This window comes from Streptomyces sp. NPDC101393, assembly GCF_044767385.1.
In the GTDB taxonomy this organism is placed as follows: Bacteria; Actinomycetota; Actinomycetes; order Streptomycetales; family Streptomycetaceae; genus Streptomyces.
This window is the reverse complement of sequence record NZ_JBIWNU010000006.1, coordinates 403,351-459,425: the sequence shown is the minus strand read 5'-3', so window position 1 is coordinate 459,425 and position 56,075 is coordinate 403,351. Positions and strand designations below refer to the sequence as shown.

Annotated in this window: 52 protein-coding genes (2 of these 52 only partly in view); 31 read left to right on the top strand and 21 right to left on the bottom strand. The window is 71.8% G+C overall.

Features of this window, described 5'->3' with window-relative positions; translation table 11 throughout:
* From ACIRQ7_RS21725 to ACIRQ7_RS21665, 13 genes are all read left to right on the top strand, one after another.
* Positions 1-151 carry the 3' end of a class F sortase gene (locus tag ACIRQ7_RS21725; protein WP_404264456.1) on the top strand. 518 nt of this gene lie to the left of the window's left edge, so the window shows 151 of its 669 coding nt (coding positions 519-669); the start codon falls outside the window, past its left edge; the stop codon is at positions 149-151.
* Positions 152-239: 88 nt separating this feature from the next.
* Positions 240-830 (top strand): GNAT family N-acetyltransferase, encoded by a 591-nt coding sequence (locus ACIRQ7_RS21720; protein WP_404264455.1) that lies wholly within the window; start codon positions 240-242, stop codon positions 828-830.
* A gap of 92 nt (positions 831-922) precedes the next feature.
* Positions 923-1,006 carry a putative leader peptide gene (locus ACIRQ7_RS21715; RefSeq protein WP_401471443.1) on the top strand — a complete coding sequence of 28 codons (84 nt, stop codon included), beginning with the start codon at positions 923-925 and terminating at the stop codon, positions 1,004-1,006.
* 224 nt (positions 1,007-1,230) lie between these two features.
* Positions 1,231-2,955 carry a nitrite/sulfite reductase gene (locus tag ACIRQ7_RS21710; RefSeq protein WP_404264453.1) on the top strand — a complete coding sequence of 575 codons (1,725 nt, stop codon included), beginning with the start codon at positions 1,231-1,233 and terminating at the stop codon, positions 2,953-2,955.
* Positions 2,952-3,152: a hypothetical protein gene (locus tag ACIRQ7_RS21705; RefSeq protein ID WP_401470687.1), complete on the top strand. Its 201-nt coding sequence runs from the start codon at positions 2,952-2,954 to the stop codon at positions 3,150-3,152. The genes ACIRQ7_RS21710 and ACIRQ7_RS21705 overlap by 4 nt, the downstream gene beginning before the upstream one ends.
* Positions 3,149-3,838, top strand: a complete 690-nt coding sequence (locus ACIRQ7_RS21700) for a phosphoadenylyl-sulfate reductase (protein ID WP_401470690.1) — start codon at positions 3,149-3,151, stop codon at positions 3,836-3,838. The genes ACIRQ7_RS21705 and ACIRQ7_RS21700 overlap by 4 nt, the downstream gene beginning before the upstream one ends.
* An 86-nt stretch (positions 3,839-3,924) precedes the next feature.
* The gene (gene cysC, locus ACIRQ7_RS21695) at positions 3,925-4,458 is read left to right on the top strand and encodes an adenylyl-sulfate kinase (RefSeq protein ID WP_401470693.1); all 534 of its coding nucleotides are present in this window, start codon (positions 3,925-3,927) and stop codon (positions 4,456-4,458) included.
* Positions 4,455-5,405 carry a sulfate adenylyltransferase subunit CysD gene (cysD, locus tag ACIRQ7_RS21690; RefSeq protein WP_404264451.1) on the top strand — a complete coding sequence of 317 codons (951 nt, stop codon included), beginning with the start codon at positions 4,455-4,457 and terminating at the stop codon, positions 5,403-5,405. Before cysC ends, cysD begins: the two co-directional genes overlap by 4 nt.
* 2 nt (positions 5,406-5,407) lie before the next feature.
* Complete coding sequence (locus tag ACIRQ7_RS21685; protein WP_404264449.1) at positions 5,408-6,754, top strand: sulfate adenylyltransferase subunit 1; 1,347 nt, start codon at positions 5,408-5,410, stop codon at positions 6,752-6,754.
* Positions 6,755-6,968: 214 nt separating this feature from the next.
* Positions 6,969-8,078, top strand: a complete 1,110-nt coding sequence (locus ACIRQ7_RS21680) for an aliphatic sulfonate ABC transporter substrate-binding protein (protein ID WP_401470702.1) — start codon at positions 6,969-6,971, stop codon at positions 8,076-8,078.
* Between the two features lie 37 nt (positions 8,079-8,115).
* Positions 8,116-8,919 carry an ABC transporter ATP-binding protein gene (locus ACIRQ7_RS21675; protein WP_403672205.1) on the top strand — a complete coding sequence of 268 codons (804 nt, stop codon included), beginning with the start codon at positions 8,116-8,118 and terminating at the stop codon, positions 8,917-8,919.
* The gene (locus ACIRQ7_RS21670) at positions 8,906-9,862 is read left to right on the top strand and encodes an ABC transporter permease (RefSeq protein WP_404264446.1); all 957 of its coding nucleotides are present in this window, start codon (positions 8,906-8,908) and stop codon (positions 9,860-9,862) included. The genes ACIRQ7_RS21675 and ACIRQ7_RS21670 overlap by 14 nt, the downstream gene beginning before the upstream one ends.
* Before the next feature lie 3 nt (positions 9,863-9,865).
* Entirely contained in the window at positions 9,866-10,636 is a 771-nt protein-coding gene (locus ACIRQ7_RS21665; RefSeq protein ID WP_404264444.1) for a sirohydrochlorin chelatase, read from the top strand.
* Positions 10,637-10,788: 152 nt separating this feature from the next.
* On the opposite strand, the gene ACIRQ7_RS21660 is transcribed toward ACIRQ7_RS21665, so the two are convergent.
* The gene (locus tag ACIRQ7_RS21660) at positions 10,789-11,880 is read right to left on the bottom strand and encodes a glycosyltransferase family 2 protein (RefSeq protein WP_404264442.1); all 1,092 of its coding nucleotides are present in this window, start codon (positions 11,878-11,880) and stop codon (positions 10,789-10,791) included.
* 941 nt (positions 11,881-12,821) lie between these two features.
* Here ACIRQ7_RS21660 and putP point away from each other — a divergent pair.
* Both putP and ACIRQ7_RS21650 read left to right on the top strand, forming a co-directional pair.
* On the top strand, positions 12,822-14,360 hold the full coding sequence (gene putP / locus ACIRQ7_RS21655; RefSeq protein WP_401470717.1) for a sodium/proline symporter PutP: 1,539 nt from the start codon (positions 12,822-12,824) through the stop codon (positions 14,358-14,360).
* An 830-nt stretch (positions 14,361-15,190) separates the two neighbouring features.
* The gene (locus tag ACIRQ7_RS21650) at positions 15,191-15,583 is read left to right on the top strand and encodes a PTS-dependent dihydroxyacetone kinase phosphotransferase subunit DhaM (RefSeq protein WP_401470720.1); all 393 of its coding nucleotides are present in this window, start codon (positions 15,191-15,193) and stop codon (positions 15,581-15,583) included.
* Between the two features lie 474 nt (positions 15,584-16,057).
* Here ACIRQ7_RS21650 and ACIRQ7_RS21645 read toward each other — a convergent pair whose 3' ends face one another.
* The 4 genes from ACIRQ7_RS21645 to ACIRQ7_RS21630 form a co-directional block, all read right to left on the bottom strand.
* Positions 16,058-17,263 (bottom strand): S8 family serine peptidase, encoded by a 1,206-nt coding sequence (locus tag ACIRQ7_RS21645; RefSeq protein ID WP_401470723.1) that lies wholly within the window; start codon positions 17,261-17,263, stop codon positions 16,058-16,060.
* A gap of 471 nt (positions 17,264-17,734) precedes the next feature.
* Entirely contained in the window at positions 17,735-19,060 is a 1,326-nt protein-coding gene (locus ACIRQ7_RS21640) for an ABC transporter substrate-binding protein (protein ID WP_404264440.1), read from the bottom strand.
* Entirely contained in the window at positions 19,060-19,917 is an 858-nt protein-coding gene (locus ACIRQ7_RS21635) for a carbohydrate ABC transporter permease (RefSeq protein ID WP_401470729.1), read from the bottom strand. The genes ACIRQ7_RS21640 and ACIRQ7_RS21635 overlap by 1 nt, the downstream gene beginning before the upstream one ends.
* The gene (locus ACIRQ7_RS21630) at positions 19,914-20,852 is read right to left on the bottom strand and encodes a carbohydrate ABC transporter permease (protein ID WP_404264438.1); all 939 of its coding nucleotides are present in this window, start codon (positions 20,850-20,852) and stop codon (positions 19,914-19,916) included. Before ACIRQ7_RS21630 ends, ACIRQ7_RS21635 begins: the two co-directional genes overlap by 4 nt.
* Before the next feature lie 498 nt (positions 20,853-21,350).
* On the opposite strand from ACIRQ7_RS21630, the gene ACIRQ7_RS21625 reads away from it, so the two are divergent.
* Positions 21,351-22,241, top strand: a complete 891-nt coding sequence (locus tag ACIRQ7_RS21625; protein ID WP_404264436.1) for an aminoglycoside phosphotransferase family protein — start codon at positions 21,351-21,353, stop codon at positions 22,239-22,241.
* Positions 22,242-22,307: 66 nt separating this feature from the next.
* Here the strand turns inward: ACIRQ7_RS21625 and ACIRQ7_RS21620 are convergent, their stop codons facing one another.
* Complete coding sequence (locus ACIRQ7_RS21620) at positions 22,308-23,045, bottom strand: exonuclease domain-containing protein (protein ID WP_401470738.1); 738 nt, start codon at positions 23,043-23,045, stop codon at positions 22,308-22,310.
* Positions 23,046-23,460: 415 nt separating this feature from the next.
* Here ACIRQ7_RS21620 and proP point away from each other — a divergent pair, with 415 nt between their 5' ends.
* Together proP and ACIRQ7_RS21610 are read left to right on the top strand one after the other, a co-directional pair.
* Positions 23,461-24,969: a glycine betaine/L-proline transporter ProP gene (proP, locus tag ACIRQ7_RS21615; RefSeq protein ID WP_404264585.1), complete on the top strand. Its 1,509-nt coding sequence runs from the start codon at positions 23,461-23,463 to the stop codon at positions 24,967-24,969.
* A gap of 136 nt (positions 24,970-25,105) precedes the next feature.
* The gene (locus ACIRQ7_RS21610) at positions 25,106-26,068 is read left to right on the top strand and encodes a zinc-binding alcohol dehydrogenase family protein (protein ID WP_404264434.1); all 963 of its coding nucleotides are present in this window, start codon (positions 25,106-25,108) and stop codon (positions 26,066-26,068) included.
* Positions 26,069-26,169: 101 nt separating this feature from the next.
* Here the strand turns inward: ACIRQ7_RS21610 and ACIRQ7_RS21605 are convergent, their stop codons facing one another.
* Positions 26,170-26,760 (bottom strand): carboxymuconolactone decarboxylase family protein, encoded by a 591-nt coding sequence (locus ACIRQ7_RS21605; RefSeq protein WP_404264432.1) that lies wholly within the window; start codon positions 26,758-26,760, stop codon positions 26,170-26,172.
* 95 nt (positions 26,761-26,855) lie between these two features.
* Here ACIRQ7_RS21605 and ACIRQ7_RS21600 point away from each other — a divergent pair, with 95 nt between their 5' ends.
* Positions 26,856-27,215, top strand: coding sequence for a winged helix-turn-helix transcriptional regulator (locus tag ACIRQ7_RS21600; RefSeq protein WP_404264430.1), 360 nt, complete (start codon positions 26,856-26,858; stop codon positions 27,213-27,215).
* Between the two features lie 82 nt (positions 27,216-27,297).
* On the opposite strand, the gene ACIRQ7_RS21595 is transcribed toward ACIRQ7_RS21600, so the two are convergent.
* A complete protein-coding gene (locus ACIRQ7_RS21595) occupies positions 27,298-28,137 on the bottom strand; it encodes an inositol monophosphatase family protein (protein ID WP_404264428.1) in 840 nt (279 codons plus the stop codon).
* Between the two features lie 247 nt (positions 28,138-28,384).
* Between ACIRQ7_RS21595 and ACIRQ7_RS21590 the strand changes: the two genes are divergently transcribed.
* Complete coding sequence (locus ACIRQ7_RS21590) at positions 28,385-29,221, top strand: SDR family NAD(P)-dependent oxidoreductase (RefSeq protein ID WP_404264426.1); 837 nt, start codon at positions 28,385-28,387, stop codon at positions 29,219-29,221.
* 70 nt (positions 29,222-29,291) lie between these two features.
* Here the strand turns inward: ACIRQ7_RS21590 and ACIRQ7_RS21585 are convergent, their stop codons facing one another.
* On the bottom strand, positions 29,292-30,545 hold the full coding sequence (locus tag ACIRQ7_RS21585; protein ID WP_401470751.1) for an SAV2148 family HEPN domain-containing protein: 1,254 nt from the start codon (positions 30,543-30,545) through the stop codon (positions 29,292-29,294).
* Between the two features lie 655 nt (positions 30,546-31,200).
* Here ACIRQ7_RS21585 and glgX point away from each other — a divergent pair.
* Complete coding sequence (gene glgX, locus ACIRQ7_RS21580; protein WP_404264424.1) at positions 31,201-33,378, top strand: glycogen debranching protein GlgX; 2,178 nt, start codon at positions 31,201-31,203, stop codon at positions 33,376-33,378.
* A 42-nt stretch (positions 33,379-33,420) separates the two neighbouring features.
* On the opposite strand, the gene ACIRQ7_RS21575 is transcribed toward glgX, so the two are convergent.
* Positions 33,421-34,740 carry an MFS transporter gene (locus ACIRQ7_RS21575; RefSeq protein ID WP_404264422.1) on the bottom strand — a complete coding sequence of 440 codons (1,320 nt, stop codon included), beginning with the start codon at positions 34,738-34,740 and terminating at the stop codon, positions 33,421-33,423.
* A gap of 183 nt (positions 34,741-34,923) precedes the next feature.
* On the opposite strand from ACIRQ7_RS21575, the gene treY reads away from it, so the two are divergent.
* Complete coding sequence (gene treY / locus ACIRQ7_RS21570) at positions 34,924-37,383, top strand: malto-oligosyltrehalose synthase (RefSeq protein ID WP_404264420.1); 2,460 nt, start codon at positions 34,924-34,926, stop codon at positions 37,381-37,383.
* Positions 37,384-37,425: 42 nt separating this feature from the next.
* Here the strand turns inward: treY and ACIRQ7_RS21565 are convergent, their stop codons facing one another.
* Both ACIRQ7_RS21565 and ACIRQ7_RS21560 read right to left on the bottom strand, forming a co-directional pair.
* On the bottom strand, positions 37,426-37,758 hold the full coding sequence (locus ACIRQ7_RS21565; RefSeq protein WP_404264418.1) for a hypothetical protein: 333 nt from the start codon (positions 37,756-37,758) through the stop codon (positions 37,426-37,428).
* A gap of 70 nt (positions 37,759-37,828) precedes the next feature.
* Positions 37,829-38,374 (bottom strand): FHA domain-containing protein, encoded by a 546-nt coding sequence (locus ACIRQ7_RS21560; protein ID WP_401470763.1) that lies wholly within the window; start codon positions 38,372-38,374, stop codon positions 37,829-37,831.
* 250 nt (positions 38,375-38,624) lie between these two features.
* Here ACIRQ7_RS21560 and treZ point away from each other — a divergent pair, with 250 nt between their 5' ends.
* Both treZ and ACIRQ7_RS21550 read left to right on the top strand, forming a co-directional pair.
* Positions 38,625-40,427, top strand: coding sequence for a malto-oligosyltrehalose trehalohydrolase (gene treZ, locus ACIRQ7_RS21555; RefSeq protein WP_404264417.1), 1,803 nt, complete (start codon positions 38,625-38,627; stop codon positions 40,425-40,427).
* 85 nt (positions 40,428-40,512) lie between these two features.
* Complete coding sequence (locus ACIRQ7_RS21550; protein ID WP_404264416.1) at positions 40,513-40,740, top strand: hypothetical protein; 228 nt, start codon at positions 40,513-40,515, stop codon at positions 40,738-40,740.
* Here ACIRQ7_RS21550 and ACIRQ7_RS21545 read toward each other — a convergent pair.
* Complete coding sequence (locus tag ACIRQ7_RS21545) at positions 40,713-42,200, bottom strand: purine-cytosine permease family protein (RefSeq protein WP_404264414.1); 1,488 nt, start codon at positions 42,198-42,200, stop codon at positions 40,713-40,715. The two genes, ACIRQ7_RS21550 and ACIRQ7_RS21545, sit on opposite strands and share 28 nt — an antisense overlap.
* 111 nt (positions 42,201-42,311) lie before the next feature.
* On the opposite strand from ACIRQ7_RS21545, the gene ACIRQ7_RS21540 reads away from it, so the two are divergent.
* From ACIRQ7_RS21540 to ACIRQ7_RS21530, 3 genes are all read left to right on the top strand, one after another.
* Positions 42,312-43,991 carry a PucR family transcriptional regulator gene (locus ACIRQ7_RS21540; RefSeq protein WP_404264584.1) on the top strand — a complete coding sequence of 560 codons (1,680 nt, stop codon included), beginning with the start codon at positions 42,312-42,314 and terminating at the stop codon, positions 43,989-43,991.
* Between the two features lie 69 nt (positions 43,992-44,060).
* On the top strand, positions 44,061-45,023 hold the full coding sequence (locus ACIRQ7_RS21535) for a metallophosphoesterase family protein (RefSeq protein WP_404264413.1): 963 nt from the start codon (positions 44,061-44,063) through the stop codon (positions 45,021-45,023).
* Positions 45,020-45,679 (top strand): 4'-phosphopantetheinyl transferase, encoded by a 660-nt coding sequence (locus tag ACIRQ7_RS21530; RefSeq protein WP_404264411.1) that lies wholly within the window; start codon positions 45,020-45,022, stop codon positions 45,677-45,679. The genes ACIRQ7_RS21535 and ACIRQ7_RS21530 overlap by 4 nt, the downstream gene beginning before the upstream one ends.
* A gap of 60 nt (positions 45,680-45,739) precedes the next feature.
* Here ACIRQ7_RS21530 and msrB read toward each other — a convergent pair whose 3' ends face one another.
* The 4 genes from msrB to ACIRQ7_RS21510 form a co-directional block, all read right to left on the bottom strand.
* Positions 45,740-46,144: a peptide-methionine (R)-S-oxide reductase MsrB gene (gene msrB, locus ACIRQ7_RS21525; protein WP_403668334.1), complete on the bottom strand. Its 405-nt coding sequence runs from the start codon at positions 46,142-46,144 to the stop codon at positions 45,740-45,742.
* A gap of 18 nt (positions 46,145-46,162) precedes the next feature.
* Complete coding sequence (gene murC, locus ACIRQ7_RS21520) at positions 46,163-47,566, bottom strand: UDP-N-acetylmuramate--L-alanine ligase (protein ID WP_404264410.1); 1,404 nt, start codon at positions 47,564-47,566, stop codon at positions 46,163-46,165.
* Between the two features lie 130 nt (positions 47,567-47,696).
* The gene (locus ACIRQ7_RS21515; RefSeq protein ID WP_404264409.1) at positions 47,697-48,344 is read right to left on the bottom strand and encodes a response regulator; all 648 of its coding nucleotides are present in this window, start codon (positions 48,342-48,344) and stop codon (positions 47,697-47,699) included.
* Positions 48,341-49,546 carry a sensor histidine kinase gene (locus tag ACIRQ7_RS21510; RefSeq protein WP_404264583.1) on the bottom strand — a complete coding sequence of 402 codons (1,206 nt, stop codon included), beginning with the start codon at positions 49,544-49,546 and terminating at the stop codon, positions 48,341-48,343. Before ACIRQ7_RS21510 ends, ACIRQ7_RS21515 begins: the two co-directional genes overlap by 4 nt.
* Positions 49,547-49,786: 240 nt before the next feature.
* On the opposite strand from ACIRQ7_RS21510, the gene ACIRQ7_RS21505 reads away from it, so the two are divergent.
* Both ACIRQ7_RS21505 and ACIRQ7_RS21500 read left to right on the top strand, forming a co-directional pair.
* Positions 49,787-50,857, top strand: a complete 1,071-nt coding sequence (locus ACIRQ7_RS21505; protein ID WP_404264582.1) for an ABC transporter permease — start codon at positions 49,787-49,789, stop codon at positions 50,855-50,857.
* Positions 50,854-51,540, top strand: coding sequence for an ABC transporter ATP-binding protein (locus ACIRQ7_RS21500; protein ID WP_401470793.1), 687 nt, complete (start codon positions 50,854-50,856; stop codon positions 51,538-51,540). The genes ACIRQ7_RS21505 and ACIRQ7_RS21500 overlap by 4 nt, the downstream gene beginning before the upstream one ends.
* 55 nt (positions 51,541-51,595) lie before the next feature.
* Here the strand turns inward: ACIRQ7_RS21500 and ACIRQ7_RS21495 are convergent, their stop codons facing one another.
* Positions 51,596-52,075 carry an indole-3-glycerol phosphate synthase gene (locus tag ACIRQ7_RS21495; protein ID WP_401471452.1) on the bottom strand — a complete coding sequence of 160 codons (480 nt, stop codon included), beginning with the start codon at positions 52,073-52,075 and terminating at the stop codon, positions 51,596-51,598.
* Between the two features lie 160 nt (positions 52,076-52,235).
* Positions 52,236-53,069, bottom strand: coding sequence for a dihydrofolate reductase family protein (locus tag ACIRQ7_RS21490; protein WP_404264408.1), 834 nt, complete (start codon positions 53,067-53,069; stop codon positions 52,236-52,238).
* A 66-nt stretch (positions 53,070-53,135) separates the two neighbouring features.
* On the opposite strand from ACIRQ7_RS21490, the gene zapE reads away from it, so the two are divergent.
* Both zapE and ACIRQ7_RS21480 read left to right on the top strand, forming a co-directional pair.
* Positions 53,136-54,266 (top strand): cell division protein ZapE, encoded by a 1,131-nt coding sequence (gene zapE, locus ACIRQ7_RS21485; protein ID WP_404264406.1) that lies wholly within the window; start codon positions 53,136-53,138, stop codon positions 54,264-54,266.
* A gap of 109 nt (positions 54,267-54,375) precedes the next feature.
* The gene (locus ACIRQ7_RS21480) at positions 54,376-55,752 is read left to right on the top strand and encodes an alkaline phosphatase PhoX (RefSeq protein ID WP_404264404.1); all 1,377 of its coding nucleotides are present in this window, start codon (positions 54,376-54,378) and stop codon (positions 55,750-55,752) included.
* A 16-nt stretch (positions 55,753-55,768) separates the two neighbouring features.
* Here the strand turns inward: ACIRQ7_RS21480 and ACIRQ7_RS21475 are convergent, their stop codons facing one another.
* On the bottom strand, positions 55,769-55,963 hold the full coding sequence (locus tag ACIRQ7_RS21475) for a hypothetical protein (protein ID WP_404264403.1): 195 nt from the start codon (positions 55,961-55,963) through the stop codon (positions 55,769-55,771).
* Positions 55,964-55,995: 32 nt separating this feature from the next.
* Positions 55,996-56,075 carry the end of an ABC transporter gene (locus ACIRQ7_RS21470; RefSeq protein WP_404264401.1) on the bottom strand. 589 nt of this gene lie beyond the right edge of the window, so 80 of the gene's 669 nt are visible here — the last part of the coding sequence; the start codon falls outside the window, past its right edge; the stop codon is at positions 55,996-55,998.

Below are 56,075 nucleotides of genomic sequence, written 5' to 3'. Positions count from 1 at the left end.
CTACGACCAGCGGCACTTCCCGTCCCAGAAGGTCTACGGCAGCACCGGACGCCCCGAACTCCGGGTGCTGACCTGTGGCGGCGGCTATTCGGAGAGCGCCGGATACGCCGGGAACGTGGTGGTCTTCGCCCGGATGACGGCGGTGCGCTGAGGCCGGAGCCGGCAGGCGGCCGACGGTCTGCGGGCCCGCGGGCCGGGCCGGATCCGGTGCCCGGAACGCCGTGTGATGTGCTGACGCCATGAGCCATTCGGTGACCACCTGGTACCTGGAACAGACCGCGCGCGAGCAGCTGGCCCCTGCGCAGGCGCCGCCCGCCGGGCAGGGCGTCCGGATCGCCCGTTCCGAAGTACCGTCGCCGGAATTCAGCCGCTTCCTCTACACCGCCGTCGGTGGGGACGTCCTGTGGACCGACCGGCTGGCCTGGCCGTATGCGCGGTGGGCGGAGTATCTGGGCCGGCCCGGGGTGGAGACCTGGGTGGCGTACGAGCGCGGGACGCCCGCCGGGTTCATCGAGCTGGAGGCGCGCCCGGAGGGGGTCGTGGAGATCGCCTATTTCGGGCTGCTCCCGGGCTTCCGCGGGCGCCGCATCGGCGCGCATCTGCTCTCCTACGGCACGGCGCGGGCCTGGGACCTGGCCGAGCGGTGGCCGCAGCGCGCACGGACCGCGCGGGTGTGGGTGCACACCTGCAGCGATGACGGCCCGCACGCGAAGGCCAATTACGAGCGGCGCGGCTTCCAGCTCTTCGACACGAAGGTGGGCGAGGAGCCCGAGGTGCCTGCCCCCGGCCCGTGGCCCGGTGCGGGACGGGCACTGCCCGCCGGAGAGTGACCGACACCACACCGTCTCGCGATGCGAGACTGTGGTGTCCAAATTCTGGATGACGGTGGACTGGCCGGAGAACGGCGTGACACGCTTCCGTCATGTCTACAGCTGGAATTGCCTTGGTGAGTCGGCGGCACGTCGACCTCGGCCGCGTGTCCAGCGCCATCTGTCCGGCGCGCTGACGCTGCATCGACCAGGGGCCCACGGCCCCGGACAGCACCGCCGGCACCATCGCTTTTCCACGCCGTCCCCATCGTCGCGGACGCGCTGACATCCCTCGACTCCGCAGGTCATCACCCCTCGACGCGTTGGCGCGCGCCGCCTATCGGTGTGTCCGCACGGATCACCGCGGGCGATGTCCGCAATCCCGTCCGCCCCCTTGAGTCGCCCCGAAGGACGTACACCCATGGCCGCCACACCGGAAAGCCCTCAGCCTCAGGCCGGGGGTACCCCCACCGCAGCTGCCACGACCCGCCGCAAGGCCGGACGCCATCGCGGCGAGGGCCAGTGGGCCGTCGGTCACTTCACGCCACTCAACGGGAACGAGCAGACCAAGAAGGACGATGACGGTCTCAATGTGCGGACACGCATTGAGACGATCTACGCCAAGGCCGGTTTCGACTCGATCGACCCCGGTGACCTGCGCGGGCGGATGCGCTGGTGGGGTCTCTACACTCAGCGCAAGCCCGGGATCGACGGCGGCAAGACCGCGATCCTGGAGCCCGAGGAGCTGGACGACCGCTACTTCATGCTGCGGGTCCGGATCGACGGCGGGCGGCTGACCACCGAGCAGCTGCGGGTGATCGGTGAGATCTCCGAGGAGTTCGCGCGCGGCACCGCCGACATCACCGACCGGCAGAACGTCCAGTACCACTGGATCCGCATCGAGGACATGCCGGAGATCTGGCGGCGCCTGGAGGGTGTGGGCCTGTCCACCACCGAGGCGTGCGGCGACACCCCGCGCACCATCCTCGGCTCGCCGGTCGCCGGGATCGCCGCGAACGAGATCATCGACGGCACCCCGGTCATCGAGGAGATCCACCGCCGGATCGTCGGCAACCCCGCGTTCTCCAACCTGCCGCGCAAGTTCAAGACCGCGGTCTCCGGCTCGCCGCTGCTGGACGTCGCACACGAGATCAACGACATCTCGCTGGTGGGCGTCGAGCACCCCGAGCACGGTCCGGGCTTCGACATCTGGGTCGGCGGCGGACTGTCCACCAACCCCAAGCTCGGTGTGCGGCTGGGCGCCTGGGTCAGCGCCGAGGAGGCCGCCGACGTCCACGAAGGCGTCATCTCGATCTTCCGTGACTACGGCTACCGCCGGCTGCGCACCCGCGCCCGCCTGAAGTTCCTGGTCGCCGACTGGGGGCCGGAGAAGTTCCGCCAGGTGCTGGAGGACGAGTACCTGGGCCGCAAGCTGACCGACGGCCCCGCCCCGGCGCAGCCGGACCAGCAGTGGCGCGATCACGTGGGCGTGCACCAGCAGCAGGACGGCCGCTACTACGTGGGCTTCGCGCCGCGCGTGGGCCGGGTGGACGGCGCCACCCTCACCAAGATCGCCGAACTGGCCGCCGACCACGGCTCGGGCCGGGTGCGTACCACCGCCGAGCAGAAGATGATCGTGCTGGACGTCGACGAGACACAGGTCGACTCGCTGGTCTCCGGTCTCGAAGCGCTGGACCTGCGGGTCAAGCCGTCCCCGTTCCGGCGCGGCACGATGGCCTGCACCGGCATCGAGTTCTGCAAGCTGGCGATCGTCGAGACCAAGGGCCGCGGCTCGTCGCTCATCGACGAACTGGAGCGCCGCCTGCCGGAGTTCGAGGAGCCGCTGACCATCAACCTCAACGGCTGCCCGAACGCCTGCGCCCGTATCCAGGTCGCGGACATCGGTCTCAAGGGCCAGCTGGTGCTGGACGGTGACGGCAATCAGGTCGAGGGCTACCAGGTGCACCTGGGCGGCGCGCTGGGCCTGGAGGCCGGGTTCGGCCGCAAGGTGCGCGGGCTGAAGGTCACCGCGGACGAACTCCCCGACTACGTCGAGCGGGTGCTGCGGGCCTTCCAGGAACAGCGCACCGACGGCGAGCGGTTCGCCCAGTGGGCGGCTCGCGCGGAAGAGGGTGCCCTGAAGTGAGCGAGCGAGCCGCTCCGTTCTACTGCCCGTACTGCGGTGACGAGGACCTGCGGCCCTCCGAGGAGGGCTCGGTTCGCGGCGAGGGCGCGGCGTGGGAATGCCGTTCGTGCAGCCGGGCGTTCCGGCTGAAGTTCCTCGGCCTGCTCTCCCAGGGCCTGCCCCCCGCCACGTCACCATCCGATGGAGGTGCGTCGTGACCACTGCCACCGATCTGCCGCAGCTTGCCGAGCGCGCGGGCCGCGACCTGGAGGACGCGGCCCCGCTGGAGATCCTCAAGTGGGCCGCCGAGACGTTCGGTTCGCGCTTCTGCGTCACCTCCTCGATGGAGGACGCGGTCGTCGCCCACCTCGCCTCGCGCGCCTTCCCCGGTGTGGACGTGGTGTTCCTGGACACCGGCTACCACTTCCCGGAGACCATCGGGACCCGGGACGCGGTAGCGGAGGTGATGGACGTCAACGTCATCACCCTCACGCCCCGTCAGACGGTCGCCGAGCAGGACGCCGAGCACGGGCCGAAGCTGCATGACCGCAATCCCGACCTGTGCTGCGCGCTGCGCAAGGTCAAGCCCCTCGAAGAGGGCCTGACCGCGTACGACGCATGGGCGACCGGGCTGCGCCGGGACGAGTCCCCGACCCGGGCGAACACCCCCGTCGTCGGCTGGGACCCCAAGCGCCAGAAGGTCAAGGTCTCGCCGATCGCCCGCTGGACACAGGCCGACGTGGACGCCTACGTCAACGAGCACGGTGTGCTCACCAACCCCCTGCTGATGGACGGCTACCCCTCCGTCGGCTGCGCGCCCTGCACCCGCCGGGTCCTGGCGGGCGAGGACGCGCGGGCCGGCCGCTGGGCCGGCAGCAACAAGACCGAGTGCGGACTGCACTGATGGCCGGGCAGGCAACTCATCAGCGCACCAAGGAAGTTCCCGACGTTTCAGATGTTCCAGACCTTGCGGATGTTCAGGAGAAGCCGATGACGGGCGCCACGGTGTGGCTGACCGGTCTGCCCAGCGCGGGCAAGACCACGATCGCCCATGCGCTCGCGGAGCGGCTGCGCGGCGAGGGCCGCCGGGTCGAGGTCCTGGACGGCGACGAGATCCGGGAGTTCCTCTCCGCGGGCCTCGGCTTCAGCCGCGAGGACCGGCACACCAACGTCCAGCGGATCGGCTTCGTGGCCGAACTCCTCGCGAGCAACGGCGTCATCGCCCTGGTGCCGGTGATCGCTCCGTACGCCGACTCCCGTGAGGCGGTACGCAAGCGTCACCAGACCGAGGGCAGCGCGTATCTGGAGGTGCACGTGGCCACGCCGGTCGAGGTGTGCTCCGAGCGCGATGTGAAGGGGCTGTACGCCAAGCAGGCGGCCGGCGAGATATCCGGCCTGACCGGCGTGGACGACCCCTACGAACAGCCCGAATCACCCGACCTGCGCATCGAGTCGCACACCCAGACCGTGCCGGAATCCGCAGCCGCCCTGCACGCGCTGCTCGTCGAAAGGGGACTGGCGTGACCACCGCGACCGTTCTGAACGAGACCGGCGGCGACTCCGGGGGCGACAGCCCCTACGCGCTGTCGCACCTGGACGCCCTGGAGTCCGAGGGTGTGCACATCTTCCGCGAGGTCGCGGGCGAGTTCGAGCGGCCGGTGATCCTGTTCTCCGGCGGCAAGGACTCCATCGTCATGCTGCACCTCGCGCTCAAGGCGTTCGCGCCGGCCGCGGTGCCCTTCTCACTGCTGCACGTCGACACCGGGCACAACTTCCCCGAGGTCCTCGCCTACCGCGACCGCGTGGTGGAGCAGCACGGACTGCGGCTGCACGTCGCCTCCGTGCAGGACTTCATCGACCGCGGTGAGCTGCGCGAGCGCCCCGACGGCCTGCGCAATCCGCTGCAGACCGTCCCGTTGCTCGACGGCATCAGCTCGAACCGCTTCGACGCCGTCTTCGGCGGCGGCCGCCGGGACGAGGAGAAGGCGCGCGCCAAGGAGCGGGTCTTCTCGCTGCGCGACGAGTTCGGCGGCTGGGACCCGCGCCGGCAGCGCCCCGAGCTGTGGCAGCTCTACAACGGCAAGCACTCGCCGGGCGAGCACGTCCGCGTCTTCCCGCTCTCCAACTGGACCGAGCTGGACGTGTGGCAGTACATCGCCCGCGAGAAGATCGAACTGCCCGCCATCTACTACGCGCACGAGCGTGAGGTGTTCTCCCGCGACGGCATGTGGCTGTCGCCCGGCGAGTGGGGCGGCCTCAAGGACGGCGAGCGCCTGCAGACCCGGCAGGTGCGCTACCGCACCGTCGGCGACATGTCCTGCACCGGTGCCGTCGACTCCGACGCCGACACCATCGAGGCCGTCATCACGGAGATCGCCGCCTCCCGGCTCACCGAGCGGGGCGCGACGCGGGCCGACGACAAAATGTCCGAGGCCGCCATGGAGGACCGTAAGCGCGAGGGGTACTTCTAACCATGACCACGATCAACACCGTTGACGCGGGCGCCACCTCGCTGCTGCGCTTCGCCACCGCCGGATCCGTCGACGACGGCAAGTCCACGCTGGTCGGGCGGCTGCTGCACGACTCCAAGTCGGTCCTCACCGACCAGTTGGAGGCGGTCGAACGCGCCTCGCTGGGCCGCGGGCAGGAGGCGCCGGACCTGGCGCTGCTCACCGACGGTCTGCGGGCCGAGCGCGAGCAGGGCATCACCATCGACGTCGCCTACCGCTACTTCGCCACGCCGCGGCGCCGCTTCATCCTCGCCGACACCCCCGGCCATGTGCAGTACACCCGCAACATGGTCACCGGCGCCTCCACCGCCGAGCTGGCCGTGGTGCTGGTCGACGCCCGCAACGGCGTCGTCGAGCAGACCCGCCGGCACGCCGCCGTCGCCGCGCTGCTGCGCGTCCCGCACGTCGTCCTCGCCGTCAACAAGATGGACCTCGTCGACTACGCCGAGCCCGTCTTCGCCGCGATCGCCGAGGAATTCACGACCTACGCGGCCTCGCTGGGTGTCCCGGAGATCACCGCGATCCCGATCTCCGCGCTGGCCGGCGACAACGTCGTGACGCCGTCGTCCCACATGGACTGGTACGGCGGACCGACCGTGCTGGAGCACCTGGAGACGGTGCCGGTCGTCGACGACCCGGAGGACGACCCGGCCCGCTTCCCGGTCCAGTACGTCATCCGCCCGCAGACCGCCGAGCACCCCGACTACCGCGGCTACGCGGGCCAGGTCGCCTCCGGTGTGCTGCGCGTCGGCGACGCCGTGACCGTGCTGCCGTCGGGCCGTACGAGCACCATCGAGGGGATCGACGCGCTCGGCGAGGCCGTGGACGTCGCCTGGGCGCCGCAGTCGGTGACCGTCCGGCTCAGCGACGACCTCGACATCTCCCGGGGCGACCTGATCGCGCCGACCGCCACCGCGCCCACCGTGTCCCAGGACATCGAGGCGACGATCTGCCATGTGGCGGACCGTCCGCTGACCGTCGGCCAGCGGGTGCTGCTCAAGCACACCACCCGCACCGTCAAGGCCATCGTCAAGGACATTCCCTCCCGGCTGACCCTCGACGACCTCTCCCAGCACCCCGCACCGGGCGAACTGGCCGCCAACGACATCGGCCGGATCGTCGTGCGCACGTCCGAGCCGCTGGCGCTGGACGCGTACGCCGACTCCCGGCGCACCGGGTCCTTCCTGCTGATCGACCCGGCGGACGGGACGACGCTGACCGCCGGTATGGCGGGCAACGCCTTCGCCGAGGCGGCCGCCGAGGTCGCGCCGGCCGCGGTCGCGGCGGACGACGACGGATGGGACTTCTGACGATGCCCAAGGACATGTTCTCGACCTTCGCGAAGGAGGGCGGCCGCATCGGCAGCGGCGCCCTCGGCAGCGGGCAGGGCGGAGTCGGCCGATGTGTGCGCTGACGATGCCTGACTCCGGATGCCCGACACCCCCTTTCCGAAGATCCACTGAATTGCCGGGCGCGCCCTAGAGGGGCGCGTACAGACCCGGCCCTCCGAGAGGAACACCTCCCGTGTCTGCCGTTCGTCACCGCCTTCTGGCGGCCACCGCCACCGTCCCGTTGCTGCTCGGCGCGCTGGGCGCCTGCGGCTACGGCTCCGAGGCCAAGAAGGACACCGCCGCGAACGTCGCCCCCAAGGGCGCGAAGACCGACGGGCTCGACGAAGTGAAGATCGGCTTCTTCGGCAACACCACCCATGCCACTCCCCTGGTCGGCCTCCAGACGGGCCGGTTCCAGAAGGAGCTGGGCGGCACCAAGGTGAAGCCCACCCCCTTCAACGCGGGCCCCGCCGAGATCGAGGCGCTCAACTCCGGCGCCATCGACATCGGCTGGATCGGCCCCTCCCCCGCGATCAACGGCTACACCAAGTCGCACGGCAAGAGCCTGAAGATCATCGGCGGCTCGGCCTCCGGCGGTGTCTCGCTGGTGGTCAACCCCAAGAAGATCAAGAGCCTGGACGATCTCAAGGGCAAGAAGATCGCGACTCCGCAGCTGGGCAACACCCAGGACGTCGCGCTGCTGAACTACCTGTCCGAGAAGGGCTACAAGGTCGACGCCACCACCGGCAAGGGTGACGTCACCGTGCAGCGCACCGACAACAAGGTGACACCGACCGCCTTCCAGTCCGGCGACATCGACGCCGCCTGGGTCCCCGAGCCCACCGCTTCCAAGCTCGTCAGCGCCGGCGGCAAGACGCTGCTGGACGAGAAGAAGCTGTGGAAGGACGGCAAGTTCGTCATCACGAACATGATCGTCTCGCAGAAGTTCCTCAAGGAGCACCCCAAGGCGGTCGAGGCGGTGCTGCGGGCCTCGGTCAAGACGAACGACTGGATCCGGTCTCACCCTGCCGAGGCGAAGAAGGCGCTCAACGACCAGCTCGCCGACCCGGACATCTCCGGTAAGGCGCTGCCCGCCGACGTCATCGACCCGGCGTTCAAGAACGTCGACGTCACCGACGACCCGCTGGCCGCCACCCTCCAGGAAGAGGCTGACCACGCGGTCAAGGCAGGCCTGCTGCACAAGCCCGACCTCAAGGGCATCTACGACCTGACGCTGCTCAACAAGGTGCTCAAGTCCGAGGGCAGGCCGCAGGTCGACGACGCCGGACTCGGCAGCAAGTAGCCCCGCACCGCACCGCAGTCCCCAGGAGGTGACACCGATGACGACCACCACGCTCACCAAGCAGCCCGCCACGGCGGACCCGGCCACCGCCGCTCCGTACGCCGCTCGCATCGACCATGTCTCGAAGTCGTTCGGCCGTCCCGGCGCGCAGCAGCACGTCCTGGACGACATCACCATCGATGTCGCACCGGGCGAGTTCGTCTGCCTCCTGGGGGCCTCGGGCTGCGGCAAGTCCACCCTGCTCAACCTCGTCGCCGGGCTCGACGCGCCGTCCGTCGGCGGCATCGAGACGCCCGGCGGCCGGCCGGCGCTGATGTTCCAGGAGCATGCGCTCTTCCCCTGGCTCACCGCGGGCCGCAACATCGAACTGGCGCTGCGGCTGCGCGGAGTGCCGCGCGCCGAGCGGCGCGACGAGGCCGAACGGCTGCTGGAGCTCGTACGGCTCAAGGGCGCGTACGGCAAGCGGGTGCACGAGCTGTCGGGCGGCATGCGCCAGCGCGTCGCGATGGCCCGCGCCCTCGCGCAGGACAGCCAACTGCTGCTGATGGACGAGCCGTTCGCGGCGCTCGACGCCATCACCCGGGACGTCCTGCACGACGAACTGACCCGCATCTGGCGCGAGACGAATTTGTCGGTCCTCTTCGTCACGCACAACGTCCGCGAGGCCGTACGGCTCGCCGAGCGGGTGGTCCTGCTGTCCTCCCGTCCGGGCCGGATCGCCCACGAGTGGCGGGTGGACATCCCGCAGCCGCGGCGTATCGAGGACTCCGCGGTCGCCGACCTTTCCGTCGAGATCACCGAACAGCTCCGTGGGGAGATCCGCCGCCATGGCCAGCACTGACACCCAGGCCCCGTCCGCCGCCGGACCGGCCGGCAAGAACGCCGGCCCGGCGGCCGACCGGGCCGGCACCAACCCGGGCGATGCCGCCGGCGACCTCGCCGGTCTGGAGGCCGGGCTGGACGCTCTGGACTCCACGGTCGTCGCCCGCCAGCCCTGGCTGCGCACGGCCGCCTCGAAGGCGCTCCCCCCGCTCGTCGCCGTCGCGATCGTGCTCGCGCTGTGGCAGCTCGCCTACCACTTCGCCCTCAAGCCGCACTACCTGCTGCCGAGCCCCGTCGACGTGGCCCGCTCGCTGCAGGACAAGTGGCTCGAGGGCACCCTGCTCGGCTTCGTCTGGACCAGTGTCTCGCGCGGCGCCCTGGGCTTCCTGGCCTCGGTCGTCATCGGTACGGCACTGGGTCTCGTCGTCGCCCGGGTCAGGGTCGTACGGGCCGCGATCGGACCGATCCTCAGCGGGCTGCAGTCGCTGCCGTCGGTGGCCTGGGTGCCGGCGGCGATCATCTGGTTCGGGCTGAGCGACGCCACCATCTACGCGGTGGTGCTGCTCGGCGCCGTCCCGTCCATCGCCAACGGGCTGGTGGCCGGCGTCGATCAGATTTCTCCCCTCTATCTGCGGGCGGGCCGCACCATCGGCGCGACCGGCCTCGCCGGTGTCCGGCACGTCCTGCTGCCGGCCGCACTGCCCGGCTACATCTCCGGCCTCAAGCAGGGCTGGGCGTTCTCCTGGCGCTCCCTGATGGCCGCCGAACTCATCGTCAACGCGCCCGACCTGGGCACCGGGCTGGGCCAGCTGCTGGAGCAAGGCCGCGAGTTCCAGGACATGTCCTGGGTGCTCGCCGCGATCCTGCTGATCCTCATCGTCGGTATCGGTATCGAGCTGCTGATCTTCGCCCCGATCGAGCGTCGGGTGCTGCGCAGCCGCGGTCTCCTGGTGAAGAGCTGAATCATGGACGCACGCCCCACCCTCCTCGTCATCGCTCACGGCAGCCGCGACCCGCGGCACGCCGCGACCGTCGCCGCGCTCTGCGCGCGGGTACGCGCGCAGCGGCCGGGTCTGCGCGTCGAGGTCGGCCATCTCGACTTCAACGCGCCGAGCGTGCCCCGCGTGTTGGAGCGCCTGTCGGCCGAGGGCGTACGCGAGGTGGTGGCGCTGCCTCTGCTGCTCACCCATGCCTTCCATGCGAAGTCCGACATCCCTACGGTGCTGCGGGAAGCCACCCGGCGGCTGCCGCTGCTGACCGTCCACCAGGCCGAGGTCCTCGGCCCTTCCTCCCTCCTGACCGCCGCGCTGGAACGCCGGCTGGAGGAAGCCGGGCTGCGGCCCGGCGACCGCCGCTCGACCGGGGTCGTTCTGGCCTCGGCGGGCTCCTCAGACCCGGAGGCGATCGCAGTGATCGCTGAAATCGCGCGGGAGTGGCGGCGCACCGCTGGTTGGTGTGCCGTGCGACCTGCGTTCGCCTCCGCATCTCTTCCCCGCACGGCGGATGCCGTGCGGGCCCTACGGGCCGACGGCGTCGGCCGGGTGGCCGTCGCCCCGTACGTCATCGCGCCCGGCTTCCTCCCGGACCGCATCGCGGCCGGGGCCCGGGAGGCCGACGCCGACGTCCTCGCGCCGGTGCTCGGCGACGCTCCCGAACTGGCCACCCTGCTGCTCCGGCGCTACGACCGGTCGGTCCTCGCCACGGTCCACCGCGCGCCGGCCGCGCTGAGCGCCTGAGACCTCCCCTCACCCGGCGTCAACCGGTCCGCGCATCTGTTGACCGGCATCGGGCATCACACGTCGGGCGTCGGGTCGGGCGTCGGGCAAACACGCACCCATCGGGCGCACGCCCCCGGCCGGTCGCCTGCCATCGCTCACCCCGCCATGGCTCACCCCGCCGTCGCGACGGCCGGGCCGGACGGCCGGGTGTCAGCCCTGCCCTTCTCGTAGACGGTGAGCCCTCGCGCCAGATGGAGGGGCACCAGCATCAGCTCCACGACGAGCGCCTTCCAGGCGTAGACGAGGTTGACTGCCTTGGTCGCGTAGACGCAGGGGAGGTTCAACAGGACCCCGGAGAGCGGCAGTTTGCGGCGGTGGGCGGCATAGATCAGGGGTGGCAGCGTCAGCAGCAGCTCCGCCCCGGCCCACCAGCCGACGGCCGCAGCGGGCGGTTGGTCCGTCGTGGCGGCGACCAGAAACGGGGTGGCCCACCACAGCGGTGCCGTGAGGATCTCCAGGACGGCGAGCAGCACCCACACCGCCAACAGTGGTTTGTGCACGACCAACTGCCCGAAATGCAGCCGGACGTTCTGACAGAAGCCGGCCATCCAGCGCCATACCTGCTTCCGCAGATATCTGAGATCCTCCGGATCTGCGGCAAGCGCCTCCGCACCGGAGACATATCTCGCCTGCCTGCCGGCGATCTGCTGCGACCAGGTGTAATCCATGTCCTCCACGATGGTCCGCTCGGGAAATCCGCCGAACGCCACCAGATCGTCGCGCCGGAAGGCGGAGCAGCAACCCGAGCACACCATGGGGCTGTTGGCGAGAGCCTGGATGGGGCGGTGCCAGTGGAAGCCGAAGAGATACTCCGTGGACCGGCCGCGCTCCCAGATGGTGCGGGTATGGCGGGTGCGGACCGCGCCCGCGGCGACCGTGACGCCGGGGTCGTCGAAGGCGGGCAGCACGGTCTCGATGTAGTCCGGCGCGAGGACCGTGTCCGCGTCGACGGCGAGGACGAGGTCGGTGGTGCAGTGCGGCAGGGCGAAATTCTGCGCCTTGGCCTTGCTGCCGAGATTGTGCGGCGGACGCAGCACGGTCACTCCGTGTGAGGCCGCCACTTCTCCCGTCCGGTCGGTGGACGCGTCGTCCACGACCAGCACGCACTCGGGCAGGACCGTCTGCCGCGCGAGCGACTCAAGCGTGGCCGGCAGCCCCTCCTCCTCGTTGTGAGCGGGCACGATGACGGTAACGGTGTGCATGGTGAACTCCCCCTGTCCCCTTGCGGATCATTGCGGCGGTGACAGCGATCAAGCCGATCACGCCGTAGACGATGGTGCTGAAGCCGATGAACGGCAGGCCTCCGTGCATGTCACCGACCGTAGCGGGATGGGGCGTTGACCGGTTGCGGAGGCCGCCTCCTGTGGATAACCGGAGAATCCGACTCCCGGCCGGCCTCACTCGGCGAGGCGGCACTCGGCGATGCAGTACGTATACGGCGAGGCAGTACGTACGCGGCGAGGCGGCGCGCTCTGCGTACCCAGCGCACTCAGCACGCCCGACACACGCGGGCACCGCCCCCCGGACACTCACGCACTCACGCAGGTTCGCCGCGCTCGCGCCACCGGCCGGACCGGTCAATTCCGTATACCGGACTGCGCTTTCCGCGCCATCCGGGCATGCCGCGAATTCTCCGCGACCGGTGGCACTTGACCGAATTGCGTCACCAATACAGGAACGTACCCATGGCGATCCGCCGCCCCGGCAACGTTCATCAAATGGTGATGCCATCGCCGAATTCGCCGAAGACTCCTGACAGGAAGGCCCGCAAACTCCGCATTCCGGCGCAGCGTCGCACACCACGCCGCGTTTCGGCGTCCCGTAACCGGACAAGTTCCTTGCCGGTAAGCCGTTGCGCGGGGTTGGACGTCTGCGCCCCTCCCACAAACACGGTATCGTCCCGCGCATCGCCACGAGCCAACATCAAGTCCTCCGGGCGGTTCGGTCGGCACCGCCGGGTTAATTGAATGCTCCACCTTCTGGCTGCTGGGCCACCCCCACTCGCCGTCCGAAATGAGCGAAGCCGCTACCGCGCCTTCCTTGGAGTCGCGCTGACCTGCTACATGAAGCCCGCCGAACCAGGCGCGTGAGGCATCGCCTCAGGCACGTAGAGGCCGGCCCTGTTTGTACCGAGGGAGAATAGATGCAACAGCAGATAGCGCCGATAATGATCGTATTCGGGATCTTCCTGATCTCGATGATCGTCATGGGTATATGTATCTACCAGGAAACCCAGACCTTCAACGATTTCACCCTCGGCGGGCGTCGGCTCAAGGCTCTGGTGGCCGCCTTCTCCGCAGAAGCCAGCGATATGTCGGGCTGGTTGTTCCTCGGCCTGCCGGGCGCCGTGTATGCGTCGGGTATCGGCTCCACCTGGATCGTCGTCGGCCTCCTCATCGGCACGTACCTGAACTGGCGCTTCGTGGCACCGCGGCTGCGCACGTACACCGAACTCGCCAACAACTCGGTGACGTTGTCCGCATATCTGGAGGAGCGGTTCGAGGACGACAGCAGGATTCTGCGCATCGTCTCGGCGACCGTCACCGTCGTGTTCTTCACCGTCTACGTGGCGAGCGGCCTCGTCGCCGGCGGCCTGCTGTTCAATCAAATCTTCGACGTGGGCTTCCAGTTCGGACTCACCGTCTTCGCCGGCGTGATGGTCCTCTACTCCGTCCTCGGCGGATTCCGCGCGGTCAGCACCTCGCACCTGGTGCAGGGCACGCTGATGTTCCTCGCCGCATGTGCCCTCCCCGCGATCGGCATCTGGCAGCTCGGAGGCTTCGGCGCACTGCAAGACGCGCTCGGCCGCGAGACCCCGGCACTGCTCGACATGGGGGCCAAGCCCAGCTTCGTCGGCGACGGGTGGAACGCCGGCCACTCGCTCGGCGCGATCGCAGTGATCTCCATGCTCGCCTGGGGACTCGGCTACTTCGGCCAGCCGCACATCCTGGCCCGCTTCATGGGCATCCGCAGCACCCGTGACATCCCGGCGGCCCGGCGCATCGGGGTGAGTTGGGCCGTCATGACGCTGGCCGGTGCCAGCCTCATCGGGCTCCTCGGGATCGCGCTGCTCCAGGAGCCGCTCACCGACCCGGAAACGGTCTTCATCGAACTGTCCAAGCAGCTGGCCACCCCGTGGTTCACCGGTGTGCTGCTCGTCGCCATTCTCGCCGCGATCAAGTCCACCGCGGACAGCCAGCTGCTGGTCACCGCGACCTCCATCACCGAGGACTTCTTCCACGCCTTCATCAACCGGCGGGCCTCGGACGCGGCGCTGCTGTGGGTGGTCCGCGGAACCGTGATCGGTGTCGGGCTCGTCGCCTACGTGATCGCGCTCAACGGCGGCGCCGTGCTGGAGATCGTCGCCTACGCCTGGGCAGGCTTCGGCTCCGCATTCGGCCCGGTACTGCTGCTGTCGCTCTACTGGCCGCGCATGACGAAGGCCGGCGCGATGGCGGGCATCCTGTCGGGCGCACTCACCGTCATCCTGTGGAAGCACATCGACCCGCTCCTCGGCCCGCTGCAGAGCGGCGTGTACGAGATGGTGCCCGGGGTCCTCGTCGCCACCGCCGCCGCACTGTCCTTCGGCACCTTCGTCGGCCGCCCCCCACGGCGCTCCTGGGTCGGCACGATGGAGCAGGTGCACACCTCCGAGATGGCGGGCTCACCCGGCCGCGTCTGACAAGTGCACGGCCGGTTCGGACAGTTGGCGGGCCCGGCATGCCGTCGTGCGGCTGCGCGCCAGGCCGCGTACGGCGCAACGGGGGCGGGGCGGGAGCGCGCGATCGGCGCCCCCGCTCCGCCCCCGCCAGGCTCCGCTGCGCAAGGCTCCGGTCAGGACGCACGCCCTTTCGGGGGAAGTCTGCGAACACCGTGGACCGGACGAGCCCCATGGTCGCGAAAGCGCCACGACGCAGGACGGGCGTACGTCGGGCGCAAAACGGGCGTAGAACGGGCGCAGGACGGGCGTAGGACGCGTGATCGCCCCGATCCGTCCGCGCAGGCCGAGCAGGCCGAGCAGCCGATCACGCCGGCAGAATCACGGCCCCCGGCGCGCAGCAGTACGGAACCATGGGGAGCGCCCCGCTTCCCTCAGCCCCAGGTCACCCAACCCCTCCAGACGGGCCCCGGAATCGCCAGGTTGCCGCCAACGAGGTGCGGCACCGGGTACGGGCGAGCGAGCAAGCAAGCGCTACGCCGCGCGCTACATCCACCGGGGGGCGATCCCCCTTCGGCATGCGGATCGCGCTGCGAATCACGCCTGCGGATCGCGCCGTGGACCCCGAAACCTATTCGTCATTGCCGAACAAGCGACCTAGCAAAACGCAGCAGCCACGGATCCGCCAAGAGGCGTCCGAACGACGAGAAGACTTGGTCAAGACGTCAACCAATGCCGTGTAGCGACTTGTTGCGCACTTGGCGGCGGAGGGCCGGAGCGGGCTCGATGGCTCCTCAAGCTACTCTCGCGTTCTGTATTGTCGAACGACGTTCCGACTCATAGAGTCGTCGTTCATGACACCGTTGGTTGGCATCGTGCTCGTGTCGCACAGTGCGGAGATCGCCTTGGCGCTGCGCTCACTGATCGAGCAGATCGGTTGCGGAGGAGTCGTCGTCGCCACGGCCGGTGGCACCGACGACGGTCGCACGGGGACGAGTTACTCCCTCATCCTCAAGGCCCTCGGCACCGCGGACGCCGGCGCCGGGGTGGTGGTCCTGCCGGACCTGAACAGCTCGGTGCCCACCGCTCGGCTCGCCCTGCGCGATCACCCCGGCACCCATGCCGTCATCGCCGACGCCCCGTTCGTCGAGGGGGCGGTGGCGGCCGCACTGACCGCCGCGCGCGGCGCGGGTCTGTTCACCGTCGTCAGAGCGGCCGAGGACGCCCGTCATGCCGGCAAGTTCTGAGGGGGAGGGGGAGGGCGCGGGAAGCCACGCCTCCCGCCAAGGGTCCGCCGACGCATCCGACGCTCCCTACGCCCACTGGCCGTAGTCGCCCTGGTCGTCGGCGTACGGCCAGTAGCCGTTGGCCTGGGCGTAGGTATTCGCGCCGAGAATCGGCGTGTCGACCGAGCCGATGAACCCCATCCCCTTTGCCTTGAAGGCAGGTTGATGGTCTCGGAAAAAGGGCTCCCCGACACGAAGCCGCCACGCCGGCTTCGACATCCCGGCCATATCTTTCACCCGGCAGGCATTGCACACACCCGGCGCGCTCCCCGCACGCACACATAACGCCGCACACAAAACGCCGCACGCACGAAGACGCACGCATAACGCCGCACGCATAACGCCGCACACATAACGCCGCACGCATGACGCCGGCCGCCGCGCCCCGTGGGGGCGAGCGCGACGGCCGGCGTGTGGTGCTGAGGGGTGAGCTGGTTACTCGACGACCTTCAGCAGCTTGTTGGGCGTACCCTCGCTCGGGTTCGTGATCTTGTCGGCCGTGGCGCCGTCCGTCAGAGCCTTGGAGACCGCGTCGGGCTTGGCGTCCTTGTGACCGCTCAGGTAGACCGCGGCGGCACCCACGACATGCGGGGTCGCCATGGACGTACCGGAGATGGTGTTCGTCGCGTCGTCGCTCTCGTTCCAGTCCGAGGTGATGTCGGAACCGGGGGCGTAGAGGTCGACGACCTTGCCGAAGTTGGAGAAGTCGGACTGCTCGTCCTTGTCGGTGCTGGAGGCGACGGTGATGGCCTCCTTCACCCGGGACGGGGAGCCCTGACCGGCGTCGGAGGACTCGTTGCCGGCCGCGACGGCGAAGGTGACACCGGCGTCGATGGCCTTCTTGACGGCCGCGTCGAGCGCCTCGTCCGCGCCGCCGCCGAGCGACATGTTGGCGACCGACGGGCCCTTGTGGTTCTTCGTCACCCAGTCGATCCCGGCGACGACCTGCTCGGTGGTGCCCGAGCCCTGGTCGTCCAGCACCCGGACGGCCACGATCTTGGCCTTCTTGGCGACGCCGTGCGCCTTGCCGGCGATGGTGCCGGCGACGTGCGTGCCGTGGCCGTTGCCGTCGTTGGCGTCGTCGTCACCGTCCACCGCGTCGAACCCGGAGGAGGCGCGCCCCTCGAAGTCCTTGTGGGTGGTGCGCACGCCGGTGTCGATGACATACGCGGTGACGCCTTCACCGGCGCTGTCGGGGTACTTGTACTTCTTGTCGCCCGCGGTGTCCGCCTGGTCGATGCGGTCCAGGCCCCACGACGGCGGGTTGTCCTGGGTGGCGTCGATGTGGAACTTCTTGTTCTGAACGACCTTGTCGACGGCCGGGTCAGCGGCGAGTTGCTTGGCCTCGTCCTCGCTCAGACCGGTCGCCGAGAACCCGTCGAGGGCGGAGGAGTAGTTCCGCTTGACCTTGCCGCCGTACTTGGAGGCGAGGTCGCCGCTCGCGGTGGTGCGTACCGACTTGTTGAGCATGACGATGTAGCTGCCATTCACGGCACCCTTGGCCTCGGCGCCGTAGATCTTGCCTTCGGCAGCGGGGGAAGCTCCGGCGGTGACCGCTGTGACGGCGGCGATACCAGTGGCGGCAACCGCGGCGGTTATTGCCGTGATGAGCCGCTTCTTGCTGGAACGCTTGTGAGCCATTGCGAGGATTCTCCTCGTTCGTGGTGTGGGGGGAAAGCGTTGCGCAATGGCCCGCCGAGACCGGAAGATCTCCGGCGGGCTGGCTCGAAACCCTGTCGGATTGACGGGTCCAATTCAAGGCCAGCCAGGCCGTGTGAGATAAGCAACAGCGTTACTTAATTGCAAATGACTTCAGAACTGGTCAAAAAGAACCGCCAAGTTGAACCAATGGGACTCAACTCCGTTTACATTTATGCAACAGAGGGTGATTCCCCCAGTACGGCCCGAGCGGCCGACCGATCGGTATGGCAAGCTCGCGGCGCGCAAGATGTGTTCCCGAATACCCGTCGGGCCGTCATGTCCCGTGTGCGGACGAGCGGTTCGGGCCGGTGACGAACTTCCCGTCCGTCACCCCGCCGTCCCCGCCATCCCCGCCATCCCCGCCATCCCCGCCGCAGCGTCCTCGCGGCCTTCCGCGCCGACGGTCACCCCTCAGCGCTGATAGCGCGCCAGCACCAGATTGCCGTCCGTGACCAGACGATCCCGCAGGCCGTCCAGATCGATCGCACCGCTGTAGTAGTCCTGCAGACCCGGTGCCGCGATTTTGTCCTTCCATTCCGGGTAACCGCGGACCGATTGCGCCGGCGCGGAGCGCAGCGAGCCCGCCAGCGCGGTACCCGTCGCCCAGTCGTACGTGTCCGCCCGTAGCGCCGCGTCCTTCAGCGCCTCCTGACCGGTCGGCAGCAGCCAGTCCCCCAGGGCGAGGCGGACCATGCCGGGCGGCCGGAGGAAGAAGTCGATGAACGCCATCGCCTCCTCCTTGTACGGGCAGTCCGCGGCGATGGACAGCGTCTGCGGGCTCACGCCCTGGTCGCGGACATCACCCCTGGGCGCGGGCAGCACCGTCCAGTCGAAGCCTTCGGGCGCCTGCTGGGCGACCTGCTGCCGGTAGGAGAAGCCAAGCGGAACCATCGCGTAGCGTCCGGCGAAGAAGCCGGGCAGCGTGTCCGAACCGCCCATGCCGAGCGTCGTGCGGGCCGCGCTGCGGTCGACGTTGACCTGCTCGTGGATGGTGCGCGGCACCACCTGGTCGGCGGCGTCGAAACGGACCTCCACTTTGCCGTCCGCGCCGCGGTGGAAGACCTTGCCGCCGGTGGACAGGGAGAGGTTGAGGGTGGCGGAGACCGGCTCCTTGAGCGGCCAGGCCACGCCGTAATTGCCGCCGCGCGTCAGCCGCTTCGCCGCCTCCGCGAACTCCTCCCAGGTCCAGGGGCTTTCGGGCGTCGGGATGCGGACGCCGGACCGCCGCAGCTTCGTGCGGTTCGCGATCAGCACCCGTGGCTCCTGGAGGAACGGGATGCCGTGGATCCGGCCGTTGAACGTCCCGGTGTCCCAGCTCCGCTGCGGGATGTCGCGGCGCAGGCGCCGCGGCAGCAGGGAGGTGAGATCGGCGAGGTCGCCGCCGTAGGCGAAGTCGGCGAGGTCGTCGGAGGCGTCATGGATGATGTCCGGCGCCTCGCCGCCCTCGAAAGAGGTGAGCAACTGGTCGTGGACGGTGGGCCAGGCACCCTGGACGTACTGCACCTGGATGTCGGGGTGCCGCTTGTTCCATGCGGCGACCAGCTGCTTGTTGGCCTTGATGGAGTCCTGCTGCCAGGCCAGCGACTGGAAACGCAGCGTGGTGGGGCCGCCGGTCCGCCGCCGGGAGCCGTCCGAGCAGCCGGGCAGCAGGGCGGCGGCGGGCAGCACCGCGGCGGCGGCGAGCAGACCGCGGCGGTCGAAGCGGGCGGGGCGGCGCGCGCCGGGATCGGGCCGCATCAGCTCTTCACCGCCCCGGCGAGCATGCCGCCCGTGATCCGCCGTTGGATGACGGCGAACAGGAGAAGGCTCGGGAGGGTGGCCAGCAGCGCGGCGGCGGCGAGCGGGCCGAGGTCGGCGACGCCCTCCGCCCCGAGGAAGTGGGTCAGCACGACCGGCAGCGTCTGTTTCTCGGGTGATTTGAGCAGGACCAGGGCGAAGAAGAACTCGTTCCAGGCGGTGATGAAGGCGAACAGCGCCGTCGCGATGATGCCCGGCGCGAGCAGCGGTGCGGTGACCGAGACGAGCGTGCGGAGCCGTCCCGCGCCGTCCACGGCCGCGGCCTCCTCCAACTCGGGCGGCACGGCCCGCACATAGCCGGTCAGCATCCACAGGGCGAAGGGCAGTGACCACACCACATAGACCATGATCAAACCGATTCGGGAGTCCACCAGGTGGAGGTTCTTGAGGATCAGGAAGAGCGGAATGATCACCAGCACCAGCGGGAACGCCTGGCTGATCACGACCCAGCCGGTGGCCGCCCGCGAGAAACGGTTGCGGTAGCGGGCCAGGACGTACGCCATCGGGGTCGCCAGCACGATCGCGATCACCGCCGAAACCGCTGCGGCGAGCAGGCTGTTGCCGGCGGCCTCCAGCAGCGGCTGCTGCGCGAAGGCCTGCCGGAAGTTCTCCAGGGTGGGCGCCTCGGGGATCCAGGTGGGATGGATGCTGCCGAGTTCACGCGGCGGCTTGAACGCCGTGGAGATCAGCCACAGGAACGGGAACGCGAGGAAGACGAGGTAGCAGGCCAGCGCGCCGTACTGGCCGGTGCGGGCAGCTGTGCGCTTGACGCCGGGGCGGCGACGGCTCGGGCTCATGACTCGTCGCCCCCCTTCAGCCGGCCGGCCAGATAGACGGCCAGCAGGATCGAGATCACCGCGACCATCGCCAGGCCCATCGCGGCGGCGTAACCGAACTGCCCGTAACGGAAGGCCTCTTCGTACGCGAAGAGCATCGGCAACCGGGTCCGGCCGCCGGGGCCGCCGTCGGTCAGCACGAAGACCAGGGCGAAGGAGTTGAAGTTCCAGATGAAGTTGAGCGCGCTGATGGCGAGCGCGATGGGCCGCAGGGCCGGCCAGGTGACCGTACGGAAACGGCGCCAGGCGCCCGCGCCGTCCATCGCGGCGGCCTCGTGCAGCTCACGTGGCACGTTCTGCAGTCCGGCCAGCAGCGAAACGGTGGTCTGCGGCATCCCGGCCCAGACGCCGACGAGGATGACGGCGGGCAGCGCGGTGGCCAGCCCGCTGAGCCAGTCACGGCCCTCGCTTCCGGCCAGGCCGAGGTTGCGCAGCGTCTCGTTGAGGACGCCGGCGTCCGGGTGGTAGACCAGCCGCCACATGATGCCGACGACGACCTCCGGCATCGCCCACGGGATGATCGCCAGCGCACGGGCCAGCCAGCGCATCCGCAGATTCAGATTGAGCAGCAGCGCGAGGCCGAGGGCGAGGAAGAACTGCGGGACGGTGACGCCGACGGCCCACACCAGGCCGATCCGGAAGGAGTCCCAGAACAGCGTGTCGTGGAGGAGGTCGGAGAAGTTCAACAGCCCCACGAATTGCGTGGGTTGGGTCCGCCCGGACTGCGCGTCGGTGAACGCCAGGCCGATGCCGTACAGCAGCGGGCCGACGCTCAGCACCAGGATGGGGATCAGCGCGGGCAGTACGAGGAACCACGCGCCCCGGTCGCGGCGGGGTGGGGCGGCGCGGCCGGAGCCCGCTGCGGCGGACCGCTGTGGTGCGGTCGCGAGGGTCACGGCGAAGGCTCCTTCGGGGCAGGGGACAGGGGGGCGGGAAGCAGGGCAGGGGCCAGGGGCGGTGGCCGGTGGCCGGTCGTTCGAGGGGGCCGCTTCGGCCTTGCGCGCCTCAGATGCCGCCGTGGTCGGCGTGAGGGGTGTGGCTGCCGTGGCGGCGGTGCGCCGCTCGCGGATCTCGTCCCGGCCGCGGATCCCGCCTCGCCCTGCGTGTGTCCCGTCGGCGCTGCGTCATATGTGCCTCCCCTTCCCCGTGTTCCCCCGTGCCCGCGCCTGCGCGCGGTGCGCCGTACTGCTGGTACGGCCGATCCGTTCCGTCGGCGGCGTGTCCCTCGGGAGGTGCTTCGGGGCAGGCAGCCGCCGTCATCGTCGTGAGGGCCGACGCGACAGTCAAGCTTCCGGTCCGATTCCATGGGGGATCTCCCCACCTGGGAGGGCTTCCTGGGAGGCCTCGGGGACCTGCGACACTGGTCGCGATCTCGCACCGCAGGAGGCAGCACGATGACCGAACAGAGCCCCGGCGCCTTCACGGAGGCGCGCGCCCGGGATGTCCTGGCGGCGGCCGGACGGCCCGAAGCGGCGGCGGACGCCAGGCTGCTGTCGCTCGGCGAGAACGCCGTCTTCGCCCTCGGCGACCGGGGGCCCGTCGTACGGGTGGGCCGCAGCGCCGAACTCCTGGAGCGCGCGGAGCGGGAGCTGGGCGTGGCCAACTGGCTGGAGTCCGAGGGTGTGCCGGCCGTACGCGCCGCCGAGCCCGTCGCCACGCTCGTCGACGGGCATCCCGTGACGTACTGGCAGCGGCTCCCGGAGGCCGTGCGTCCTGCCGTTCCGGGCGACCTCGCCACGCTGCTGAAGGTCGTACACGCCCTGCCGGAGCCGCTGTTCACGCTCCCCCGGCGAGAACTCCTCGGCGGGGTCGAACGCTGGCTGCGGCTGGCGGGCGACGCCGTCTCGGCGCAGGACGCGGAGTATCTGCGCGGGCGGCGGGACGCCTTCGCCACCGCCGCCACGGCCTTGGAGCCGCATCTGCCCCGCGGCCCCATCCACGGCGACGCGCTGCCCCGGAACATCCACGTCGGGCCCGACGGACCGGTGCTCGTCGACCTGGAGACCTTCTCCTGCGATCTGCGCGAACACGACCTCGTCGTGATGGCCCTGAGCCGCGACCGCTACGGCCTGGCCGCCGACGCCTATGACACCTTCGTGTCCGTCTACGGCTGGGACGTACGGGACTGGGAGGGCTGCGCGGTGCTGCGCGGCTCCCGGGAGACGGCCAGCTGCGCCTGGGTCTCCCAGCACGCGCCCGGAAACCCGGCGGCGCTCAAGGAATTCCGGCGCCGGATCGCCTCACTGCGCGACAAGGACGCGACGGTGCGGTGGTACCCCTTCTGAGCCCGGCCCTGCCCGATCCGGGCCGGGTCCCGTCCGGCCCGGATCGCCCGGACCGGGTGACGGTGCTCAACTGCCCGCCGGGGCCGCCCGGTCGGGCTGGTACGGGATGAGCGGCCAGGCTCGTTCGACCGTCGCCTGCGGAGTCCCCGAGCGGCGCAGATACGCCTGGAACGCGGCGGCCTGCTCGGCGGCCGCCTCCTCCTGGAGTGCGTGCAGCGCGCGGGGCGAGGGGATGGCGACGGCGGGATACTCCTGCCCGATGCGCCGGGCGACCCCGGCCGCCGCCGCTGCGTCCGCACCGGCCTCGTGGGCGGTGTCCAGCCGGACGCCGTAGTGCCCGCAGAGGGCCTGCAGGGCGCGCTTGCCCTTGCGGTAGCGATCCACGTGCTTGTCCAGGACCAGCGGGTCGATCACCGGTGCGGGCGCGTGTCCGAGCCGCTCGGAGAGGGTCGCCAAGCCGTGCCGCCGGCACTCGCGGTCGAGCAGCGAGAGGTCATAGCGCGCGTTCATCACCACCAGCGGGATGTCCGCGCGCAGGGCTTCGGCCAGCGCTTCGGTGATCTCCTCTATCGCGGTCACCGGCGCACGGCCGTGCTCGCGGACATACGAGGTCGAGAAGCCGTGAATGGCCGCCGCTTCCTCGGGAATCGGCACGCCGGGGTCGACCAGCCACGACTGCTGCGCGGCCGCCCGGCCGTCCCCCTCCAGCCGGATCAGCGCGGCGGTGACGATGCGGTCCTGCTCCACATCGGTGCCCGTGGTCTCCAGGTCGAAGCTGACCAACAGCTCCTGATGCCAGCTCATGGCGGCCTCCTTCAGTGGTACTCCCCCGTTGCTCGCCCACTCTCGCACGCACCACTGACAATCCACCGGCCACCCGTCCCGCCGAGGAACCGACCGCGAACCGACCGCGAACCGACTGCGAACCGACCGAGGGTGCTCCGAGGACCGGCCGAGAGACCGTCCGGGGGTCTGACCAGGAGTCTGACCCAGCGCCAGGAGCCCGCAGGACGGACCGGACACCGGGGCGTATGCGCCCGGCCACCACCCCGGAGCGACACGCAGCCATGTCCGTCTCCTCCCGATATGCGACCTGCGGGCGATAATGAGTCCCCCCAATTCCGCCCGGTTGGATGACATGAGCGCTGGACGCCAGGATCCGTCGAACCGCCGACGCAGCAGAAGGCCGGCCACCGGCCGCAACGTCACCAACGACCGGCTGCTCCGCATCCTGCTGCGCCGCCGCAAACAGCCGCTGAGCACCGACGATGTGACCATCACCGACAAGCCCGAGGTACGCCGGGCGGTGTCGGCGGCCGCACTGGGCAACACGATGGAGTGGTTCGACTTCGGCGTGTACGCCTATTTGGCGGGCACCTTGGGCAGGGTCTTCTTTCCGTCGAGTTCCCCGGGCGCCCAGGTCGTCTCGACCTTCGCCACCTTCGCCGCGGCGTTTCTCGTCCGGCCGCTGGGCGGGCTGGTGTTCGGGCCGCTCGGTGACCGCATCGGCCGTAAGCGGGTGCTCGCCGCCACCATGATCATGATGGCGATCAGCACCTTCGCCGTCGGCTTCCTGCCCACCTACGCCGCCGTCGGATTCGCCGCACCGATCCTGCTGCTCGTGTGCCGCCTCGTCCAGGGCTTCTCCACCGGCGGCGAATACGCCGGGGCCACCACCTATATCGCCGAGTACGCGCCGGACAAACGGCGCGGGTTCCTCGGCAGCTGGCTCGACTTCGGCACCTTCGTCGGCTACTCCCTCGGCTCCGGTCTCGTGACCGTCCTCACCGCCGTGCTGGGCGACGACGGGATGGTGGACTGGGGCTGGCGGCTGCCCTTCCTGGTCGCCGGGCCGCTGGGGCTGATCGGCCTCTACATGCGGCTGCGCCTGGAGGAGACCCCCGCCTTCCAGCGCGAGGCCGAGCTGGCCCACGAGGCCGCCGAGAAGAGCCGCGCCGAGGGCGGCGACGACCCCGTCGAGGACGCCCGCCAGTCCGGCCACGGGCGGCTGAAGGAGATCTTCACCCAGCACTGGGAAGCGGTGCTGATCTGCATGGGGCTGGTGCTGCTCTACAACGTCACCAACTACATGGTGACGTCGTACCTCCCGACCTTCATGACCGAGACCCTCGGCGAGGACGACCTCACCGCCCAGTTGCTGGTGCTCGGCACCATGATCGTCGTGGTGCTCACCATCACCACCGTCGGCCGCACCTCCGACCGATGGGGCCGCCGGCCCGTCTTCATGGCGGGCAGCCTCGCGATGATCGTGCTCGCCATTCCGGCGGTGCTCCTGATCCGCGAGGGTGGCATCCTGTTGCCGGCCTTCGGCTGCCTCATCCTCGGGCTCCTGCTGGTCTGCTTCGCCGGCACCTCGGCGTCCACCCTGCCCGCGCTCTTCCCCACACGGCTGCGGTACGGCGCCCTGTCGATCTCCTTCAACATCTCCGTGTCACTCTTCGGCGGCACCACCCCGCTGATCGCCGCCGCACTGGTGCAGGCGACCGGGAGCGAGATGATCCCGGCGTACTACCTGATGGTGGCCGGGGCCATCGGGTTCATCGCCACCTTCTTCCTGCACGAGACGGCGGGCAAACCGCTGCGCGGCTCGGGCCCGATGGTGGAGAACGAGGAGCAGGCACAGGCGCTGGTCGCCCAGAGCCGCACCGAAGCCGGGCGCCGCGCCAGGGACATCTGGATCCGCCTGCGCCACCCCTGGCGGCACTGACCGGCGGCGATACGGCCCGCGCCGGTGCGCCCGGCCTTCCCGCCACAGGCGGGCCCAGCCTGCCCCCTCTCCCCGTCGTGGCCGTCCGGTGCCGCGTAGGTTGGCGGCAAGGGTGATCCGTACGGGAGGGGCGTACATGCGTGCCATGCGGTTCGAACGGTTCGGCGGTCCTGAGGTTCTTGAGGAGGCCGAGGTGCCGGACCCGGTGGCGGGGCCGGGCGAGACCCTGGTCGCGGTGGAGGCCGCCGGAGTCAACTTCGGCGACATCAAGCAGATCGCGGGCGAACACACCGAGGGGCCGTATGCGCCCCGCGGGCCGCTGCCGCACATCCCCGGCATGGAGGTCGTCGGCCGGACCTCGGACGGCCGGAGGGTCCTCGGCTACGTCCGGCAGGGCGGGTACGCCGCGCGGACCGTCGTCGCCGACCGCGATCTGGTCGTGCTGCCGCGGGAGGTGAGCGCGGGTGCGGCGCTGGCACTGCTCGTGCAGGGCCTGACGGCATGGCATCTGCTGCGGTCGGTCGCCCGCGTACGGCCCGGGGAGAGCGTCGTCGTCCACGCCGCCGCGGGCGGGACAGGCAGCCTCGCGGTGCAGCTGGCCCGCGAGTTCGGGGCAGGCCGTGTCATCGCCACGGCGTCATCCGAGGAGAAGCGCGCCTTCGCCCTGGAACTCGGTGCCGACGCGGCCATCGGCGGGGAGGCGAGCGGCTACCGCGAACGGGTCCTCGACGCCAATCAGGGACAGCCCGTCGACATCATCCTGGATGCCGTCGGAGGGCCGGTCCTCGACTCCGCTCTGGACGCACTCGGCTTTCTCGGGCGGCTGGTGACGTACGGCGCCTCGTCCCGGCAGACCGCGACCGCGCTCTCGCCGAGCCGCCTCGCGGTGGAGAGCATCAGCGTCGGCGGATTCTGGATCGTTCCGCTCATCGCCCGTGACGGGGCGGGCGGTAAGGAGCTGGAAGAACTGCTCGACCTCACGGCGCGGGGCCGCCTGCGGCCGCTGGTCGGTGCCGCGTACGACCTCGGACGCGCACGCGCTGCGCACGAGGATCTGCTGGGCCGCCGGACCACGGGGAAGCTGGTCCTCCGCCCCTGAAGTCCGGACGGCCCCGCGCGCGGAGCCGTCCGGCGCCACGGCGGGCCGCCGCTGCCTGCGAGGCCGCCCCTCGGCCCGCGTCACCGGCGGCCCCCCAGGCGTCAGGCCAGGTTCTCGCCATCCGATGCCGGAGGGACGTCACCAAACCTCGGCGCTCCGGGCTCGGGCGTGATCCTGGTCGCGCGGGCCGTGTAGCTGATGGCGTGGTACCAGCCGCACAACATCAGCAGGTCGAGGAGCTGTTCGGGGGTGAACTCCGCGCTGAGACGGCTCCACAGGCTGTCGTCGATGTCGTGGTGGGTGTGGAGCGCGTCCGCCGCGTCGAGGAGCAGGCGGTCACGTTCGTCGCTCCAGCAGGTGTCCGCGCTGGTGCCGTGGGTCAGGGAGGCGATCTGCGCGCCGGTGAGTCCGGCGCGCGGCGCGAACCGGGCGATGTGGACGCCCCATTCGTACTCGCAGCCGCACAGGGCGCAGGTGCGGTCGATGAGGAGTTCCCGGTCCCGCAGGCCGAGGGTGAGTCGGCGGCTGAGCTGATAGGAGCCCCAGCCGTGCAGTGCCTCGGCGAGTTGCCGGTGCTGCGCGTACAGGCGGAACAGGCCGATCGGCTCCTCGCCGGGCGGCATCATCCGGTGCAGCAGTGCTGCGGTCCGGGGTGGGTAGGGGGCCTCCAGTGGCGGTATGCGTGCGGACACGAACCCTCCCTGTGCTTCGATTTTCGAATCGCTGACGTGGAGCGTAATGTTTCTGAAAAAGAAGCACCAGCCGTATGGAGAGGAATTACTGAGCGATGCCCTCAGCACCCGGCCCGGGTCGCCCGGTCCGCGGCTCGACGACCGGACGCCCCCTCATGGCCGCGCTCGACCTCTTCGGCCGGCGCTGGGCCTTGCGGATCCTGTGGGAACTGCGCGATCAGCCCCTGGGATTCCGGACGTTGCAGCAGCGATGCGACGGCATGTCCTCAAGCGTGCTGCGCCAGCGGTTGCTCGAACTGCTCGAAACGCGCCTGGTGGAGCGCGGCACCGAGGAGAGCTACTGCCTGACGACGCTCGGGAAGGAGGCGTGCGACAAGCTGGCCGGCCTGCACGGGTGGGCGGAACGCTGGGCCGCCGACCTCGCGGCGCCCGGCCCCGAGGAGCAGGCCCCGTAGACCGGCGCCTGTACCCGCATGCATCCCGCCCCGCAGGCATCCCGTCCCGCACGCATCCCGCGGATGACGGGTCCGCGCGGTCTCAGCGCCGGCTTCGGCCGCCCGTCATCGACAGGAGCAGTCCATGGGTTTCGGCGTCGGCGGCCACGACGAGTCCGCGGTGCGCCTGCCCGGCGGGGTTCGCCTGCCCGTCCGGGTTCGCGGGCCCGATCGGGGTGCCGTCGATCCCGGTGACGAGGCAGCCGGCCGCCCGGCACAGCGCGATGCCGGCGGCGAAGTGCACGCTCCCCAAGAGATCGCCGCCATCGGTCACGTACGCGGCGCGCCTGCCCGCGGCGACCCAGGCCAACGCCAGCGTCGTGGACACCACTCGCGGCCGGAACCGCTCGACGAAGCCGGGGTGGGCCAGCAGGTCCACGGCCCGGAATGCGGGGGCGCTCGGGAAGGGCGGGTCGAGGTTGACATCCACCAGGTGGGTGGCGGATGTGGGGGCAAGCCGCGTATCGGCCCCGTCGTGCCGCACCCAGGCGCTCTCACCGTCGGTGAAGAAGACTTCGCCGCTGAACGGGTCGGCCACGGCCGCCGCCCCGTCGCGCAGCGCCACATTGACGGCCACCAGCATGTTCCCGACGGCGTAGTTCAGCGTGCCGCACAGGGGATCCACCCACCACTGGCGGACCGCATCGGAGGCACCCTGCTGCCCGCCCTCCTCGCCGAGCACCGCGTCATCGGGCCGAGCGGCACGGATGACCCCGAGGATCGCCTTCTCGGCTGCCACATCGGCTGCGGTGGCGAAGTCCCCGGCGCCCTTGTCGATGCGGCCGAGCCGCCGGCCGTACATGCTGCGCACCACGTCCGCACCGGCGCGTGCGGCGGCAATGGCCACCCCTGTGTCGTCAGGGTTCCCGGATGAGTCGATCACGGGTGCAGGGTATCGGTGGGGGCGAATTCCCGCCGTGCGGCGGGATGTTGGAGTCCCTCCACGGCCTCTTCGGCTCGCGAGCGGCGGCGGACGGACGCTCCGCGGATCCGCAGCTCAAGGAGGTCCGCCGGCCGGTCGTGGCGCCACAGCATGTCCGGCTCGCGGGTCACCCGCGCGCCGGTCGACCACCGTTCTTCGGGACCGCTCGTCCTCCAGGGATGGCGGGACAGCCCTTAGGGTGACCGCCATGGACCTTCGGCTGGCAGGACACGGCGCGCTGGTGACGGGCAGCAGTTCGGGGATCGGCGCGACCATCGCCGAGATGCTGGCGGATGAGGGGTGCGACGTTCTGGTGCACGGCCGGAATGCCGCCGCGGCGGCCGCCGTCGCCGAGCGGGTCACCGCGCGCGGGGTCCGGGCCGAAGTGGTGCTCGGCGATCTGACGGAGCCGGGCGTCGCCGAGCAGGTCGCGCTCACCGCCCGCGAGTTCGGGGCCCGCATCCTGGTCAACAACGCCGGTCCGTTCGCCGAACACGACTGGGACAGCGCCCGGCCGGCCGACTGGCGGGCCGCTTTCGAGGGCAACGTCCTGCCGACGGTCCGGGTCACCCAGACCCTGCTGCCCTCGCTGCGCGCCCACGGCTGGGGCCGGGTGATCACCATCGGCAGCCGGGCCGTACGGACCCCGCTCCCCCACATGGTGGCGTACTCGGCGGCCAAGGCGGCCGTGGTGAACATGACCACGAGCCTGGCCCGGCACCTCACCGGGACGGGGGTGACGGCGAACTGCGTGAGCCCGGGGGTGATCATCACTCCCTCGATGCAGCGGATGCTCGACGACCGCCGGTCAGCGGCGGACGACGAGGCCGCCGCAGCCGCCGCAGCCGACGCGGACGCCACCGACGACACCGCGGGCGCGTCGGCCGAGGCGGGGATCGTCGCGGAGTACGCGCCGAACCCGACCGGGCGGCTGGGGAGGCCCCAGGACATCGCGGCGGCGGTCGCCTATCTGGCCAGCCCGCTCGCCGACTACATCAACGGCATCGAGCTACGGGTCGACGGCGGTATCACCGGAACGTCGTAGCGCCACGCCCGCCGTTCCGCGGTTACCGGAACTCCCCGGCTGCGGAACTCGCCATCCCGGAAGCACCCGCCTACGAGACCGGCCGCGAATCCGCCCACTCGCTCTCGAACTCCTCGCGGTACGTCTCGAAGAGGCCGTGCTCGCCGTCCCGGCCGTCGCGGCCGCCCCCCTGCCGGACCACCTCGCGGCCACCGCCGCGGAGAACGAGGACCGGGGCCTCCATGCCGCGGCTCCTGCGGAGGTAGGTCTGCACGACCGCCAGGCCGTCGGGGCCGTCGCCGTCGACAAGGTAGGCGGTGAAGCGGGGCGTTTCGTCGAAGACCTGGATCTCGAAGGCGCCGGGGTCACGCAGCCGGGCCCGCACCCGCCGCATGTGCAGGATGTTCATCTCGATGGACCGGCTCATCTCGCCCTTCTTCAGCCCGATTTCCCGCTCGCGCCGGCGTACCGCGCTGCTGGCCGGGTTCAGGAAGAGCAGTCGGATGCGGCAGCCGGATTCGGCGAGCCGGACCAGCCGGCGGCCGGAGTAGTTCTGGACCAGGAGGTTCAGGCCTATACCCACGGCGTCGAGACGGCGGGCCCCGCCGAAGAGGTCCTCGGCGGGCAGCTGGCGCTGGAGGCGCACCCGGTCGGAGTGGACACCGACGACATCGGCGTAGCGGTCGCCGACGAGGTCCTCGACGGCGTCGATGGGGAGCCGCCCGGAGATACGGGTGCCGACTCCGGAGCCCAGGATGTCCAGCAGCCGGGCGGATGCCCGCTCCGCCTGTGCGAGCACGGTCTCGGACAGCGCGCGGTTGCGGGAGACGATGTTGCGGGCCACCTCCAGCTCGTCCAGGCCCAGCTCGACATCGCGGCGGTCGTCGAAGTACGGCTCGAAGCAGGGCCAGTGCTGGACCATCAGTTCGCGCAGCTGAGGAAGGGTCAGGAAGCTGACGATGTTGTCGTCGGCGGGGTCGAGGAGGTAGCCCTTGCGGCGGCTGACCTCGCGGACGGCGACCGCGCGCTGGACCCATTCCTGTCCGGCGGGACCGGCGGCCGCGATGACCCATTCGTCGCCGTGCACCGGCTCGTAGATGGGGCGCAGCACCGCTGCGACGACGGCCCGCAACCGCTGCTCGACGAGATTCAGCCAGATGTAGGCGCGGCCGGCCCGGCGGGCCCGGGTGCGCACCTCGCTCCACGCGTCGGCTCCCCAGTCGAGTTCCGCGCCGATCTCCAGGGGCCGTGCCAGGGACACCGCACCGGGCGGTGCGTCGACGGAGCCGCCCTCATGGCCCTCGTGACTCTCGTCACCAGGGGGCAACTCCAGCCCGCCGCTCACCTGCCACCGCCTCCCGAACCCCCGTGCCAACGATCAAGGCAGACTACTGCGGTGCGGGAGGCGGTGCAGCATGATGGTTCGAGTCGTCCACCAACTCCCCTTATTCACCGTGCCCGTTGTGCCCGGAAAGGGCGGTCACCGTGAGCGGATTCATAGCGGTGGCGCCGCAAGTTGCCAGCTGAGGGCCTTGCCGGCGGGCCGGCGGCGCCGAAGGGCGGGCGGCCCGTCCGGTCTGCGGGAAGTGGATGCCGCTCCCCGCGAGGGGGTGTTGCGCGGGCCCCGCGTTGACCCGGACCCCGAGAGCTGCGCCGCACCCCCGGCACGGTTGGCCAGGTTGCCGCTGGTGAATTTCCCAGATGTGGTGTAGCTGCCCGCGAACTTTCCGTAGGGGGTGTAACCGCCGTTTGCTCCGTATCCGCGAGTTCCCCGCGCCCGCCCGGTAAATGATCATTTCGCGTGGCCCGAATGCACCGCCTCACCCCGGTAGGACGATCTGACATCGGGCCGAGGTGCCCGCATTTCAGCGAAGAATCTCGCGAAAATCCCACTGTGTGCGACAAGTTGGGGAAGGATTTCGCGCAGGATTGGAATTCGGTCCGCGGACGCGTGTCGTGGAGTCGCCGCAGCCCCGACGAGTGAGTGGAAGAGTCTACGCATGCAGGTCTGGCCGGGACAGATGTATCCGTTGGGTGCCACCTATGACGGGGCGGGCACCAATTTCGCGGTGTTCTCCGAAGCCGCGAGGCGTATCGAGCTGTGTCTGCTGCACGACGACGGTTCGGAAAGCGCGGTGGAGCTGCGGGAGACCGACGCCTTCGTGCGGCACGCCTACCTGCCCGGGGTGATGCCGGGGCAGCGCTACGGCTTCCGGGTGCACGGCCCCTACGAGCCGGACAACGGGCACCGCTGCAACTCCGCGAAACTGCTGCTCGACCCCTATGCGCGGGCGATGAGCGGCCGGATCGACTGGGACGAGGCGGTGTACGGGTACCACTTCGGGCGGCCCGAGACGCGCAATGACCTGGATTCGGCGCCGCACACGATGGCGTCGGTGGTGGTCAACCCGTACTTCGACTGGGGCGACGACCGGCCGCCGCGTACCGCGTATCACGAGACGGTGCTCTACGAGGCCCATGTGAAGGGCCTGACGATGCGCCACCCGGATCTGCCGGAGGAGCTGCGCGGTACGTACGCGGCGCTGGCGCATCCCGCGATCATCGACCATCTGACGAAGCTGGGGGTCACGGCCCTGGAGCTGATGCCGGTGCATCAGTTCGTGCAGGACCACCGGCTGGTGGATGCGGGGCTGACGAATTACTGGGGCTACAACACCATCGGATTCTTCGCGCCGCACAATGCGTACGCGTCGTGGGGTGATCGCGGGCAGCAGGTGCTGGAGTTCAAGACGGCGGTGCGGGCGCTGCACCGTGCCGGTATCGAGGTGATCCTCGACGTGGTCTACAACCACACCGCCGAGGGCAGTCATCTGGGCCCGACGCTGTCCTTCCGCGGGCTGGACAATCCCTCGTACTACCGGCTGTCGGAGGATCAGCGGTATTACATGGACACCACGGGCACCGGTAATTCACTTCTGATGCGCAGTCCTCATGTGCTCCAGCTGGTGATGGATTCGCTGCGCTATTGGGTGCAGGAGATGCGGGTGGACGGCTTCCGGTTCGATCTGGCGGCGACGCTCGCCCGGCAGTTCCACGAGGTCGACCGGCTGTCGTCGTTCTTCGATCTGGTGCATCAGGACCCCGTCGTCAGCCAGGTGAAGCTGATCGCCGAGCCCTGGGACGTGGGTGAGGGCGGCTACCAGGTGGGGAACTTCCCGCCGCTGTGGACGGAGTGGAACGGGAAGTACCGCGACACGGTGCGGGATCTGTGGCGGGGCGAACCGCGCACCCTGGCGGAGTTCGCGTCCCGGCTGACCGGCTCCTCGGATCTGTACCAGGGCGACGGGCGGCGTCCGCTCGCCTCGGTGAACTTCGTGACCTGCCATGACGGTTTCACGCTGCACGATCTCGTCGCGTACAACGACAAGCACAACGAGGACAACGGCGAGGACAACCGGGACGGTGAGCGCTTCAACCGGTCGTGGAACTGCGGCGCCGAGGGGCCGACCGACGATCCTTCGGTGCGGCGCCTGCGGGCGCGGCAGATGCGGAACTTCCTGGCGACGCTGATGCTGTCGCAGGGGGTGCCGATGCTCAGTCACGGCGACGAGTTCGGGCGCAGCCAGCGGGGCAACAACAACGCCTACTGCCAGGACAACGAGCTGGCGTGGGTGCGGTGGCCGGACCACGCCACCGACGGGGCGGTGGAGGCGCCGGACGGCGAGGACGAGGGGGCGGGCGGCGACGCGGGGGCGGACGAGGAGCGGGAGCTGCTGGCGTTCGTTCAGCAGATGGTGTGGCTGCGGCGCGATCACCCGGTGTTCCGGCGCCGGCGGTTCCTCCAGGGCCGCCCGGTGGAGGGGACACCTGACGAGCTGTCCGACATCGCGTGGTTCACGGCCGGGGGCGCGGAGATGGGGCCGCGTGACTGGCAGTCGGCGCACGCCAAATCGCTGACCGTCTTCCTCAACGGCAGCTCCATCTCCGAACCGGGGACGCGGGGCGAACCGGTCACCGATGACTCGTTCCTGCTGATGTTCAACGCGCATGAGCAGGAGGAGAAGTTCACCGTCCCGGTGCACCACGGACGGCAGTGGCAGGTCGTGGTGGACACCGACCGGCCGCAGTCGGTGGCCGGCGGCGGCGCCAAGGTCAAGGCCGGCGATCAGCTGACGCTCACCGGCCGCAGTCTGCTGGTGCTGCAGCGGCCCAGCTGAGCGGCCCGCCCGGCGCGGTGGCCCCGGCGGGCCCGGCGGTGGCTACGATCTGCCCGCGCCCGCCCTCCGCTGCTCCTCGGGAAGCCCCTGGGCGGCGGGTGCGGCGGGGCGGGGCGCGGTCCGGCAGCCGAGGGCCAGGGCGAGGATGAGGACGGCAGCGCCGACGGCGACGGCGAAGGCGGCGGACGGTCCGTGGGCCTCGGCGAGACGGCCGGAGGCGGCCAGCGCCAGGGCCTGGCCGCCGACCACGGCGCTGGTGAGGAAGGCCATCGATTCGGCCAGCCGGGCGGCGGGCACCACCCGTTCGGTGAGGCCGAAGATCGTGATCAGGTGCGGGGCGAAGGCCACGCCGAGGACCACGACGACCAGATAGAGGGCCCACAGCGTCTGCACGAACAGCAGCGGGACGGACAGTACGAGGAGCGCGACGGCCGCCGCCCGCCAGCGCGTCGGCAGCGCGATCCGGGCGGGCACCAGGGCGAGCGAGAGTCCGGCGACGGCGCTCATCACGCCCATCGCGGCGTAGACGAGTCCGGCCTGCGCGCCCTCGTGGAGACGCTCGGTGAGCGCGGTGATGCCGGCTTGGCAGGCACCGAACATGGCCCCTTGCAGCGCCATGGAGGCGCGCAGGCCGTGCACGGCGCGGGGCATCTTGGCGCGTGCGGGCCGGGCGGCGTCGCGACGCCGGCGCCGGTCCGGCCCCGGCCGGGGCGAGGCGACGCCCGCGCCGGCCCGCCCGTCGGCCACGGGCCGCACCGCCGACGCCGTCGGGTGCAGCGCGAAGGCCGATCCGCACACCGCGAGCAGCACCGCCGCCAGCGACAGCGCGACGGCCGGGTGGGCGAGCGCGGCGGCCAGTCCCACCAGGGCGGGGCCGAGCACGAACGACACCTCGTCCAGCGTCCCTTCGAACGACAGGGCGGCGCTGACCAGTTGGTCGTCGGCCCCTTCCCGGTGTGCGAGGGCGACGAGCCGGGCGCGGGCGAGCGGCCCGATCTGCGGCACGCTGGCCCCGGCCAGCAGTCCTGCCAGGGCGAGCGGGAGCGTCGCGATCTGCGCGAGGGAGGCCAGCACCAGGGCGGTCACCGCGAGGGCGTTGAGCCAGCAGGCGGCCAGCACGACGGGGCGCTGGCCGTGGCGGTCGGTGAGCCGGCCGATCAGCGGCCCGGCGAAGGTCTGGCCCGCCGCCAGCGCACCGCCCACCAGACCCGCGGTGGTGAGGCTGCCGCTCGTCTCGGCCACCAGCAGCAGACTGCCGAGCTGGCACATGGCGGTCGGGAGTCTGCCGAGGAAGGACACGACGGGCAGCAGCGGCCCGCCCAGCGCGATCACCCGGCGGTAGGTGGCGGTGACGTCGGTCATCGCCCGACGCTAACCGCCGGGGCACCCCGGGGCGTAGGGACGGGACGTACGAAGGTGTCCGCCGTCGCGCAGCCACCGCTCGGAGGAAACCACGACCCGGCACCACCTGCGGATCCGGGCCGATGGCAGAGCCGATGCCCGGCGGATGACAGAACAGGCCGTCAGCGGGGTACTCGTGTTCCCATGACGCAGCCACCGAGTCCGTCGCCGACCGCCACCTACCGGCTGCAGCTCCAGCCGGACTTCCCCTTCGAGGCCGCCGCGCGGGCCGTTCCGCACCTCGCCACACTCGGCGTCTCCCATCTGCACCTCTCGCCCGTCCTGGAGTCGGTGCCGCGGTCCACGCACGGCTACGACGTGGTCGATCACGCGGCGGTGCGGGCGGAGCTGGGCGGCGAGGAGGGCCTGCGGGCGCTGGCGGGGACGGCGCGCGCGCACGGTCTCGGGCTGGTCGTCGACATCGTGCCCAACCACATGGCCGTACCGGCGCCGCTGTCGCTCAACGGGCCGCTGTGGGAGGTGTTGCGGGACGGTCCGAAGTCCCGCTACGCCCGGTGGTTCGACATCGACTGGGACGGCGGGCACGGCGGGCGGATGCTGCTGCCGGTCCTCGCCGGGCGGCTGGGCGACGAGCGGGAGCACTTCCGGGTCGAGGACGGGACACTGCGCTACCACGAGCTGGCCTTTCCGCTGCGTCCCGGCACCGAACAGCTGCCCCTGGCGCACCTCCTGGACTCCCAGTGGTACCGCCTCGCCTGGTGGCGGCTGGCCCGCAGCGAACTGAACTACCGCCGGTTCTTCACCATCGCGGAACTGATCGGGGTACGCGTCGAGGACCCCGAGGTCTTCGAGGCGACGCACGGCACGGTGCTGCGGCTGGTGCGCGAGGGCCTCATCGACGGGCTGCGTGTCGACCACCCGGACGGGCTGGCGGACCCGGGCGGCTATCTGGAGCGGCTGCGCACCCGGACCGGCGGCAGCTGGACGGTGGTGGAGAAGATCCTCAGCGGCCCGGAGCGGCTGCCGGACGGCTGGGCGTGCGCGGGCACCACCGGATACGACGCGCTGCGGCACATCGACGGCCTGTTCGTCTGCCCGCAGGGGGTGGGCCGGCTCTTCTCCCACTACCGGGACTTCGTCACGCCGCTGGCCGACGAGGGCGGCGACTGGGAGGAGACGGTGCGCCGGGCCGCCCATGAGGTCGTCACCCACGATCTGGCGGCGGAGGTCGAGCGGCTGGTGCGGACGGCGGCGCGGATCGCCGACCGGGTCCCGCACCCCCGCGACCACGCGCCCTGGGCGCTGCGCCACGCGGTGCGCGAACTGCTGGTACGGCTGCCGGTCTACCGCCCGTACGCGGCGGACACTGCCCGCGCGGAGCAGGACGCAGCGATGCTCGACGAGGCGGCGGCGCTCGCGCGCGGCACGTTCCGGGTGCCGGCGGAGGCGCTGGCGGTGGACCTGGTCCGCGATCTCGCGCTGGGGCGCTTCGGGGAGGGCCCGGACTGCGCCGACTTCACCGCGCGGTTCGCGCAGACCGCGTCCGCACTCCACGCCAAGTCCGTGGAGGACACCGCCTTCTACCGCTACCCGGTGCTGCTGTCGGCGTGCGAGGTCGGCGGTGACCCGGGCGATCCCGCGCTCGGCCCGGAGGCCTTCCACGCGTACTGCGCGCGGTTGCAGCGGGACTGGCCGGCCACCGGGACGGTGCTCACCACGCACGACACCAAGCGCAGCGCCGATGTCCGGGCGCGGATCGCGGTGCTGTCGGAGTGTCCGGACCGGTGGCGGGACGTGCTGGGTGAGGTGGCGGGCGGCGCGGCCGGGGTGGGATTCGGGCCGGACGGGGCGGAGCCGGCGGATCCGCTGGTTTCCTGGACGGCCTGGCAGACCGCGTTCGGACTCGGCGGCCCGTACGCGGGTGCCGCGTCGGCGGACGGCGGCACGGCAGCCGCCCGGGTGGCGCCCGCGGTCCTCAAGGCCGTACGCGAGGCGGGCCTGCGCACCACCTGGATGGAACCGGACGCGGACTACGAGGACGCCGTCACGGAATTCGTGCGCAGCGGCCCGTGCGGGACGCCGGCGGTCCCGCTGACCGCGCTGGACGACGAACTCGCCCCGTTCGTCCGGGCGAACGTGCTGGGTGCGGCGCTGTTGCAGCTGACCATGCCGGGGGTCCCGGACCTCTACCAGGGCACCGAGCGGGAGTTCGCGGCGCTCGTCGACCCGGACAACCGGTGCCCGGCGCGTTTCGGGCCGGAGCTGCTCGCCGAACTGGACGGCGGGGCCGCGCCGCGTGACCTGTCCGGCGAGAAGCTGCGGCTGACGGCCGCCGCGCTGCGGCTACGGCGGGCCCGTCCCGAGTGGTTCGGCGCGGAGGGTACGTACGAGCCGCTGTACGCGCAGGGGCCCGCGGCGGAGCACTGTGTGGCGTTCGGCCGCAGCGGGCGGGTGGTGACGGTGACGACCCGGCTGTCGCTGCGGCTGGTGGAGACGGGGGGCTGGTGGGACACCGCGCTGCGGCTGCCGCCCGGCGGCCCCTGGCGCGACCTGCTGACCGGCCGTGAACGGGCGGGCGGGTCGGTGGTGGGGCTGAGCGAGCTGCTGGAGGTGTCGCCGGTGGCGCTGCTCGTGGCGGAGTGAGGGCGCGGCGGCGGCGCGGGCAGGGCGGAGCGCGGCCCCCGGTCAGCCGCTCCCGGTGCCGTCCGCTTCCTGGTCGCGCCCCGCCACCTCCCGCAGCGGCCGGGCGAACTCCCCCGCCGCGCGCGACAGTTGGACGCGCGAGAAGACGGTGACGGAGCGGCGCCAGGGCGGGTCGGCGGGGACGTGGACGCAGTCGAGTCCGGTGAGTTCGTGGGAGGACGTGAACAGCACGCCGACACCGGCCGCCGCCATCCGGACGGCGGTCGAGCTGTGCTGGGTGCGCACGGCGGTACGCGGCACGAACCCGGCCCCCTCGCACTCCCCGTCCCGCCAGGCCCGGCCGTCCAGCACCGGCTCCGGCCGCAGCGCACCCACGGCCGGTCCGCCAGGTCCGCGAGACGTACGGACTCCCGGGCGGCCGGCGGGTCACCGTCGGGGGCCCGCCTCAGCGTTCCGTCAGGACGTAGTCGACCCGGCCGAACGTGATGTGGTCACCGGGCCCGACGGGCACCTCGCCCACCACCCGGCGTCCGTTGACGACGGTGCCGTTGGTGGAGCCGAGGTCGCGCAGCATCCAGACCTTTCCGGCCCTGCGGAGTTCGGCGTGGGCGCGCGAGACGGTTTCGTGGTTGAGCCGCAGCCCCACGCCGGGGGCACGTCCGATGAGCAGCGGAACGGGACCCGGCTCCGGCAGCATCAGCTTGGGCAGCCGCTCCGTACGCCAGGCCCTGCGGACCCTGATGTGGAAGGCCGACATCCGGCCGACCATCCGCAGCATCCCGCCCTGGATCCTGCCGCGCTGCTCCACATCGGCGGTGGCCAGGGCGAGTTCGGAATTGTGCTGGGCGGTGAGGACGAGCTCCAGACGGCGCAGGAAGGTGTCCTGGGACAGCCTTCCCTGCGCGGCACCCTCGCGCAGCAGGTCGAGGGCGCGTTCCCGGTCGGCGTCCGACGGGCGCGCCGGCCGCGCGGGGAACTCGAGCGAAGTCATGCGGCGATTGTCCGGCCACCGCGAGCCGCTGTCCAGGCGATGTGTGCGTGACGGGCAGTCCGGTGCGGGGCCCGCGCCGGTCCTCGGCCGGCCGGGCGGCTCACCGGAATGGCCCGATGCCGTCCTTCCCGCCACGTCGGGCTGTCCGGCGGCGCGACGACATGGTTTCTTCAAGTGGCGCCCGGTGCGCGTGACGAACGTGGTCCCCACAGCCGGTGCGGTCCCTGGGAGCGAGCGAAGGAGGACAGCCGTGCTGTTCGAGGTATGGGCGCCGGACGCCGGTCGGGTCGCGCTCCAGTGGGCGGGTGACCGGGCCGCCGAACCGGCTGTCCCCCTGGCGCGCGACACCGGCCGCGACGGATGGTGGCGCGCCGAGACACCGGCCCGCGACGGTGACCGCTACGCCTTCCGGCTCGACGGCGGCCCGCTGCTGCCCGACCCGCGCGCCGCCCGCCTGCCGGAGGGTCCGAGCGGCCCCGGCGCGGTCGTCGAACACGACCGGTTCGGCTGGCGGCACCCCTCGCCCGGCCGCCCGTTGCCCGGCGCCGTCCTTTACGAGCTGCACCTCGGCACCTTCACCCCCGAGGGCACCTTCGACGCCGCCGCCGCGCAGCTGCGCCACCTCGCCGACCTGGGCATCACCCATGTCTCCCTGATGCCGGTGTGCCCGTTCCCCGGCACCCACGGCTGGGGTTACGACGGGATCGCCCCCTGGGCGGTGCACGAGCCGTACGGCGGGCCCGACGGCCTCAAGCGGTTCGTGGACGCCGCGCACGGCCACGGCCTCGGCGTCGTCCTCGACGTGGTGCACAACCACCTCGGCCCGGCGGGCAACCATCTCCCGGCGTTCGGACCGTATTTCACCGACACCCACCACACCCCCTGGGGCGCCGCGGTCAACCTCGACGCGCCCGGCTCCGACGAGGTACGCGGCTATCTGCTGGGCAGCGCGCTGAGCTGGCTGCGGGACTACCGGATCGACGGGCTGCGGCTGGACGCCGTGCACGCCCTGCACGACAACAGCGCCCGGCACTTTCTCGCCGAACTGTCCGAGGCGGTGGACGCGTTGGCCGACCGGCTGCGGCGGCCGCTGTTCCTGATCGCCGAGTCCGACCTGAACGATCCGCGCGGCATCGCCCCGCGGGCGGCCGGCGGCCAGGGCCTGCACGCCCAGTGGAACGACGACTTCCACCATGCCCTGCACACCGCGCTCACCGGCGAATCCCAGGGCTATTACGCCGACTTCGCGCGTGCCCCGCTGGCCGCCCTCGCCAAGACGCTGACCGGTGGGTACTTCCACGACGGTACGCACTCCAGCTTCCGGGGCCGGGCCCACGGCGCACCGCTCGACCTGCACGTCACCCCGGCGTACCGGCTGCTGGCCTACTCCCAGACCCATGACCAGATCGGCAACCGCGCGCTCGGCGACCGGCTCGCGGCCGGCCTCTCCCCCGGGCTGCTCGCCTGCGCCGCCGCAGTGGTGCTGTGCTCGCCCTTCACGCCGATGCTGTTCATGGGCGAGGAATGGGGCGCGCGGACCCCCTGGCAGTACTTCACCGACCACACCGATCCGGAGCTGGCGGAGGCGGTACGGGCCGGCCGGCGCCGGGAGTTCGCCTCGCACGACTGGGGTGATCAGGGTCCTTTCCAGGGCGTCGAGGAGAGCGGCGCGGGCATCGCGGACGACTGGCCCGATCCGCAGGATCCGGCCACCCGCGACCGCTGCGTCCTGGACCGGTCCGCACTCTCCGCCGCACCGCACGCCGCGCTGTGGGAGTGGCACCGCACCCTGATCGCGCTGCGCCACGAGCAGCCCGCGCTGACCGATCCGGATCCGGCCGCCACCCACGTGGCGTTCGACGAACGGGCCCGCTGGCTACTGCTCGACCGCGGGCCGCTGCGGATCGCGGTCAATCTCGCCGAGGACGCGACGGCCGCGATCGCCGTCGGGCCGGCCGGGCGTGTGCTGGCGGCCTGGCCCGATCCCCAACTACCGGGTGACGACGGCCTGTTGCGGCTGCCCCCGGCATCGGTCGTCGTCCTGGGCCCGTAGCCGGCCGGGCCCCGCCCGTCGGCCTGTCCGCCCGTCCCTCGAAATAACCCCGCCGAGGGGCTCGGGCGGCAATCCGCACACCCTGGTGGCCGACGCCGGCACCTGCTGGTGGACGACGGGCATCCGCGATCGCGGCGGCCTCGCGCTCGGCCTCGTCGAGACCTCGGCGGTCGTCTGTCCGATCCACGCCGAACACGGCGGCACCGGCGTCGCACCCGGCAGCTGTGTCGTACGGCGGCAACACGAGAACGACGCGCGGACGGGCCGTTCCGGCACCGGCCAGGGCTACGGCTCTCGCCTGGTCGCCGCCTGACCCGGCTCCTTGGGCCCCTCCAGCTCCCGCTCGCTGGCCGCGACCGCGGCGTCCTCGGCCGCCCTGTCCAGGTTGCGGTTCAGCACGTAGTAGAGACCGCCGCCGACGAGCAGGCCGGGGACGAAGGAGAGGTCGGCGCCGCCCAGGGCCTCGGTGACCGGGCCGGTGTAGAAGGACGTCGCGAAGAACGGGATCATCGCGGCGAAGCCGGCCAGGTAGGCGACGATGCCGCGCCAGGCCCAGCGGCCGTAGATGCCGGCCGGATCGAAGATCGCGGTGACGGCGTAGTGGCCGCGCCGGACCCAGTAGAAGTCGACGAGATTGACCGCGGTCCACGGGATGAGGAAGTAGAGCATCATCAGCACGAAGGTGTTGAAGCTCTCCAGGTAGTTCTCCGGGAGCAGCATCGCCACCGCGAAGATGATCAGCCCGATGACCACGATTCCGGCGATGCGGATCCGGACGGTCGGCTTGACGGTGCGGAAGGCGTCCACCGCGCTGGTCGTGGTGAGCATCGCGCCGTAGGCGTTGACGGCCATGATGCCGATCAGGGCCACCGAGGAGACGACGACCGCGAAGGTGCCGAAGCCGGGGAAGATCGCGTTGCCGACCTGCCGGATCCCGGTGATCGCGTCCGGGTCGGGCAGCGCGGAGGCGAGCAGCGCGCCGAGCGACATCAGCCAGGCGGCCGAGCCGGCGGCGCCCGCGTAGGTCCACCAGATGACCTTGCGTGCGGAGACGTCGCGCGGGAGGTAGCGGGAGTAGTCCGAGACGTACACGGCGTAGCTGATCTGGTAGCCGGCCGCGGCCGAGAAGACGACCAGGAAGGAGGTCCAGGAGCCGGACGCGCCGGAGGCCGCGCCGGCCGCGGTGTGCGGGTCGAGCTGGATCAGGGCGCCGACGGTCAGCACGCCGAAGACGGCGATGAGTACGTAGGTGAGCCAGCGCTGGACCAGATGCAGCAGGTCGTGGCCGACGACGGCAAGCACGATCGCGATGCCGATGATCAGGACGTACCAGAGGGTGGTGCCGCCGGGGAAGACGGTCCGCAGGCCCTGGGCCGCCAGGACGACGTTGAAGACGTTGAAGCCGACGTAGACGAAGACCACCGCGGCGAACGGGACGATGGCGCCCCGGATGCCGAACTGGGCACGCGACTGGATCATCTGCGGCAGGCCCATCCGGGGGCCCTGGTTGGCGTGGAAGGCCATGAAGAAGGTGCCGAAGCACGCGCCGAGGACGACGGCCGCGACGGACGCGAGCAGGCTCAGGCCGAGGGCCGGGCCGAGGAAGCCGGTGACCATGGTGGTCAGCACGAAGTTCCCGGTGAACCAGAAGGGGCCCTGGTGCCACACCTTCCCGTGCCGTTCGCGTACGGGGACGTAGTCGATGGAGCGGACCTCGATCACTCGGGATCCTCGCCCCTCGCTCTTGCCTTCCATGGCGGCCATGGGATCCATGGGTGTTACTCCTAGGGGCGGTGACAGGTTCTGCGGTGGTGCGAACCTAGGCGTCCGGCCGCGCGGACTCGATCGCCCGATCGTCCACTCCATAGATATGTGATGGACACTATGTCTATGCCGCTGCATATCTCCGACCTCCTGGCCCGGACCGACCTCGATCTGTCGGTCAGCTACGACGTGCCGCCGGACCTGCTGGCCCGCACCGTCGAGGCGGCGACCGTGTCGGACCTGACGGCGCCGGGGAAATGGCTGCAGGGCGGTGAACTCCTCATGACCATCGGCCTGTTGCTGCCGATGGAACCGGCCGCCTGCCGTGCCTACGTACGCGATGTGGCCGAGGGCGGGGCGGCCTGCCTGGCGCTCGGCCTAGGCCGGGGGCTGCCCTACCAGCAGGCGCCCGAACCGCTGGTGACGGCGGCCCGGGAGGCGGGTCTCGTGCTGCTGACCGTTCCGGACGAGGTGCCGTTCATCGCCGTCACCAAGGCCGTTTTCGACGCACGCGCCGACGAACAGCGCGAGGTCCTGCACCGGGCCTTCGCCACCCAGCGGCGCCTGACGGCCGCGGCGACCGGCGACGGACTGCGGCCGATGCTGGCGGAGTGGACATCCGCCACCGGCGTGGGCGCCGCGGTCCTCGACCCGCTGGGCCGGCTGCTGGCGGCCGGCGAACGGGGCACGCCCACGCCCCTGGCCGAGGCAGGCGATCTGATCCAGCGGGTGGCGGCCCGCGGGCTGCGCGGCAGCGCGGTCGGCACGAGCGCCGGCCGGCAGCTGGAGGTGCAGCCGCTCGGCGCCCGCCGGCTGCGCGGTCTGCTGCTGCTCACCGGCCGTCCCGACGGCGCGGCCCGCTCGGTCGTACCGGGTCTGGTCTCGCTGCTCTCCCTCGAACTGGAGCGGCGCCACCTGCGGGACGAGCCCGAGCGCCGCCGCAGGTCGGCGCTGCTGTCCGAGCTGCTGTCCGACGAGGACCTGGCGCCGCCCCGGGCCCGGGACATCCTGGTCTCGGCCGGGCTGACCGCCGAACGGGTGCGGGCCGTCGTGGTGGAGGCCGTGCCCGGTGCGGCGGTGGCCGGAAAGTCCGGACCCGGGACCGCTTCCGTCGCGGCCGGCTCCCGTAGGGCATCCGGTGCCGCCGCGGAGGCCGCCGCCCAGGAGATGGCCGCCGATCTGGCGCTGGCGATGCCCGGCGGGCTGGTCAGGGTGACGGGCCGGGCGCCGGGCGGTACGGAGGGCGGGCCGGGCGGTGGCGCGGGCGGCGCGGACCCGGACGGGATGACGATCGAGGCGGTCGTCGGCGAGGACCTGGACATCCGTGAGGTGCTCGGCCGGTTCGCGCCGGGCCGGCCGGCCGGAATCGGCCCGGCCACCGCCCCCGAAGCGGTCCGGGTGTCGCTGCGCCAGGCGGCCGGGCTGCTCGCCGTCAGCCGGGCCGGCGGCGAGCCGGCCGAGGCCCGGCAGAGCCAGGCCAGCCGGCTGCTGCTCGGCCTGGGCGACCGCCGTACGCTCCAGGGCTACGCCGACACCGTCCTGGGCCCGCTCGATCTCGCCGACAACGGCGAGGAACTGCTCGCCACCCTGGCGGCGTGGCTGGAGACCGGTGGCTCCTGGGACGCCACCAGCCGGCGGCTCGGTGTGCACCGCCACACCGTGCGCAACCGTCTGGACAAGGCCATGGACCTGACCGGACGCCGCATCGACGACCCCGACGACCGCTTCGACCTCTGGCTCGCCACCCGCATCCGCGGCGGCGCCTCCTCACCCAAGTCCCCTCCCCCGTCCGCCGCCTGACGCGCATCGTTCGTCCCGGCATGCGTCAACTCGCTGCACTCCCGCCCCGCGGGCGTCTTTACTTCGACCATGACCTACGAGACCCGTCCGCTCCCGCCGGGCACCACCCCGACCGCCACCGGCCCCGCCGCCGGCCGCAGCCGAGACCGGGCCCGGGGGCGCCGCCACGGCGCCCTGGTGGCGGTCAGCGACCTGCACGTCCGGTACGCGGAGAACCGCGACATCGTCGAAGCGCTCCGGCCGGAGTCCGACGACGACTGGCTGCTGATCGCCGGGGACATCGGCGAGCACATCGCCGATATCCGCTGGGCCCTCACCCTGCTCAGCCGCCGGTTCGCGACCGTGGTGTGGGTGCCGGGCAACCACGAACTGTGGACCCCGTCCAACGACCCCGTACAGCTGCGCGGCGTCGCGCGCTACGACCATCTCGTGGGGATCTGCCGGGAGTTGGGGGTCCTGACCCCCGAGGATCCCTATCCGGTGTGGGAGGGCGAGGGCGGCCCGGCCGTCATCGCGCCGCTGTTCCTCCTCTACGACTACACCTTCCGGATGCCGGGGCTGCACTCCAAGGAGACCGCACTCGCCGACGCCGAGAAGGCCGGGGTGGTCTGCACCGACGAGATCTTCCTGCACCCGGACCCCTATCCGACGCGGGAGGCATGGTGCCGGGCGCGCCTGGCGGCCACCGAGGCCCGGCTCGCCGCCGTACCCGAGGACCTGCCCACCGTGCTCGTCAACCACTTTCCCCTGGTGCGCGAACCCACCCGGCCGCTGTGGCATCCGGAGTTCGCCCTGTGGTGCGGCACGGAGGCGACCGCGGACTGGCCGCGCCGCTTCCGTGCGGCGTCCGTGGTCTACGGGCATCTGCACATTCCCCGGCTGCTGATCTGCGACGGCATCCCGCACCAGGAGGTCTCCCTCGGCTACCCCCGCGAATGGCGGCGCCGTACCGGCGCCGCGGGGCGCCCGGTGCGGATCCTGCCCGCGCCCGCATCGACCACGGCCCCGGCCGCCACGGAGACCACCGCATGATCGAGAAACTGCTGCCGGCCTCCGTCGTCGCCCGCGAGACCTTCGAAGACAGCCCGCTGTCCGTGATGTACCCCGAGGAACGGGAGGTGGTGGCCCGCGCGGTCCCCCACCGGCAACGGGAATTCGCCACCGTCCGCGCCTGCGCACGCGCCGCCCTGTCCGCACTCGGCGCCGCTCCCGCGCCGATCCTCCCCGGCCCCGGCCGCGCGCCGCGCTGGCCGGCCGGCGTCGTCGGTGCGATGACCCACTGCCAGGGCTACCGCGCGGCCGCCGTGGCGCACCGGACGGACGTGGTGACGATCGGCCTGGACGCGGAGCCCAACGAGCCGGTGAACGACCCCGGGGTGCTGGACCTCATCGCCCTCCCCGAGGAGCGCGCGCAGTTCCCCGCGCTGGCCGCGCTACGTCCCGAAGTCGCCTGGGACCGGCTGCTGTTCAGTGCCAAGGAGAGCGTCTACAAGGCGTGGTACCCGCTCACCGGCCGCTGGCTGGACTTCCAGGAGGCCCACCTCACCTTCGACCCGGCGCACGCCACCTTCACCGCCCGGCTGCTGGTGCCCGGCCCGGTGGTGGCCGGCACCGAACTCACGGAGTTCAACGGCCGGTGGACGGCGGGCTCGGGTCTGGTGGTGACGGCGGTGGTGGTGCAGGCGTGAGCGGCGGGCCGGGGCCGCGCCCGGTGTTGGCGGCCCCGGCCCGCACATCCGCCGTCCGCCTCAGCCGTCCGCCGTCAGCCGCAGCGAGATGCTGTTGATGCAGTACCGCTGGTCGGTGGGGGTGGGGTAGCCCTCGCCCTCGAAGACGTGGCCGAGGTGGGAGCCGCAGCGGGCGCAGCGGACCTCGGTGCGGACCATGCCGTGGGCGCGGTCCTCCAGGAGTTCCACGGCGTCGGAGTCCTTGGGGTCGTAGAAGGACGGCCAGCCGCAGTGGCTCTCGAACTTGGTGCCGGAGCGGAAGAGTTCGGCGCCGCAGGCGCGGCAGGAGTAGACGCCCTCGGTCGTGGTGTCGGTGTACTCACCGACGAAGGCGGGCTCGGTGCCGGCCTTGCGGAGCACCTGGTATTCGGCGGGGGTCAGCTCGGCGCGCCACTGCTCGTCGGGCTTGTCGATCTCGTACGGCATCTGGGGTGCCTCCTTGGCTCAGCTGCCCAGGCGGGACAGGATGGCGGGGCCGAGGTCGGTCACATCGCCCGCGCCCATGGTGAGAACAAGGTCACCGGGCTTGGTCATTCCGGCGATGACGTCCGGGACGGCGGCCTGGTCGCTCTCCGCCGTGACCTCCGCGCCGGCGCCGCGGGCGGCGTCGATGATCACGGTGCTGGTGACGCCGGGGATCGGGTCCTCGCGGGCGGGGTAGATGTCCAGGACGACCGAGGCGTCGGCGAGGGCGAGCGCCTGGCCCATTTCCTTGCCCAGTTCCTGGGTGCGGGAGTAGAGGTGCGGCTGGAAGACGACGATGATGCGGCCGCCGGCGTCCTGGACCGCGCCGCGGATGGCGTCCAGGTCGGCGTTCATCTCGGTGGGGTGGTGCGCGTAGGAGTCGATGACCTGCACCCCGGCCGCCTCGCCCTTGAGCTGGAGGCGGCGCTTGACGCCGGTGTAGGTGCCGAGCGCGGACGCGAGGTTGTGCGGCGGGAGGCCCATGGCGACGCCGGCGGCGAGGGCGGCGACGGCGTTGTGGGCGTAGTGGCTGCCGGGCACCGAGACGGTGAAGGTGAGGATCTTGCCGCTGGTGAGGATGACGCTGACGTCGCTCGTCAGGCCGCGCGGGTTGACCTTGAGGATGCGGACGTCGGCGTCCTTGGACTCGCCGTAGGTGACGACCTCGATGTCGAACCGGCCGGAGATCTTGGCGGTCAGCTCGCGGGCGCCTTCGTGGTCGGCGGAGATGACGAGGGTGCCGCCGGGGCGGATGCGGCCGACGAAGGTCTCGAAGGAGTCGTAGATCTCGTCCATCGAGGCGTAGTTGGCGTGGTGGTCCAGCTCCACATTGAGGACGATGGCGACCTCGGGGGCGTACTTGTGGAAGCTGCGGTCGCTCTCGTCGGCCTCGGCGACGAAGATCTCGCCGCTGCCGTGATCGGCGTTCGAGCCCGGGGCGTCGAGATCGCCGCCGATGGCGTACGACGGCTTGAGGCCGAGCGAGCCGAGGGAGACGGCGAGCATCGAGGTGGTGGTGGTCTTGCCGTGGGTGCCGGCCACGGCGATCGGACGCAGGCCGTCCATCAGGGAGGCGAGGGCGTCGGAGCGGTGCACGACCGGGATGCCGCGCTCCTGGGCCGCGGCCAGCTCGGGGTTGTCGGGCCGGATCGCGGAGGAGACGACGACGGCGGTGGCGTCCGCGGCGAGGTGCTCGGGGGCGTGGCCGAGGTGGACGGTGGCGCCGAGGGCGCGCAGGGCCTGGGTGGTCGCGGAGTCCTTGGCGTCGCTGCCCGCCACCTGGGCGCCGCGCTGGGCGAGGATCTTGGCGATGCCCGACATGCCGGCGCCGCCGATACCGATGAAGTGCGGCCGGTCCATCGAGGCTGGGATGGCGGGTGCCATGGGCGGGTCTCCCTGATCGTCGCGAGCGGTGGTACTGCCGTCGATTCTCGCACCCGGCACCGGCAGTGCCGGTCTCCGCACCCGGCCGACGCCCCGGGGCGGCCGTCCGGTGGGCCCGCCGGGGCGCGTTTCAGCGGCGGATCAGGCCCCTCGCGGTGGCGGCGGCGACCGCGGAGGTGCGGGAGTCGACGCCCAGCTTGGCGTAGATGTGGACGAGGTGGGACTTGACGGTTGCCTGGCTGAGGAAGAGCGCCTTGCTGATCTGCGCGTTGGACAGGCCGTCGGCGACGAGCTGGAGGACTTCGGTCTCGCGGCGGGAGAGGGCGGTGGCGGGGGTGCGCATCCGGTCCATGAGGCGCAGCGCGATGGTGGGCGCGAGCGCGGACTTCCCGGCGGCGGCGGTGCGTACGGCGGCGGCCAGCTCTTCCGGCGGGGCGTCCTTGAGGAGGTAGCCGGTGGCCCCGGCCTCGATGGCGGCGAGGATGTCGGCGTCGGTGTCGTACGTGGTCAGGACGAGGACGCGGGGTGCGCCGTCGCGGGCGGTGATGGCGGCGGTGGCCTGCGAGCCGAGCATCCGGCCGCCGAACTGGAGGTCCATCAGGACCACGTCGACGTCGAGCCGTGCGGCGAGGCCGACGGCCTCTTCGGCGGTGGGGACGTCGGCGACGATCTCGAAGTCCGGTTCGGTCTCCAGGACGGCGCGCAGCCCGGCGCGTACGACGGGGTGGTCGTCGGCCAGCAGCAGCCGGACGCAGGCGGTGCCGGGGTGGAAGGTCATGCGGCGGGCCCCTCGGGGGTGGCGTCCGCGGGGCCGGCGGGCGGCGGATCGGCCGCCGTGTCCGGGCCCGCCGGGCAGGGCAGGGTGACGGCGACGGCGGTGCCTTCGCCAGGGGCGGATTCGACGGCGAGGGTGCCGTGCAGGGCGCGGGCCCTGGCGCGCATCGCGGACAGGCCGAAGCCGGTGCCGCTGACGGCCGCCGAGCCCGGTGCGGGCACCTCGGACGGGGTGAATCCGGCGCCGTCGTCGACGACGTCGAGGGCGACCTCGGTGTCCATGTAGCTGAGGGTCAGTTCGACGCGGTCGGCGGCGGCGTGCTGGACGGTGTTGGCGAGCGCGGACTGGGCGATGCGCAACAGCGCGACCTCGTGCGGGGTGGGGAGTTCGGTGGGGGCGCCGGAGAGATGGCAGTGCACGGCGAGGCCGGAGGAGCGGGCGGTGGTGGCGCACAGCCGCTCCAGGGCGGCGTGCAGCGAGCCGCCTTCCAGGTCGGGCGGGCTGAGGGCGCGGACGAAGCGGCGGGCCTCGGCGAGGTTGTCGACGGCGGTGCCGCGGGCTTGCCGGATGTGGCCGAGGGCGGTGCCGGGCCGGTCCGGGATGGCGCGTTCGGCGGCCCGCAGCAGCAGCTGGATGCTGGACAGGCCCTGCGCGAGGGTGTCGTGGATCTCGCGGGCCAGCCGCTCGCGCTCGGCGAGGACGCCGGCGGCGTGTTCGGCGGCGGCCAGTTCGCTGCGGGCCTCGGTCAGCTCCTCGATGAGGCGGCGGCGCTGTTCGCTCTCGCGGTAGAGGGCCTGGTAGCCGAGGACGACGGCCACCGCGACGGCGGCGCCGAGAGCGGGGCCGATGACCGTGCCGACGGCCAGCGCCCGGGTGTGCCAGGCGAAGCCGGCGATCGCGACGACAGTGGTGAGGGCGACGGCGGGCAGCGCCCAGCGCAGCGGCAGCAGGTGCAGCTGGACGAAGAACAGCGGGAACGCCAGCCAGACACCGTCCTGGGTGAGGGCGAGCAGCACCATCCAGACCAGGGCCACGGCGGTGAGCCAGAGGGCGGCGGCGGGCGTCGAGCTGCGGACCCGGGGCAGCACGGGCCCCGCGGCGTACAGCGCGAACAGCAGCACGGCGGTGGCGAGGACGGCCGGGGCGTGCGGGGCGTGGTCGGCCAGTGCGCGTACGGCGGCGAGCGCGAGCAGCGCGGCCACCATCAGGTGGAGGCAGCTGCGCAGCACGCGTAGGACGGGGGTGAGGGAATGATCGATCACGGCTTCTCCAGGCTAAGTGGCCGTCCCCGCCGCGGCATCAATCAAAAGGTGGAGCGGCGCACGCGCCTTTCGATGCCGGTGAACCGCTCCCCGGCGCGATGCCCGCGGGCCTCTCGGCGGGCGACGGTGGGAACCAGTCGCCGGGCAACGGGTCCGGCACCGTGGCCGAGGATGGCAGGACCTGTGTTCGTCGCCTGGAGAGACCTGAGGTTCGCGAAGGGGCGGTTCGCCCTGATGGGGACCGTCATCGTGCTGATCACCGTGCTGGTGGGGCTGCTGTCCGGCCTGACGGCGGGCCTGGGGCGGGAGAACACCTCGGCGATCACCTCGCTGCCCGCCGACCACCTGGTGTTCTCGGCGCCCGCCGAGGGCAGCGAGGTGTCGTTCACCGATTCGCGGCTGCCGGAGAGGACGCTGCGGGACTGGGCGGCGGTGCCGGGGGTACGGCACGCGGAGCCGCTGGGGATCGCCACGGCGAAGGCGGCGGCGGGCAGCCGGACGGCCGCGCTGTCGGTGTTCGGGGTGGGGTCCGCGTCGCGGCTGGCGCCGGAAGGGGGGCGGCTCGGCGACGGCGAGGCGGTGCTGTCCGAGAAGGCCGCCGAGGCGTTGGGGGTGCGGGCCGGCGGTGCCCTGTCGCTGGGCGGCCGTACGGTGCGGGTCTCGGCGGTGTCGGGTGAGGGCATGTACAGCCATACGCCGGTCGTCTGGACCTCGCTCGGCGACTGGCGGAAGCTGGCCGGCGGCTCCGGGGGCGCGACCGTGCTCGCGCTGTCCACCACCGGGGGCGCCGATCTGGGCGCCGCCGACAAGGATCTCGGCACCCGGACGGTGACCGCCGCCGATGCCCTGACGGCGATCGGCTCGTATTCCGCGGAGAACGGTTCGCTGCAGCTGATGCGCGGGTTCCTGTTCGCCATCTCGGCGCTGGTGATCGGCGCGTTCTTCACGGTGTGGACGATCCAGCGCAGCGGCGACGTCGCCGTCCTGAAGGCGCTCGGGGCCTCCACCCGCTATCTGCTGCGCGACGCGCTCGGCCAGGCCGTCGTCCTGCTGGCGCTCGGCACGGGCCTGGGGACCGCGCTCGCCGCCGGGGTGGGGGCCGCCGTCGGCGGCACCGTCCCGTTCGTGCTCGACCCGTCGACCGTGCTGGTCCCGGCCCTGATCATGATCGCGCTCGGTGCCGTCGGCGCCGGGCTGTCCATCCGCCGCATCACGTCCGTGGACCCGCTAACCGCCCTGGGAAGTGCCCGATGAGCCTCGTACTGACCGATGTCACCCTCACCTACCCCGACGGCGGTGCGCGGCTGACCGCACTGGACTCGGTCTCGCTGACCGTGCCGGCCGGCAGCCTGACCGCGGTGATCGGGCCGTCCGGCTCCGGCAAGTCCAGCCTGCTGGCGGTGGCCGCCACCCTGATCGCCCCGGACAGCGGCCGGGTGGTCATCGACGGCACGGACATCGCGGGGCGCAGCCGGGCCGCGCTGACGGCGTTGCGCCGCACCACGGTCGGCACGGTTTTCCAGCAGCCGAATCTGCTGCCGTCGCTGACGGCCGCCGAGCAGCTGCAGGTGATGGCGCATCTCGACGGCCGCTCGCCCCGCAAGGCGGCGGCGCGGGCCCGGGACCTGCTGGCGGCGGTCGGTCTGGCCGATCAGGCCGGCAGGCGTCCGCACCAGCTGTCGGGCGGCCAGCGACAGCGGATCAATATCGCGCGGGCGCTGATGAACGATCCTGCGGTACTGCTGGTGGACGAGCCGACGAGCGCGCTGGACCACGAGCGGGGTGCGGCGGTGCTGGATCTGCTGACCACGCTCACCCGTCAGCGCGGCACGGCGACGGTGCTGGTCACCCACGACCGGGCGCATCTGGACGCGGTCGACGAGGTCGCCGAGGTGCAGGACGGGCGGCTGACGTCGCGGGCGGGCGCCGCGCGCTGAGACGTGGTCCGCTCAAGATCCCCGGCCGCCGCGCGCCCGGGGATCGCGGCGCTTCTCAGCTTCCGGCCGCGTCCTGGGCCGGGTCGTCGATGGCGTGGGCGAACAGCTTGAGCACCGGCACCCCGACCTTGTGGCGGGCGCGGGAGGCCCAGTCGCGGTGGAAGAACTCCTCGACGAAATGCGGGGTGGTCAGCACGATCACCTCGTCGGCGCCGGTCTCGTCGACGATGGCTTGCAGCAGGTCGAGGGGGTGGTCCTCGACCACCTGTCCGGCCGCCTGGGCGCCGACGGCGCGCAGTGCGGCCAGGGTGTGGGCGAGGGCCTGTTCGGCGGTGAGTTCCGCCGTCCGGCCCTCCGGTTCGCCGCCTTCCCGTACGGCGTCATCGAACTCGCCGAGGGCGACGTCGTCGATCGCCCGCAGCAGGACGTCCTGCTCGCCGCGTGGCTGCATGAGGACGACGAAGGAGACCTGGTCGTCGCCGTGCAGGGTGGCAACGAAGTCCACGTCGGCGGGCGTCAGGGGCTTCTCGATCATCAATACGCTCGTGAACACGACGGGCGCCCTTCTTCTCTTCTTCCGGGGCCCGCATGGCGCAAAGCCCCACAGAAAACATCCTGCCCCGTCGCCACACGGGGCCTGTTGGCTTTAAGTGTGCCCAACGGAAGCTAAGCGGAACGGGTAATTCCGCTGATTGTCACGACCGACGGTAGCGGGTGAAGAGGAACCCGGCCTCCTCCAGTACGGATGCGAGGGCGAACCGCTCCGGGACCGGCACCGCGGGACCGTTCATGATCCGCGGCGCCCCGCCCACCGTGACGACGGGAGCCAGCGTCAGACACAGCTCGTCCAGCGCACCGGCCGCCGCGAACTGGCCCAGCAGCGTCGGCCCGCCCTCGGTGAGCAGCCGGGTGTGCCCCCGTTCGGCCAGCACGGCGGCCACCCGCGCCGGATCGACGCCGGGACCCTCGCCCGCGAACAGCACCTCGACGCCCGCGGCACGCGCCGCGGCGACGCGGTCGGCGGGGGCACCCGCGCCCGTCAGGACGAGGGTCGGGACCAGCGGCGACGTGAACAGCGGGAGCGAGAAATCCAGCCCGAGGCCCGCGGTCACCACGGCGATCGCGGGAGCCGCACCCTGGCCCGCGGCGGCCCGGCGGGCGGCGAACGCCTCGCGGGCGCGGGCCGGCCGGTAGCCCTCCTGGCGAACCGTTTCCGCGCCGACCACCACCGCGTCCGCGAGCCCCCGCAGCACCCCGAAGATCCGCATGTCCGCGGCACCGGAGAGCGGCTGCGAGCGGCCGTCGTGATGTGCCGCGCCGTCCATGGAGGAGACCATGTTCGCGCGCAGCCAGCCGGGGCGGCCGGCCCGCACGGGGGCGTCCGCCGCGACATACGCGTAGGCGTCGGCCAGCTCGTCCAGGGTCCACTCGCGGTCGTCGGCACCGGGCCCCGCCGGGGGGCTCACGGCGGCACCGGCCGGGTCGGTCGGGACGGCGGACGGGGCTTCGAAGGGGAACAGGCGTCGCATGGCCGCAGTGTGACATGGCTCGCTCACGGACCGTCGCCCCGCGCACAGCGACTAGGCTGGACGGCTGTGTCGCCTTCCGAGCCCTCCTCGTCCCCCTCCCCGCAGCCCGCCCCCGCAGCCGGAGCGCCGGCCGACGGGAGCGACGCGGCCCCCGCCGCGCTGACCGCCCGCGCACCGCACGTCCCGGCCGAGCGGCTGGTCGCCGAGATGGTGCCCCCGCCCCGCTTCCAGGGGGCCCGCTTCGCCACATATATCCCGGACCCGAAGCAGGCCAGCCAGGCCGAGGCCGTGCAGGTGCTGAGCGCCTTCGCCGCGAGCATCGACGGCGGGACGGCCACGGGCGGCGGCAAGCGCCGCTGGTTCGGCATCGGCGGGAAGAAGGACACCCCCAAGGGGCCGCGCGGCGTCTATCTGGACGGCGGCTACGGCGTCGGCAAGACCCACCTGCTGGCCTCCCTCTGGCACGCCACCGACGCCCCGCCCGAGCGCAAGGCGTTCGGCACGTTCGTCGAGCTGACCAACCTCGTCGGCGCGCTCGGCTTCCAGCAGACCGTCCGCACCCTCGGCGAGCACCGCCTGCTGTGCATCGACGAGTTCGAGCTGGACGACCCGGGCGACACCGTCCTGGTCTCCTCCCTGCTGCGCAAGCTGGTGGAGGCGGGCGTCGCACTGGCCGCCACCTCCAACACGCTGCCCGGCAAGCTCGGCGAGGGCCGGTTCGCGGCAGCCGACTTCCTGCGCGAGATCCAGGGCCTCGGCGCCCACTTCCGGCCGCTGCGGATCGACGGCGAGGACTACCGTCACCGCGGTCTGCCCGAGGCGCCCGCGCCGTACGACGACGAGACGGTCACCCGCACCGCGTACCGCACCCCCGGCGCCTCGCTCGACGACTTCCCCTCCCTCCTGGAGCATCTGTCCAAGGTGCACCCCAGCCGCTACGGCGCGATGTGCGACGGCATCGAGGCGGTCTGCCTCACCGACGTCCAGGCGGTGCCCGACCAGTCCACCGCGCTGCGCCTGGTGGTGCTCGCCGACCGGCTCTACGACCGCGAGGTGCCCGTGCTGACCTCGGGCAAGGCCTTCGACGAGCTGTTCAGCGACGAGATGCTGCGCGGCGGCTACCGCAAGAAGTACTTCCGGGCCATCTCCCGGCTGACGGCGCTGGCCCGCGACGCGGGGCCCCTCGTGGTGTCCTAGGGACAGGGGGACATCCGGGGGACGGCGCTTCGCGCATGGTTCCCGGCGGCCGGGGCGCGTGATACACACATGCGGGTCACGTCACCTGTCCGCCAACAGGGAGTTGCCCATGTCTGCGACACGACGTCAGATCCTGGCCAGAACCGGTGCGCTGGGCGCCGGGATCGCCTTCTCCGGGAGCCTCACCGAGCTCTTCGCGGGGACCGCGACCGCCCAGAGCATGGGAAAGAGCGGCTACGGTCCGCTGGTCCCCGACCCCGACGGCCTGCTCGACCTCCCCAAGGGCTTTCGCTACAAGGTCCTCTCCCGGGAGGGCGACCCGCTGCTGTCCGGTGAGGGCAAGGTGCCCAGCAACTGCGACGGGATGGCCGCCTTCCCCGGGCCGCACGGCCATCGCGCCCGTACCCACCTCGTGCGCAACCACGAGAACCGCACGGGGTCCCGCTCCGCCGTCCCCACCGTTCCCGACCTGACCTACGACCCCGGTGGTGAGGGCGGCTGTACGGCGCTGGAGCTGGACGGGGACAACACCGTCCGCTCCGAGCGGGTCGCCATCGCCGGTACCTCCACCAACTGCGCGGGCGGCCACACCCCTTGGAACACCTGGCTGACCTGCGAGGAGACGGAGTTCAGGGCGGGCGAGGAGAACTACACCAAGGACCACGGCTTCATCTTCGAGGTCGACCCGTACGACCCGCGGCGCACCGGCGCCGTCCCGCTGACCGCGATGGGCCGCTTCCAGCACGAGGCGATCGCCGTGGACCCCGGCACCGGCGCGGTCTACGAGACCGAGGACGCCTTCGAGAAGCCGTTCGGGCTCTTCTACCGCTTCCTGCCGGACAAGCCGATGGGCGGCCGTGGCTCGCTGCGCGCCGGCGGCCGCCTCCAGGCGCTGCGGGTGCCCGGTGTACCGGACCTGTCCACCGTCCAGCGGCCCGGCGCCTCCTTCGACCATGTCGCCTGGGTCGACGTCCCCGACCCGCTGGCGTCCGAAACCCCCATCCGCTTCCAGGACTTCGGCCCCCAGGGCATCACCCACGCGCAGAAGCTAGAGGGCTGCTACTGGGGCGGCTCCTGCGTCTACTTCGTGTCCAGCTTCGCGCACAGCGACGAGGGCTCGGCGGCCGACCACTACGGCCAGATCTGGAAGTATGACCCGAAGCGGCGCCGGCTCACCCTCGTCGTCGTCTTCGGTCCGGACAGCGATCTCCAGCTGCCCGGAGAGTCGCCCGACAACATCTGTCTGGCGCCCAGCGGCGGCCTGATGGTCTGCGAGGACGGCGAGGGCGCCCAGCACGTCTTCGGTCTGACCCGGCGCGGACAGGTCTACGCGATGGCGCGCGGGCGGCAGAACATCGGCACCCCCGAGAAGCCGGCCTGGGGCGAATTCGCGGGCGTCACCTTCGCTCCCGACCACCGCACGATGTTCGTCAACTGCTACACGCCGGGAACGACATTCGCGGTGACGGGCCCCTGGCACCACTGACGGGTCCGGCCCGGCGTCAGCCGGAACAGGCCGAGCGCTGCGCCTCCTGCCATTCGCAGAGGGGGCAGCGCACGATGCCGGGCCGGGTGACCGGGTGCTCGGTGGGCTCGCCGCACTGCACGCAGTCGGCGTACGGCGGGCCCGCCGGCCCGGGAGCGGCGGCGCCCGCGGTGGTGTCGGCGCCGGTGTCGGGATCGTGGGTGCCCTGCATGGCGTCGAGGTTACGCCGGTGCGCCGGGCCGGTCAGGTGCGGCGGGAGCTGAGGGCGCAGGCAGCGGCGGTGGCGGCGGCCGCGATCACGGCGGTGGCGGCGAGCGGCAGCC

Coding starts and splice junctions, on each gene's coding strand:
- ACIRQ7_RS21545 (WP_404264414.1), bottom strand. CDS start 42,200: ATGGATCCCATGGCCGCCATGGAAGGCAAGAGCGAGGGGCGAGGATCC.
- ACIRQ7_RS21685 (WP_404264449.1), top strand. CDS start 5,408: ATGACCACGATCAACACCGTTGACGCGGGCGCCACCTCGCTGCTGCGC.
- ACIRQ7_RS21530 (WP_404264411.1), top strand. CDS start 45,020: ATGATCGAGAAACTGCTGCCGGCCTCCGTCGTCGCCCGCGAGACCTTC.
- ACIRQ7_RS21670 (WP_404264446.1), top strand. CDS start 8,906: ATGGCCAGCACTGACACCCAGGCCCCGTCCGCCGCCGGACCGGCCGGC.
- ACIRQ7_RS21590 (WP_404264426.1), top strand. CDS start 28,385: ATGGACCTTCGGCTGGCAGGACACGGCGCGCTGGTGACGGGCAGCAGT.
- msrB (WP_403668334.1), bottom strand. CDS start 46,144: ATGCCGTACGAGATCGACAAGCCCGACGAGCAGTGGCGCGCCGAGCTG.
- treY (WP_404264420.1), top strand. CDS start 34,924: ATGACGCAGCCACCGAGTCCGTCGCCGACCGCCACCTACCGGCTGCAG.
- ACIRQ7_RS21560 (WP_401470763.1), bottom strand. CDS start 38,374: ATGACTTCGCTCGAGTTCCCCGCGCGGCCGGCGCGCCCGTCGGACGCC.
- ACIRQ7_RS21575 (WP_404264422.1), bottom strand. CDS start 34,740: ATGACCGACGTCACCGCCACCTACCGCCGGGTGATCGCGCTGGGCGGG.
- murC (WP_404264410.1), bottom strand. CDS start 47,566: ATGGCACCCGCCATCCCAGCCTCGATGGACCGGCCGCACTTCATCGGT.
- ACIRQ7_RS21620 (WP_401470738.1), bottom strand. CDS start 23,045: ATGAGCTGGCATCAGGAGCTGTTGGTCAGCTTCGACCTGGAGACCACG.
- ACIRQ7_RS21610 (WP_404264434.1), top strand. CDS start 25,106: ATGCGTGCCATGCGGTTCGAACGGTTCGGCGGTCCTGAGGTTCTTGAG.
- ACIRQ7_RS21720 (WP_404264455.1), top strand. CDS start 240: ATGAGCCATTCGGTGACCACCTGGTACCTGGAACAGACCGCGCGCGAG.
- ACIRQ7_RS21645 (WP_401470723.1), bottom strand. CDS start 17,263: ATGGCTCACAAGCGTTCCAGCAAGAAGCGGCTCATCACGGCAATAACC.
- ACIRQ7_RS21515 (WP_404264409.1), bottom strand. CDS start 48,344: ATGACCTTCCACCCCGGCACCGCCTGCGTCCGGCTGCTGCTGGCCGAC.
- ACIRQ7_RS21675 (WP_403672205.1), top strand. CDS start 8,116: ATGACGACCACCACGCTCACCAAGCAGCCCGCCACGGCGGACCCGGCC.
- ACIRQ7_RS21500 (WP_401470793.1), top strand. CDS start 50,854: ATGAGCCTCGTACTGACCGATGTCACCCTCACCTACCCCGACGGCGGT.
- ACIRQ7_RS21480 (WP_404264404.1), top strand. CDS start 54,376: ATGTCTGCGACACGACGTCAGATCCTGGCCAGAACCGGTGCGCTGGGC.
- ACIRQ7_RS21535 (WP_404264413.1), top strand. CDS start 44,061: ATGACCTACGAGACCCGTCCGCTCCCGCCGGGCACCACCCCGACCGCC.
- cysC (WP_401470693.1), top strand. CDS start 3,925: ATGACGGGCGCCACGGTGTGGCTGACCGGTCTGCCCAGCGCGGGCAAG.
- ACIRQ7_RS21650 (WP_401470720.1), top strand. CDS start 15,191: ATGACACCGTTGGTTGGCATCGTGCTCGTGTCGCACAGTGCGGAGATC.
- ACIRQ7_RS21665 (WP_404264444.1), top strand. CDS start 9,866: ATGGACGCACGCCCCACCCTCCTCGTCATCGCTCACGGCAGCCGCGAC.
- putP (WP_401470717.1), top strand. CDS start 12,822: ATGCAACAGCAGATAGCGCCGATAATGATCGTATTCGGGATCTTCCTG.
- ACIRQ7_RS21510 (WP_404264583.1), bottom strand. CDS start 49,546: ATGGTGGCCGCGCTGCTCGCGCTCGCCGCCGTACGCGCACTGGCCGAC.
- ACIRQ7_RS21715 (WP_401471443.1), top strand. CDS start 923: ATGTCTACAGCTGGAATTGCCTTGGTGAGTCGGCGGCACGTCGACCTC.
- ACIRQ7_RS21475 (WP_404264403.1), bottom strand. CDS start 55,963: ATGCAGGGCACCCACGATCCCGACACCGGCGCCGACACCACCGCGGGC.
- ACIRQ7_RS21495 (WP_401471452.1), bottom strand. CDS start 52,075: ATGATCGAGAAGCCCCTGACGCCCGCCGACGTGGACTTCGTTGCCACC.
- ACIRQ7_RS21540 (WP_404264584.1), top strand. CDS start 42,312: ATGTCTATGCCGCTGCATATCTCCGACCTCCTGGCCCGGACCGACCTC.
- ACIRQ7_RS21640 (WP_404264440.1), bottom strand. CDS start 19,060: ATGCGGCCCGATCCCGGCGCGCGCCGCCCCGCCCGCTTCGACCGCCGC.
- ACIRQ7_RS21660 (WP_404264442.1), bottom strand. CDS start 11,880: ATGCACACCGTTACCGTCATCGTGCCCGCTCACAACGAGGAGGAGGGG.
- ACIRQ7_RS21625 (WP_404264436.1), top strand. CDS start 21,351: ATGACCGAACAGAGCCCCGGCGCCTTCACGGAGGCGCGCGCCCGGGAT.
- glgX (WP_404264424.1), top strand. CDS start 31,201: ATGCAGGTCTGGCCGGGACAGATGTATCCGTTGGGTGCCACCTATGAC.
- ACIRQ7_RS21490 (WP_404264408.1), bottom strand. CDS start 53,069: ATGCGACGCCTGTTCCCCTTCGAAGCCCCGTCCGCCGTCCCGACCGAC.
- ACIRQ7_RS21600 (WP_404264430.1), top strand. CDS start 26,856: ATGCCCTCAGCACCCGGCCCGGGTCGCCCGGTCCGCGGCTCGACGACC.
- ACIRQ7_RS21635 (WP_401470729.1), bottom strand. CDS start 19,917: ATGAGCCCGAGCCGTCGCCGCCCCGGCGTCAAGCGCACAGCTGCCCGC.
- ACIRQ7_RS21710 (WP_404264453.1), top strand. CDS start 1,231: ATGGCCGCCACACCGGAAAGCCCTCAGCCTCAGGCCGGGGGTACCCCC.